General features: G+C 70.8%; 49 protein-coding genes and 1 pseudogene. 27 read left to right on the top strand and 23 right to left on the bottom strand.

Annotated elements, in window-relative coordinates; all coding sequences use genetic code 11:
- Positions 1–121 precede the first annotated feature (121 nt).
- The 8 genes from F6X51_RS28150 to F6X51_RS23865 all read right to left on the bottom strand — a co-directional run bounded on the left by F6X51_RS28150 (position 122) and on the right by F6X51_RS23865 (position 7,814).
- Entirely contained in the window at positions 122–403 is a 282-nt protein-coding gene (locus F6X51_RS28150; protein WP_191970229.1) for a hypothetical protein, read from the bottom strand.
- A gap of 172 nt (positions 404–575) precedes the next feature.
- Positions 576–3,833: an efflux RND transporter permease subunit gene (locus tag F6X51_RS23895; RefSeq protein ID WP_150966184.1), complete on the bottom strand. Its 3,258-nt coding sequence runs from the start codon at positions 3,831–3,833 to the stop codon at positions 576–578.
- Positions 3,834–3,844: 11 nt separating this feature from the next.
- Entirely contained in the window at positions 3,845–5,185 is a 1,341-nt protein-coding gene (locus F6X51_RS23890; RefSeq protein WP_150966182.1) for an efflux RND transporter periplasmic adaptor subunit, read from the bottom strand.
- 117 nt (positions 5,186–5,302) lie between these two features.
- Positions 5,303–5,677: a hypothetical protein gene (locus F6X51_RS23885; RefSeq protein WP_150966180.1), complete on the bottom strand. Its 375-nt coding sequence runs from the start codon at positions 5,675–5,677 to the stop codon at positions 5,303–5,305.
- A gap of 15 nt (positions 5,678–5,692) precedes the next feature.
- Positions 5,693–6,148 carry a hypothetical protein gene (locus tag F6X51_RS23880; protein WP_150966178.1) on the bottom strand — a complete coding sequence of 152 codons (456 nt, stop codon included), beginning with the start codon at positions 6,146–6,148 and terminating at the stop codon, positions 5,693–5,695.
- Positions 6,149–6,374: 226 nt separating this feature from the next.
- Positions 6,375–6,956 (bottom strand): hypothetical protein, encoded by a 582-nt coding sequence (locus tag F6X51_RS23875; protein WP_150966176.1) that lies wholly within the window; start codon positions 6,954–6,956, stop codon positions 6,375–6,377.
- A complete protein-coding gene (locus F6X51_RS23870) occupies positions 6,953–7,453 on the bottom strand; it encodes a hypothetical protein (RefSeq protein WP_150966174.1) in 501 nt (166 codons plus the stop codon). Before F6X51_RS23870 ends, F6X51_RS23875 begins: the two co-directional genes overlap by 4 nt.
- Before the next feature lie 181 nt (positions 7,454–7,634).
- On the bottom strand, positions 7,635–7,814 hold the full coding sequence (locus F6X51_RS23865; protein WP_150966172.1) for a hypothetical protein: 180 nt from the start codon (positions 7,812–7,814) through the stop codon (positions 7,635–7,637).
- Positions 7,815–8,104: 290 nt separating this feature from the next.
- Here F6X51_RS23865 and F6X51_RS23860 point away from each other — a divergent pair.
- The 6 genes and pseudogenes from F6X51_RS23860 to F6X51_RS23835 all read left to right on the top strand — a co-directional run bounded on the left by F6X51_RS23860 (position 8,105) and on the right by F6X51_RS23835 (position 13,193).
- A pseudogene (locus F6X51_RS23860) lies at positions 8,105–8,318 on the top strand (DUF2171 domain-containing protein).
- 183 nt (positions 8,319–8,501) lie between these two features.
- Entirely contained in the window at positions 8,502–8,753 is a 252-nt protein-coding gene (locus tag F6X51_RS23855) for a hypothetical protein (RefSeq protein ID WP_150966170.1), read from the top strand.
- 227 nt (positions 8,754–8,980) lie between these two features.
- The gene (locus F6X51_RS23850; protein ID WP_150966168.1) at positions 8,981–9,352 is read left to right on the top strand and encodes a hypothetical protein; all 372 of its coding nucleotides are present in this window, start codon (positions 8,981–8,983) and stop codon (positions 9,350–9,352) included.
- A gap of 330 nt (positions 9,353–9,682) precedes the next feature.
- Positions 9,683–10,261, top strand: a complete 579-nt coding sequence (locus F6X51_RS23845) for a hypothetical protein (protein WP_150966166.1) — start codon at positions 9,683–9,685, stop codon at positions 10,259–10,261.
- A gap of 553 nt (positions 10,262–10,814) precedes the next feature.
- Positions 10,815–12,086: a TAXI family TRAP transporter solute-binding subunit gene (locus F6X51_RS23840; protein ID WP_150966165.1), complete on the top strand. Its 1,272-nt coding sequence runs from the start codon at positions 10,815–10,817 to the stop codon at positions 12,084–12,086.
- 75 nt (positions 12,087–12,161) lie between these two features.
- Positions 12,162–13,193, top strand: a complete 1,032-nt coding sequence (locus tag F6X51_RS23835) for an SEL1-like repeat protein (protein ID WP_150966163.1) — start codon at positions 12,162–12,164, stop codon at positions 13,191–13,193.
- A 44-nt stretch (positions 13,194–13,237) separates the two neighbouring features.
- Here the strand turns inward: F6X51_RS23835 and F6X51_RS23830 are convergent, their stop codons facing one another.
- The 3 genes from F6X51_RS23830 to F6X51_RS23820 all read right to left on the bottom strand — a co-directional run bounded on the left by F6X51_RS23830 (position 13,238) and on the right by F6X51_RS23820 (position 15,015).
- Complete coding sequence (locus tag F6X51_RS23830; RefSeq protein WP_150966162.1) at positions 13,238–13,453, bottom strand: hypothetical protein; 216 nt, start codon at positions 13,451–13,453, stop codon at positions 13,238–13,240.
- Positions 13,454–13,844: 391 nt separating this feature from the next.
- Entirely contained in the window at positions 13,845–14,129 is a 285-nt protein-coding gene (locus tag F6X51_RS23825) for a hypothetical protein (protein WP_150966161.1), read from the bottom strand.
- A 259-nt stretch (positions 14,130–14,388) separates the two neighbouring features.
- Positions 14,389–15,015 carry an FUSC family protein gene (locus F6X51_RS23820; protein ID WP_191970227.1) on the bottom strand — a complete coding sequence of 209 codons (627 nt, stop codon included), beginning with the start codon at positions 15,013–15,015 and terminating at the stop codon, positions 14,389–14,391.
- 235 nt (positions 15,016–15,250) lie between these two features.
- Here F6X51_RS23820 and F6X51_RS23815 point away from each other — a divergent pair, with 235 nt between their 5' ends.
- From F6X51_RS23815 to F6X51_RS23780, 8 genes are all read left to right on the top strand, one after another.
- A complete protein-coding gene (locus F6X51_RS23815; protein ID WP_246696985.1) occupies positions 15,251–15,568 on the top strand; it encodes a hypothetical protein in 318 nt (105 codons plus the stop codon).
- A gap of 106 nt (positions 15,569–15,674) precedes the next feature.
- The gene (locus tag F6X51_RS23810; protein ID WP_150966160.1) at positions 15,675–17,432 is read left to right on the top strand and encodes an ABC transporter ATP-binding protein; all 1,758 of its coding nucleotides are present in this window, start codon (positions 15,675–15,677) and stop codon (positions 17,430–17,432) included.
- A 1-nt stretch (position 17,433) separates the two neighbouring features.
- Complete coding sequence (gene asnB / locus F6X51_RS23805; protein WP_150966159.1) at positions 17,434–19,350, top strand: asparagine synthase (glutamine-hydrolyzing); 1,917 nt, start codon at positions 17,434–17,436, stop codon at positions 19,348–19,350.
- A 21-nt stretch (positions 19,351–19,371) separates the two neighbouring features.
- Positions 19,372–20,241 carry an aldose 1-epimerase family protein gene (locus F6X51_RS23800; protein WP_150966158.1) on the top strand — a complete coding sequence of 290 codons (870 nt, stop codon included), beginning with the start codon at positions 19,372–19,374 and terminating at the stop codon, positions 20,239–20,241.
- A gap of 6 nt (positions 20,242–20,247) precedes the next feature.
- A complete protein-coding gene (locus F6X51_RS23795; RefSeq protein WP_150966157.1) occupies positions 20,248–20,955 on the top strand; it encodes a uroporphyrinogen-III synthase in 708 nt (235 codons plus the stop codon).
- A gap of 188 nt (positions 20,956–21,143) precedes the next feature.
- Entirely contained in the window at positions 21,144–23,690 is a 2,547-nt protein-coding gene (locus F6X51_RS23790) for a COG4223 family protein (protein WP_150966156.1), read from the top strand.
- A 158-nt stretch (positions 23,691–23,848) separates the two neighbouring features.
- Positions 23,849–25,591 (top strand): heme biosynthesis protein HemY, encoded by a 1,743-nt coding sequence (locus F6X51_RS23785; RefSeq protein ID WP_150966155.1) that lies wholly within the window; start codon positions 23,849–23,851, stop codon positions 25,589–25,591.
- A 169-nt stretch (positions 25,592–25,760) separates the two neighbouring features.
- Entirely contained in the window at positions 25,761–26,894 is a 1,134-nt protein-coding gene (locus F6X51_RS23780) for a DUF2336 domain-containing protein (RefSeq protein ID WP_150966154.1), read from the top strand.
- A 189-nt stretch (positions 26,895–27,083) separates the two neighbouring features.
- Here the strand turns inward: F6X51_RS23780 and cydB are convergent, their stop codons facing one another.
- On the bottom strand, positions 27,084–28,130 hold the full coding sequence (gene cydB / locus F6X51_RS23775) for a cytochrome d ubiquinol oxidase subunit II (protein ID WP_150966153.1): 1,047 nt from the start codon (positions 28,128–28,130) through the stop codon (positions 27,084–27,086).
- Between the two features lie 105 nt (positions 28,131–28,235).
- Entirely contained in the window at positions 28,236–28,583 is a 348-nt protein-coding gene (locus F6X51_RS23770) for a hypothetical protein (protein ID WP_150966152.1), read from the bottom strand.
- A 308-nt stretch (positions 28,584–28,891) separates the two neighbouring features.
- Between F6X51_RS23770 and F6X51_RS23765 the strand changes: the two genes are divergently transcribed.
- Positions 28,892–30,835, top strand: a complete 1,944-nt coding sequence (locus F6X51_RS23765) for a sensor histidine kinase (RefSeq protein WP_246696984.1) — start codon at positions 28,892–28,894, stop codon at positions 30,833–30,835.
- 23 nt (positions 30,836–30,858) lie between these two features.
- A complete protein-coding gene (locus F6X51_RS23760) occupies positions 30,859–31,596 on the top strand; it encodes a peptidoglycan-binding domain-containing protein (protein ID WP_407658672.1) in 738 nt (245 codons plus the stop codon).
- 7 nt (positions 31,597–31,603) lie between these two features.
- Here F6X51_RS23760 and F6X51_RS23755 read toward each other — a convergent pair whose 3' ends face one another.
- Both F6X51_RS23755 and F6X51_RS23750 read right to left on the bottom strand, forming a co-directional pair.
- Complete coding sequence (locus tag F6X51_RS23755; RefSeq protein ID WP_150966150.1) at positions 31,604–32,044, bottom strand: DUF3291 domain-containing protein; 441 nt, start codon at positions 32,042–32,044, stop codon at positions 31,604–31,606.
- A gap of 46 nt (positions 32,045–32,090) precedes the next feature.
- Complete coding sequence (locus tag F6X51_RS23750; protein ID WP_150966149.1) at positions 32,091–32,366, bottom strand: helix-turn-helix domain-containing protein; 276 nt, start codon at positions 32,364–32,366, stop codon at positions 32,091–32,093.
- A 174-nt stretch (positions 32,367–32,540) separates the two neighbouring features.
- Between F6X51_RS23750 and F6X51_RS23745 the strand changes: the two genes are divergently transcribed.
- A complete protein-coding gene (locus F6X51_RS23745) occupies positions 32,541–32,930 on the top strand; it encodes a c-type cytochrome (RefSeq protein ID WP_150966148.1) in 390 nt (129 codons plus the stop codon).
- A gap of 149 nt (positions 32,931–33,079) precedes the next feature.
- Complete coding sequence (locus F6X51_RS23740; protein WP_150966147.1) at positions 33,080–33,421, top strand: DUF1491 family protein; 342 nt, start codon at positions 33,080–33,082, stop codon at positions 33,419–33,421.
- 21 nt (positions 33,422–33,442) lie between these two features.
- On the opposite strand, the gene dgcA is transcribed toward F6X51_RS23740, so the two are convergent.
- Together dgcA and dgcN are read right to left on the bottom strand one after the other, a co-directional pair.
- The gene (gene dgcA / locus F6X51_RS23735; RefSeq protein WP_150966146.1) at positions 33,443–34,432 is read right to left on the bottom strand and encodes an N-acetyl-D-Glu racemase DgcA; all 990 of its coding nucleotides are present in this window, start codon (positions 34,430–34,432) and stop codon (positions 33,443–33,445) included.
- A gap of 22 nt (positions 34,433–34,454) precedes the next feature.
- Complete coding sequence (gene dgcN, locus F6X51_RS23730; protein WP_150966145.1) at positions 34,455–35,477, bottom strand: N-acetyltransferase DgcN; 1,023 nt, start codon at positions 35,475–35,477, stop codon at positions 34,455–34,457.
- Between the two features lie 229 nt (positions 35,478–35,706).
- Here dgcN and maiA point away from each other — a divergent pair, with 229 nt between their 5' ends.
- From maiA to F6X51_RS23710, 4 genes are all read left to right on the top strand, one after another.
- A complete protein-coding gene (gene maiA, locus F6X51_RS23725) occupies positions 35,707–36,351 on the top strand; it encodes a maleylacetoacetate isomerase (protein WP_150966190.1) in 645 nt (214 codons plus the stop codon).
- 182 nt (positions 36,352–36,533) lie between these two features.
- Complete coding sequence (locus F6X51_RS23720) at positions 36,534–37,865, top strand: NAD(P)/FAD-dependent oxidoreductase (RefSeq protein ID WP_150966144.1); 1,332 nt, start codon at positions 36,534–36,536, stop codon at positions 37,863–37,865.
- A 100-nt stretch (positions 37,866–37,965) separates the two neighbouring features.
- Entirely contained in the window at positions 37,966–38,277 is a 312-nt protein-coding gene (locus F6X51_RS23715; protein WP_150966143.1) for an EthD family reductase, read from the top strand.
- Positions 38,278–38,288: 11 nt separating this feature from the next.
- Positions 38,289–38,594: a hypothetical protein gene (locus F6X51_RS23710; RefSeq protein WP_150966142.1), complete on the top strand. Its 306-nt coding sequence runs from the start codon at positions 38,289–38,291 to the stop codon at positions 38,592–38,594.
- Between the two features lie 13 nt (positions 38,595–38,607).
- Here the strand turns inward: F6X51_RS23710 and F6X51_RS23705 are convergent, their stop codons facing one another.
- The 3 genes from F6X51_RS23705 to F6X51_RS23695 form a co-directional block, all read right to left on the bottom strand.
- Positions 38,608–41,898 carry a PAS domain-containing protein gene (locus tag F6X51_RS23705; protein WP_150966141.1) on the bottom strand — a complete coding sequence of 1,097 codons (3,291 nt, stop codon included), beginning with the start codon at positions 41,896–41,898 and terminating at the stop codon, positions 38,608–38,610.
- 113 nt (positions 41,899–42,011) lie between these two features.
- Positions 42,012–43,301: an O-antigen ligase family protein gene (locus F6X51_RS23700; protein ID WP_150966140.1), complete on the bottom strand. Its 1,290-nt coding sequence runs from the start codon at positions 43,299–43,301 to the stop codon at positions 42,012–42,014.
- Positions 43,302–43,419: 118 nt separating this feature from the next.
- Entirely contained in the window at positions 43,420–44,424 is a 1,005-nt protein-coding gene (locus tag F6X51_RS23695) for a CobW family GTP-binding protein (RefSeq protein WP_150966139.1), read from the bottom strand.
- Positions 44,425–44,933: 509 nt separating this feature from the next.
- Between F6X51_RS23695 and F6X51_RS23690 the strand changes: the two genes are divergently transcribed.
- The 3 genes from F6X51_RS23690 (at position 44,934) to F6X51_RS23680 (ending at position 51,122) form a co-directional block, all read left to right on the top strand.
- On the top strand, positions 44,934–46,271 hold the full coding sequence (locus F6X51_RS23690) for an efflux RND transporter periplasmic adaptor subunit (RefSeq protein ID WP_150966138.1): 1,338 nt from the start codon (positions 44,934–44,936) through the stop codon (positions 46,269–46,271).
- Positions 46,272–46,284: 13 nt separating this feature from the next.
- Entirely contained in the window at positions 46,285–49,431 is a 3,147-nt protein-coding gene (locus F6X51_RS23685; protein WP_150966137.1) for an efflux RND transporter permease subunit, read from the top strand.
- Positions 49,432–49,553: 122 nt separating this feature from the next.
- A complete protein-coding gene (locus F6X51_RS23680; protein ID WP_150966136.1) occupies positions 49,554–51,122 on the top strand; it encodes an efflux transporter outer membrane subunit in 1,569 nt (522 codons plus the stop codon).
- Positions 51,123–51,371: 249 nt separating this feature from the next.
- Here F6X51_RS23680 and F6X51_RS23675 read toward each other — a convergent pair whose 3' ends face one another.
- From F6X51_RS23675 to F6X51_RS23665, 3 genes are read right to left on the bottom strand one after another with little or no spacing between them, the layout of a single operon-like run.
- Complete coding sequence (locus tag F6X51_RS23675; RefSeq protein WP_407658671.1) at positions 51,372–51,851, bottom strand: secondary thiamine-phosphate synthase enzyme YjbQ; 480 nt, start codon at positions 51,849–51,851, stop codon at positions 51,372–51,374.
- Positions 51,848–53,566 carry a cisplatin damage response ATP-dependent DNA ligase gene (locus F6X51_RS23670; protein WP_150966135.1) on the bottom strand — a complete coding sequence of 573 codons (1,719 nt, stop codon included), beginning with the start codon at positions 53,564–53,566 and terminating at the stop codon, positions 51,848–51,850. The genes F6X51_RS23675 and F6X51_RS23670 overlap by 4 nt, the downstream gene beginning before the upstream one ends.
- The gene (locus F6X51_RS23665) at positions 53,563–54,654 is read right to left on the bottom strand and encodes a ligase-associated DNA damage response exonuclease (RefSeq protein WP_150966134.1); all 1,092 of its coding nucleotides are present in this window, start codon (positions 54,652–54,654) and stop codon (positions 53,563–53,565) included. The genes F6X51_RS23670 and F6X51_RS23665 overlap by 4 nt, the downstream gene beginning before the upstream one ends.
- A gap of 48 nt (positions 54,655–54,702) precedes the next feature.
- On the opposite strand from F6X51_RS23665, the gene F6X51_RS23660 reads away from it, so the two are divergent.
- Entirely contained in the window at positions 54,703–55,659 is a 957-nt protein-coding gene (locus F6X51_RS23660) for a class I SAM-dependent DNA methyltransferase (protein WP_150966133.1), read from the top strand.
- Positions 55,660–55,801: 142 nt separating this feature from the next.
- Entirely contained in the window at positions 55,802–56,554 is a 753-nt protein-coding gene (locus F6X51_RS23655) for a YoaK family protein (RefSeq protein ID WP_150966186.1), read from the top strand.
- Positions 56,555–56,681: the final 127 nt, after the last annotated feature.

Below are 56,681 nucleotides of genomic sequence, written 5' to 3'. Positions count from 1 at the left end.
ACGGGCCGACCACCAACCTCAGAACGCCGCCCCAGTCCAAAGCCAGCATGAAAGAGTCGTGTACTGTGGGCAGACGCTCTGGACGGTCGCCAAGCATCTGAACGGCCGCTCCTTACCTGCTTCAGACCGCGTTCAACGCACCCTGTATAGCCTTCATCGCAGAGCAATCCGAAAGGTCCGAGCGATGAAGACACGCCTTGCCGCCCTGGCCGCGGCCACGTTCATCCTGGCGCCGGCCGCCGCGTCCGCCTAATATTCCGGCTACGGGTACGGCCCGCCGCGGCACCACCATCACGAGCATGTCGACCTCGACCGCCACGGCGACCACGAGCACGTGGTCACGCGGCGTCATCACGGCGACCACGACGACGTGAGCGACCGCGTCGTCGAGCACCGTCATCATCACCATCACCCGTACGGGTACTGACGCGATGCGGCACCCAAGCGCTCGCGGCGGCACGGGCAGGTGCGCGGCATCGACGCCTGGAGGGCCGCACCCGAGACGATCGCTCGGGTGAACGCGTCGCCCGGCATGACGCTGCCCGGTGGGTCCGTCGGGGCCGTTCCCGAACCGCCTACTCCGCCGCGTGCGGGACGTGCAGGGGCGTGCCAGCCGGGGCATCCTCCGGCCGGCACGCCGGGCTCGCGAGCGCCGTCCCGCCGAAGCGCGCGTACAGGGCCGGCAAGACGATCAGCGTGAGCAGCGTCGCGCTGATCAACCCGCCGATGACCACCGTGGCGAGCGGCCTCTGGACCTCCGCCCCCGTGCCGGTCGCGAGCGCCATGGGTAAGAAGCCGAGGGAGGCGACCAGCGCGGTCATCACCACCGGACGCAGGCGGGTGCTCGCCCCTTCCAGGATCGCCTCCCGCAGGGGGCGGTCCTCCTGCATCAACTGCTTGACGTAGCTCAGCATCACCAGCCCGTTGAGGACCGCGACGCCCGACAGGGCGATGAAGCCCACGGCCGCGGTGACCGAGAACGGCATACCGCGCAGCCACAGGGCCGCGATGCCGCCCGTCAGCGCGAGCGGCACGGCGCTGAACACCAGCAGCGCCTCGCGGGGCGAGCCGAGCGCCGAGTAGAGCAGCAGGAAGATCAGGAAGAAGCAGCCGGGCACCACCACCATCAGGCGTTGGCGCGCCGCGGCGAGGTTCTCGAAGGCGCCGCCCCAGGTCACCCAGGAGCCGGCCGGCAGCTTGACCTGCGCCTCGACCCGGGCCCGCGCCTCCGCGACCACGGAGGCGATGTCGCGTCCGCGGACATTGGCGGTGACGACGACCCGGCGCCTGCCGTTCTCGCGGCTGATCTGGTTCGGTCCCTCCGCGAACACGAAGGCGGCGACCTGCTTCAACGGCACCGAGGCGACGCGCCCGGTGCCGTTCGCCGGCAGGGGCACCGGCAGGCTCTCAAGGGCGTCGATGTCGTCGCGCACGGTCTCGGGCAGGCGGACCACGATGTGGAAGCGCCGGTCCCCCTCGAACACCACCCCGGCCTCGCGGCCGCCGATGGCGGCCCCGATGACGTCCTGGACCGCGAAATGGCTCAGGCCCAGCCGGGCGATCTCGCCCTTGTCGATCCGGATCTCGAGTGACGGCAGCCCGGTGACCTGTTCGACCTTGACGTCCTGGGCGCCCTCGACCCTGCGCAGGATGCCGGCGATCCGGTTCGCGGTCGGCAGCATCGCCTCGAAGCTCTCGCCGAACACCTTGACGGCGAGGTCGCCACGGGTGCCGCCCAAAAGCTCGTTGAAGCGCATCTGGATGGGCTGGGTGAACTCGTAGTTGTTGCCCGGGACCTTGTTCACAGCGGCCTGGATCTGGGCGATGAGCGCGTCCTTCGACAGGGTCGGGTCGGGCCATTCGGCCTGGGGCCTCAGCATGATGAACGTGTCGGAGACGTTCACCGGCATCGGGTCGGAGGCGATCTCCGCGGTGCCGGTCTTCGCGAACACGAAGGCCACCTGCGGGAAGGCGCCCACCGCCGTCTCGACGGCGAGCTGCAGGTCCTGCGACTGGGTCAGGGAGGTCGAGGGGATCCGCATCGCGTGCATGGCGATGTTCTTCTCGTCGAGCGGGGGCATGAATTCCTGCCCCAACCGCCCGGACAGGACGGCGCTCGCCAGGACGAGCAGGATCGCCGCGGCGATGACCGGCGCCGGCCGGCGCACTGCGCCGGCGAGGACCGGCCGGTAGACCCGCTTCAGGCCACGCATGAGGATGTTCTCCGTCTCCCGCACACGGCCGGTGATGACGATCGCGACGAGGGCCGGGACGAAGGTGAGGGAGAGGACGAAGGCGGCGGCCAGCGCGATGATGACGGTGAGCGCCATCGGGGCGAACATCTTGCCCTCGACCCCCGTGAAGGTGAGGAGCGGTACGTAGACCAGGATGATGATCGCCTGCCCGTAGACCGTGGGCCTGATCATCTCCTCGGCCGAGGTCTGCACGGTGGCGAGGCGCTCCTCCAGGGTCAGGCTCCGGCCGGCCTCCCGCTGCCGCTCGGCGAGGTGGCGCAGTGCATTCTCGGTGATGATGACCGCCCCGTCGACGATGAGACCGAAATCGAGAGCGCCGAGGCTCATCAGGTTGGCCGAGATCCGCCCCTGGACCATGCCGGTCACGGTCATCAGCATCGCCACGGGGATCACGAGCGCTGTGATGATGGCGGCCCGGATGTTGCCGAGCAGGAGGAACAGCACCGCGATGACGAGGAGGGCGCCCTCGGCGAGGTTCCGGGCGACCGTGCGCACGGTAGCGTCCACGAGGACCGTCCGGTCGAGGACGGTTCGGACCTCCACGTTCGGTGGGAGCAACTTCGCGATCGCCTTCAGCCGGGCATCCACGTCGGCCGACACGGTGCGGCTGTTGCTGCCGATCAGCATCAGGGCCGTGCCGACGACGGCTTCCTGCCCGTCCTCGCTGGCCGAGCCCGTGCGCAGCTCGCGCCCGATCCGGACCTGGGCGACGTCGGCGATCCGCACCGGCACGCCGCCGCGGGTGGCGACGACGATGCGCCCGATCTCGTCCATGCCCTCGATCCGACCGGCCGAGCGCACCACGACGCCCTCGCCGCCGCGCTCGAGGTAGCCGGCGCCTCGGTTCTGGTTGTTCTGCTCGATGGCCTCGGCGACGTCCTTGAACGAGAGCCCGAGGGCGATGAGCTTCGCCGGGTCGGGCTGGACGTGGTACTGCTTCTCGTAGCCGCCGATGACGTCGATCCCGGCGACGCCCGGCACCGTCCTGAGCTGCGGACCGATGATCCAGTCCTGCACGGTCCGCAGGTAGGCCGCCTGCTCGAACCCGGGCCTCAGCCGCTGGCCCTCCGGCGTCAGGTAGGTGCCGTCCGGCTGGAAGCCGGGCCGGCCTTCGCGCACCGCGCCGGGCGCCGGCTTCGTGAAGTGGACGGTCCACATGTAGATCTCGCCCAGGCCCGTCGAGATCGGGCCCATGCGGACGTCGGCGCCCGGGGGCAGGGCGTCCTTCACGGGGCCCAGGCGTTCGCCCACCTGCTGGCGGGCGAAGTAGACGTTCGTTGCCTCGCTGAAGACGGCGGTGACCTGTGCGAAGCCGTTGCGCGAGAGCGACCGGGTGTATTCCAGGCCCGGGATGCCGGCGAGGGCCGCCTCCATCGGGTAGGTCACCTGCTTCTCGACGTCGAAGGGCGAGAGCTGAGGCACCACCGCGTTCACCTGGACCTGGTTGTTGGTGATGTCCGGCACTGCGTCGATGGACAGCTTCGTCAGGGAGTAGCCGCCGATGGCGGCCACGAGGAGCGACAGGAGCAGCACCAGCCAGCGCTGCCGGATCGAGACGGCGAGGATTGCGTGGGTCATGGCGGCGCCCCTCAGTGCTCGTGCTCGGCTTCGGCCTTGCCGAGCTCGGCCTTGAGGATGAAGGCATTCGTGACGGCGACCTCCTCGCCCGGATCGAGCCCGAACACGATCTCCACGGCGTCCGCATCGGCCTTGCCGGTCACCACCTCGCGCTTCTCGAAGCCGTCCCGGGTTCGCACGAAGACGACCTGCTCACCCGCGATCGTATGCAGAGCGGAGCGGGGCAATCGTAGCCTGACCTTGTCCTGCTCGACCGCGACCTGCACGGTGGCGTAGGAGCCCGGCCGCCAGGCGAGGGTCTCATTCCTGACCGAGGCGATGACCTTGGCGGAGCGCGTCTGGGCGTCGAGCATCGGGCTGACGAAGACAATCCTGCCGGTCGTCGCCGCCTTCTCGTCGCCGGTGGTCAGGGCGACCGCCTGCCCCTCCTTGATCGCGCCGAGGTCGCCGGTCGGAACCGCGAGCTCGACCCAGACCCAGGACAGGTCCGCGATCGTGTAGATCTCCTTCTCCTGGCCCTCGTCGTTGACGGGAGCGCCGACATCGACGCGGCGCTCGATGATCCGGCCGGCGATGGGCGCGCGTAGCTCGTAGCGCTGGAGCCCGAGCTTCGGCGCGAGGTCGAGGCCTGCCATGTGCTCGTCCTCGACCGAGACGAACTTCTTTGTCGGGTTCGGCTTCTCGGCGAGCGTGTCCACCTCCGCGTCCGGCACGCCGAGGGCCGACAGCTTCTGGCGCGCGAGGTCGACCTTCAGGCGCGCCTCGATGAGGGCGGTGCGGGCCTTGAGGAAGACCTGCTCGGCCGAGATGCCCTTGTCCCGAAGCGCGTGGTCGCGCTCGAACAGGGTCTCCTGCAGCGCGCGCCCGACATGGGCCGCGATGTAGTCGTTCTTGGCGTCGGCCACTTCGCGGCTGTCGAGCACGGCCACGACCTCGCCCTTCTCGACGGGATCGCCCAGGCGCTTCCTCAACTCGGCGACGGTGCCGATGACCTTGGCGGCGACCCGCGCCACCCGCTCGGCGTCCGGCGTGACCGTGCCGGGCACGGTGAGCTTGCGAGCGAGGATGCCGGCGCCGACCGGCGCGACCGTGATTTTGGCCGCAGCGATCTGCTCGGGTGAGAGCGTGACGACGCCCTCGGACGCCGTCTCGCCCCCGCCATGGGCGTGGTCTTCATGGGCATGGCCGCCCTGCGCATGGCCGGTATCGCCGCCCTCGCGGGCGGCCTTGGCCGGCGCACCGAGGCCGGTCGCTGACCAGAGTGCCCTGGCGCCGTTCGACACCTCCGGGACGAGAGCGCCCAGGGCAACCCCGGCGGCGAGCACGGCCGGAAGGGCAAGGAAACGGAACATGAAAAGATCCTCCGGGCCGCGCGGGGCAGCCACGGGTCACGTCGGCGCTGAGCTGGCGCGTGACCGCATTGCGAACGGGGCACGCGGCCGCCGAGACGGCGGGCGTGCGGACACCGTTCAGGCGCGGGGAGGTTTGCGCAGCGGAGCCGTGGCGCGTCCCGGAACGGTGGCGTCGCCGACGGCAAAGGGCACCGCGGTGACCACCGCCGGAACGACCATGCCGGAAGCGTCGGCCACGACGACCTGATGGCAGGCGCAGTTCGCGCAGTGGTGGGCGATCCCCTGGTCCGGCGTGCCGTCCGTCGCCGGCCCACCTAGCTCCAGGGACAGGTGCGTGGCCGGACCCAGCGCCGCGAGATCGTGCGCATCCGCCATGGGAACGGCCAGCGTCAGGACGAGGACGAGCGCGATCAGACGCGCGGCTAGCCGCCACCAGAAGGCGACCGCGGAACGGGCCCCTCGGATTCCTATGCGGGTCATCGCGCGCGTCACGGTCGTCGCTTGCTCCTACCGACCCGCATCGAGGCTGTAGCGCCCCTTGCCGGCTTCGCCCGAGGGCGTCTGTAGGGTCACCGTCGCACGGACCTTGCCGTCGAGGGGGAAATCCATCCGACCCGAGAGGCGGTTGCCGCCGGATGGCGTCAACGCGATCGTCTTCTGTTCGTTGCCCTTGGCCAGGACGACGGCGCTCGCCGAGAACGCCTGGGCATCGACCTTGCGCTCCTGCTCGTCGACGAGGTGCAGACTCATCTCGGATCCTTTCACTACGAGTTCGGCCTCGTAGGCGCCGATCTGCTTGAGCTGGCCACCGTTCGGCGCGGCGTGGGCGTGGTCATGCGCATGCAGCGCCCCGGCCAGGGCGGGGAGCATCGGAAGCGAGAGCATCGCTGCCAAGACCGTGTTGCGAAGCGCCGCCATGCCGTTCGTCCTGCCATACTCGTCGCCGGTAAGATGGGCCCGCATCCGCCATTCGCTAGAGAGGCGGCCACTTTTCCCGTTCACCGCCCCATCCTTCCACCACCCTATTGAATGGGAAGCCGGCACCCGGGCGTCTCGGGCATGTCCGAGACCCGGTCGGCTCCGGTGTCCGCAACGCGGCCGGCACCACATGGAGGAGCGCTGGTTCGACCCTCCACCCCGGCTGGCATAGGAGCGCCGGACAGGACCCGATGGCGCACGCATCGGACGCTCAATCGTCTGTCAGGCTGTCGAACTCACTCTTCAGGCTGGCGTAGAGCCGTCCGAGCCAGAGCCGGGCCTCCGCCTCTGCGGCCATGGCCACCTGCATTTGCTCTCCGGCGGAACGCGCCCGCTCGTTTGCCGAGCGTGCAGCCGCCTCGGCCTTCTCAGCTCGGAGCTCGGCTTGCTGAGCCAGGGCCTCCGCGGCCCGTGCACGCTCCTCGGCCGATTCGGCCTGAGCGAGCGTTCGCTGAATCAGCGATTGCGACTCCCGCGTGAGTTCCTGCGCAAGATCCCGCGCGCGCCGAACCCGAGCCCCCACATCCTGAACGAGCTGGATCGCACCCGGCCAGTCCACAGCATCCGCCGCTTCCGGTCCGATCACGCTTCCCAGCACCGGAGCATCGGCGCCACTCGCGCTCGTGGAAACGTCCTGTCCGCTGAACAGCGGAACGATGTTTCGTGCAGGCGCAACGGCCGGTGGCCCTGCGGAGGTCGCTTCAACCATGATGCTGCCCGCGCTCGCATGGGATTTCGGGCCAAGCAGTATGGCATCCAGTGCGTTTCCCAATTCCCGCACGGATCGCGTCATGCCGAGTGTTTTTCGGGATGGGCGAAGGCGAATTCGCTGGCGATGGTGTCATAGACCCGACCCAACCACTCCTCGGCGAGGCGCGCACGTTCCTCGGCCGCCCGCACACGCTCATCGGCGGCCTTGAGAAGCGCGTCCGCCCGTGCCTGGATCTCCCGCGTCTGTGCCTCCGCTGCCCTCACGCGCTCATTGGCGCCGGTGATGTCTTCGCGAACGCGCTCGAGCAGCTCCTGCACACGCAGTTCCTGCTCATGGGCCTCGGACTCGACCTCGCGCACGCGTGTGGCGGCACTGCGGACACGGTCAATGAGCTGAGCCCATTCTTCCGGCGAGGACTTGCGAGTGGGAACAGAGCCAGGTGTCGGCTTATCCGCAGGATTGATCAGCCGCAGGACACTGTTCAGATGATTGTCCGAGAGATCAGCGCGTTCGCTCGGACCGATCTCAGTTTTGACAGCCAAGATTTCATCCCACGGAAGCTTCTTGAGCTTGTCCACCGACGATCCCACCCTAGCCGGATTTGTGTTCGAATGCTGTCCGGCTACGCAAGAAAGACGGCATGGTAAACGATCCGTCAATCCACATCATTCGGCCGCGCCGACCAAAAGGCGCGAAACTCTATTGCTGTGGCTGGCGTGGCACTGTCTAGAATTCGACAGAACGGCTGTTCTGAGGCCGTCAGCCTTCATCGCCTTCCGGTTGATCGACGTTCTGTTCTGGCTCACCGGCGGTGTAACCGGAGAGCCAATCCGCGCTATTCTGGGAGCCGGCCGGATAGGGATCTGTGCTCAGCGGCAGCCCGGCCGCCTTCGCAGCCTTGCCTTCCTCCATCACTTGCGTCGAGACAATCGTGGCCATGCATGCTCCTCCGCGTCGAGCATCAAACGATCAGCTGAGGAGAAGGTTCGCGCCTGAAGGCACGCACACAGGATTCGATACGCCCGCCCGCCATAGATTGGGTTCGACGCGAGAAGCGGTGGCGGCGGCTCGCATCCGCGGTCGAAAACGCGCCGCAGTTGCTGCGACCCATGCCTGGCCACATGACGGCGGCCCTGTCCCAGGGTCGGCAGCGGGATGATAACCGAACGTCTGCGCCTTAACCTCGCTCTCGGCGCATCGTTCAGGCTGCATGGACAGGGCGTCGAGCCATGGTGGACGCCAACCAGATCCGTGAACATGCGACGGTCGTGGGGTCAGACGGTCATCACGTCGGCACCGTTGATCAAGACGGATTCTGACGCAGTCGGATTGCATCACTGGATCCCGCGCGATTTCGTCCAATCCGTTGAGGCCCATCAGGTGCGGCTCAGCAAACCGGCCCACGAGATGAAACAGGAGTGGAGCACCTCCTGCGCGGCGTAAGATCCGATTGCTCACGCCTATCGAGCCGCCGGCCCTCCTCGTTTCGCTGCATTCGTGCGCAGCTGTCGGGCGATGCCGTCGCGTTCCGGTTCGTCCGCAGCGCCCCGCAGGCATTGTCCGTTACCATGGAGCCAACGGACGACGACGTGCAGGATTCCGTAGCCGGGGCAACGAGAGGAAATGATGCACTACAGCTTCGGGTTCGTTCTCGCCTTCGCCCTTTGCAGCGGCCTTTCCGCGGCCGAGCCACCGCGTACCATCGAGCGCATGCTCAGCGAAGAGTGGGATATCGCTGGCTACGTCGGCACTTTCGACAACCGGTCGACCCTGATCCTGTTTCGCAAGAAGGGCGTGAACTTTCTGGTGCAGTGTTCGATCCTCTACGACGTCACCCGTAGCCAGCGAGTCGTGACGAATTGCTACGAAGTTCATTGATCGGGTGAAGACGGCCCAATTCGCGATGTCACCCCATCACGCTGATCAACCCAGATGGGGCGACTTAGAGTATCAACAAATACATAACGCCCCCTGTGGTTTGAAAACGACATTGGTCACAGGCTGGGTGCCGTAACGTACACGCGAATCAGCTCCAGACGCTCCCGGTACGACCGCGGACGCACGCTGCTGAATTGTGCATCGGCATCATGGGGAGAGGCATTGTGGTGGACGCTGTTGATCTGCTTGTATCGAAACTGTGCGAGGAAATGTCAGAACTTCGCGCCGTGGTAGAGGCGCCAATGAAAGATTTTGCAGCATCGCACCAAATCAGCAGAGGCGGCCAATGCTGTTCCGCCGATGCTCCAACCCCTACCCGAGCCAAGCCCGAGTTCGCAGAGATTCAGTCGCGCCTGTCTCTGGCGCAAAATGACCTTGCGGAGATGGCTCTGCGGTTTGGCGCGGCACAGGGGGAAATCGCCAGTCTTCGGACCAAGTTGGCAATCACCATCGTGGATCGGGATGCGTGGCAAGCCCAGGCCCAACGCCTGAGTGTTCCCTTTTTTCCGCGCGCCTGGAGCTTGCGGCGGGCCAACTGACACGGGGAACCTCGCGTCGAGCCGCCATTCCCCCTGACACCACGGGCGTCTCCGACACCTTCGCCCGATGGCTTGGCGTGAAGACGCCTGTATTTCGGACCCCGACCGCTCGGACCCCGATCGCACGGATTCTGATCAGCGATGCACCGGTCGCCATGCCATTGTTTCTAGCGTCACTCTCTGAGGTGAAGCCGACGAAAGCCATGCGAGAGCTCAGCGATCGAGCATCGTCGGTAACCTCCCCGGCGGCTCCACTCCTGCGGCCCTGATTCAGACACACGGGTCCTGCACCTCAACGCGTGGGCTTCTGGGGCTCGGCGGTCATTGAGCTTGGCGGAATTTCGAATCATCGAGTGCTCGCGCGGCGACGGAGCGGGTCGCTACGACGCCGGCCTGTTCACGTTGCCCGACGGCAGCGAGTTTGGCGCAGAATGCCTGCAAGCCGTCACGATACGCAACGAGGCCGCTCTCGAGGGTGCCTGGGCGGGCGAGATCGTCGGCGGTATCCGCGGAGCAATTGACGCGTCGGCGCGCCTTCCATTTCCGCTCAGGCTTGCAGCATTGGGGGCACGCAAGGGGATCGGCCTGGTCGATCGCGCCATCCGTGCAGAAGCGATTGCGGAACTCCGATTCAGCGACGGCACGATGATGATTGCCGCGCTCGAACCGGACATCGTCCGCCTCATCCGGCATGATCTCGAGGTGCTGGAACGTGCGCGCGTGCGGTTCATCGCTGCCGCGATGAACCAGGAGGCCTCGAATGGCGATCGTCTGGCGCCACAATCACCGACTGCTACCGATTTGGCTGAACGCGAAACCTCCACGTCACTCGCATCCATCTTCCATTACGAGAAGCGGAAGGGACGCCTCAGACGCGTTGCGCGCGTCGACTCGACCGAAGAGGGATGATCCCAAACTGCTTGCCCATCTGCGCCCCGCAGATGACGGATCCAACACAGTTTAATTCTGAAGCACTGATTCGTGTGTGAGCCTCCTCAAAACTCCAGTATTTAAATAGTTTCAGCAATAGCAATGTGATTCATTAAATATCATTCGCGTAAAACCAAGTCGGATTCGCATTGATCATCTCAAATATAACTGTTAACCTGAGGTTCGCGTTACTAATTTTTGCTCGCGATATCATTCCGATATGTGCGCAATAAAAAGCCGAAAGGAATCGCTATTTTATATTTATAACAATCATAATTTTTCATGTGCATTTTTTTGCATAAACACTGAAATACATAGACTCCGCTGTGAGTTCCAATAGCAAGTATCGCGCAATATCTGATTAGGACCATAGTCCGATAACTCGGCTCCTTCCGAGCTAGAATTTTCAAACTCCCGCTTTGTACGAAACAAACATTGCGAGCGTCCGCGACAATTCGTGTAGCGAAAGCGCTGTCTACCACCTGGGCTTCTTCCTAAAACGGAGGCTACAGAACAATTCCATCAGTTCGGAATGGTAAAGGTAGTGGTCGACGCGAAGCAAATTCTTTCCTGGGTACTCGGGCCAGACTCGGACAGGCACAAGCAGTTCTCGGACCAGAGGCAGTGCGTCCGCGCGCGCGACGTTGCCGGGCTTGTTCTGCATAAGCTCACAACGAGCGAACGCGGGCCACGCCTCGGTCTCGGGATCCTCGCCGTTCTTGTCACCGCGGCGAGTTGCCCTTCACCGCTCAACGCTCAGGCATTTGACCCAGCCCCAGCGAACATCCAACCGATGCAAGCTGAGCCTACGGCGACGGTCCGGCGAAAAAGGTCGGCGAACCCGCCAAAACCTGCATCAAAGGAGCCTCAGACAATCTCGCTAGTCTCCGGTCAGCCGGGTAGTACAGCACTCGACATCGCCTACGACCTGTCAACGGCCCTCAGCGACGAAAACCTTCGCGTGACCGTGCTGCTCGGAGAAGGTGGCGAGCGCAACATCACCGACGTTCTCCGAACGCGCGGCATTGATATGGGGATCATGACGACAACGGACTTGCGGCAAGCCGAGCAGACGGACGCGACGAAACGTGTCGTGGCAATTGCAAAGCTCTACAATACGGAATTGCATGTGCTCGGCCAGCGCGACATCCAGCACGTCACCGACCTCGATGGACGCAAAGTCAACCTCGGAGAACCGGGCAGTTCAACGCAGTTGCTCGCTCGGTCGCTTCTCAACCATCTTGGAATCCGGTTCACCGAGACCAACTTCGGTCAACGCGAGGCGATTGCCCGGATGCAGTCCGGTGGTGACATCGCCGCAGCCTTATTCCTCAGCGGCAAACCGACCGCGCTCTATGCGGAACTGTCGGACGCGACGAACCTGCATTTCGTCTCCGTCCCCTACGATCACGGCCTCGCTGACGACTTTTACCCTGCATCCTTGGCTCATGCCGATTACCCGAGGCTCATTTCCGCGGACGAAACGGTCGACACGATCGCGGTCGCCTCCGTTCTCATCGCATTCGACTGGGCGAAAACCTCCGAACGTTACCAGCGCCTCTCGAACTTCACGCGCGCTTTGTTCAACCGCTTCGATCAATTACGCTTGCCGGGCCGGCACCCGAAATGGTCCGAGGTCAACCTCGCCGCACCAGTTCCGGGTTGGCGGCGTTTCAAGCCGGCGCAAGATGCGCTTGAGGGTCGAGGGGAGCCGTCAATATCGACGAACCGGATGATGGGCACACCCAGCGCGCCTTCGAGCGGAAATCGGGCAGCGTCCGAACAACTTCAAAAATCGCCGTAAGCGGCTCGGACCTTGAACCGACCGGGAGCGGGTCGAAACAAAGGACGGCAAGGTCGGGGACGCAGGGAGGATGGAATGTCGAATCCAGTCAATCAACCCACCTCCGACGGCGTAGGACCGAAGGGAGAGGTGCACCCGCTCTTCCCCGATCAGGCCGCAGGTCCGTTTCGAAGCACGACCGACGAGCAGAACGACATCCGTTTCCTCAAGCGCTACGGGCCGAAGGCCGAGCCGCTTGATATGACGAAATTCTCCGAAATCAACGCAGCACCCCGGTCGTCCTCAGCTTTGTCGGCGCCCGACAACTTCATCGCAGAAGGTTACCTGCGCCGGACCATCCACCGCCACCGGTGGCTCTTCGCCGGCACGATCGTGACACTGGTGGCTCTGGTGGCCGCAGCGATCTATGGCATGGGCTTGATACCGTCTCGCCTCGATTCGAGATCGGAGCCTCGAGCGTCCGCACGCGTGCCGGATGAGCAAGTCGAGGCACGAGCGCCGGCGGAGGCGCGCAGCGCGCCGGCGCCCTCAGCGGAGGCAACTTCAGCAGCGTCGGGCGAAAAGCGGCAGCCGGGACAATCGATGCTCGTTGCGCCGCGCTCTGCGGATCTGCAGAAGCGACTTGCGACGAGTGGACTTCCGGAGCAGCCAAGCGATCCGTTGATGCCGGCGGAGGCCAAAGTCACGGCATTTCCACCGGAATCGCCCGCCAGTTCCGTTGACCGCGAAAAGCAGAGCGATGCGGTCCAACAGCCAGTGGCGACCTTGCCGACCGAGCGGCCGGAGCCGCAAGGATCAGCGGACACGAAGCCCGTGCCACCGAGGCCAGAGCGCGATGTGGGTAAGCTCGATGCGCTCGTGGCGCGCGGAGAGCAGTTGCTGGCGTCAGGCGAGATTGCGGCTGCACGTCTGTTCTTCGGAAGATCCGCAGCCGAAGGCGATCCGCGCGGCGCGCGCGGTCTCGCGAAGACCTACGACGTGAATATCCTGAAGGGCCTTGCGGTGCGTGGAATCGACGGCAACCGGGCGGAGGCCGAACGCTGGTACCTGAAAGCAGCGGAACTGGAGGCCGACCAAGCGAAGACCAACGGAAGGCAGGCCCGCTGACGTCGCGGATCGCCATCGGCCCACGCCTGACGCTGCGCTTTCAGTCAGCCTTCGGACTGAAGATTCGGCGGTAGATAGGGATGTCCCGCCACGACGAGGGCGCGGTCGACAGCCTCGATCGCTACGAGGATCCGGGTGAGATCCTCAGCCATGGAAACAGGGGCAAGGTCGATTGCGCCGAGACGTTTCGTGATCGCGTTGCACTGTCTCGCGAGCGCCGCACGTGCGAGGTTCAGGTCTGCGATGTCGTGGGCTGTCATGGCAAACATCCAGTCATTTGAGCATGCGTGGAGCGCGCGGTCCCATTTCGGCAGTCGGCTATCAAGTTCGCCGGACCCAGCGCGGGGCCGCCTCGATTCTCCGAGATGGAGGGGCGCCAAGTGAGCAGATGTCTATCTCAGGCGATACGCAATCCAGACGGCTCCGAGCAATACGATCGTGATGAGGAGCCATCGGACGACCGACCTCACGTGTCGTTACCCTTCCAAGCCGGCGGCGTAGCACGATCCGCAACAGGCACGGGAAGGCTTGCCTGACATTTCGGAGCGCCTTCCGGGGGCACGCCGTTATGCCTCGCTGGAACTGCCCGGCGGAGGTCTGTTGCGGCAGGGAAAATTTCATCGTCTCGAATCGGCATGCGACGAAGGACTGCTACGCGCCGGATCGACACAAGCCTTCCGCGAACTGCAGCGCTTCGAGCACCGCCTTGCCGATCCGATCCGCCTCGTCTTCACCGGCAGGATTTGCGAGGACGACGGCCACCGCCCGAGGAACAGAGAGCGGTTCAGCGCACACCGTCACCTGCAACTCATCGCCATACGGGGCTGCAATTCGACGCAACCCGACTTGCAGACCGGACGCCTCGCCGAAAAATCGCTCGACGCCGGCCACAGCACCGGAACTGCTGCCGAAGTCCGCCCGGATGACATCGGCCATCATCATATCCCCGTGATGCTCGGCGCGGTGCCCCAGCCTGATCAGGCTTCTAACATCGCGGCCGCGGCTTCACCTAACGCCCCGATTGTGTGGCCGATTGAACCCTCGAAACAGAAGCTGTGCGTCGATCCGCTGCATTTTGAGGATGCCTCAGGGAGAAATCCGGCTGTCCGTGGGCCCGATCGACGCGGCAAGGAAGGCTCGTGCCCGACTCACCTCGCCAGAGAACACCCGATGTCCCCGGAGGCCGGCAGGCTGTCTAGGGGTCGATGCCGGCCGCCCGATTGAAGCGCGTGACGATCCAGACGATGCCGATGGCCACGCTGACGCCCCAACCGACCTCGAGGACGCGCGATCCGGCCATGCGCTCGACTGGCCCGACATGGGGCACGAGCAGGATGATCGTTGCCGTTATTCCGGCGAGCCGGCAGGCGCTGGCAACATTGACGAGCCAGCAGGCCAGGATTGCCAGCATGACCGTGACGGCGTAGGTCACGAGGCTCGGACCCACCCAGAGGTAAACGCCGAGCCCGATGCCACCGCCGATCGCAGCGCCGGCAAACTGATCGCGAGCGGTCGACCGGGTCGCGCCAAACTCGGTCTGGGCCACAGCAACAGCCGTGATGGCGCTCCAGAACCCTTCCCGCAACCCGAGCGCCTGGGTCGGCACGTAGGCGATGATTGCCGCGGCCGCGGACATCAGGCCGTGCGCCGCGCCGCTGGAGAAACGGCGGCGAAGCGGCATGCGCTTGCGTAAGCGCAGGAGCTGATCGCGGAGCCATCCGATCCGGCCGGTGTCCCGATCTTCCCTCGAGTTCCCGGCGCGCTTCGCGGCGTCGGGCAGGTCTCCTTGCGCGGCCCGCGGCTCCGCCATTCCAGCGTCCATCGTCTCGGCTCACTCCTTAAAGCTGCCGACAACGGGGGCGGAAGATCCGAGCTCGCGTCCCCGCTCGGCCGCCGCGAAGCTCCGCGATCGCCGGCGCCCGTGACACCCGGGCCCTTGTCTCGGTTGCAAGAGCCAGCGGCTCAAAACACAACGCGGATCACCCCGCGTTCGAGGCAACCATGTGGCGCCTGCCGCGTCTCCCGACAGAGACACGGGAGACGACACGGTGCAACCGATGAAGCCCATGAAACCGATGGAACCCATGAAGCCGATGGAGCCCATGAAACCGATGAAGCCCATGTCGGGGAGCGAGGCGTGGTGGCCGAAGGACCTTGGCGAGCCATCGATCAACGGTGCGCAGAACGGGCTGCGCTATGCCTTCTTCGCCGAGGCGCACCGCCTCCTCATCGAGGAGAACGGGCAGGTGACGACCTACGACAGCGGCGACCATCGGATCAGTGGCGTCTCGCAGCAGGACGGCAGCGCGCGGTCGCTCACCTTCGCCAGTCAGGACGGTTCGGTCGAGATCGGCTCACTGAAGAAGCTCGGCTAGGGGCATTGCGGGTCGGTTCGACCCGAATTCGCGGTTCATGGACAGCGGCGGCCCTGCGCTCTATGCGCTGGATCCGCATGCCCTCCGTGACGCAACACACCGACCGATGCGCGCGCTGATCGATCTCGTTCGCGCGCTGCGACCGCGCGACCGGCGCCGGCTCGCCCTGATCGCCCTGGGCTTGGCCTTGGCAGCCCTGCTCGAAGTCGTCGGCGTCGCGTCGGTCGTGCCGTTTCTAACCCTCGTCGGAGATCCGTCTGCCGCAGCGCGCGTGCCGTATCTGACCGGGGCCCGCGATGCGCTCGGGCTCACTGACGATCGCAGCTTCCTGATCGCCACGGGTGCGGCGGCGCTGGTCGCGATTCTGACGACCAGCGTCGTCAATGCCGGGCTCACCTTCGCGCAGCTTCTCTTCACCAATCTTGCCGGCTACGGATTCGCACGGCGACTGCTCCTGCGCTATGTCGACCGCGAGCGGCTGTTCTTCGCGCAGGCCAACAGCGCCGAACTCGCCAAGAACGTGCTGAGCGAGACCGACCGCCTCGTTGTCGGTGTGCTGACGCCGACCACCGTCATCGCCTCCCGGGCCGCCTCCGCGCTCGCGGTCATCGCCTTCCTCATCGCCTACGCGCCGCGCCTCGCGCTGATCCTCGGGGGCGGGTTCGGGGGACTCTACGTCGCGCTCTACCTGATCATGCGGGCTCGGCTCGCCCGTCTCGGCGCGCGGGCGGTGGCCGACAACGAGCGCCGCTACCGCGTGGTGCAGGAAACCTTCGGGGCCCTGACCGAGCTCAAGCTCTACGGTCGTGCCGAAGCCTTCGCGGCGCAGTTCGATGCACCGGCGCGCGCCTATGCGCGGGCTACGGCCGCGAGCCTGCTGACGGGCCAGATGCCCCGCTTCGTGATCGAGAGCCTCGCCTTCGGGGGGGTCATCGTGGTGGTGCTCTTCGCGCTCTCGCAGGGGCTCGACACGGCCGGGATGCTGCCGCTCCTGGGGCTGTTCGCCTTCGCGGGCTACCGGATGCTGCCGGCCTTCCAGAACATCTTCACGTCCCTGGCGCTGCTGCGGTTCTACCTCCCGGCCGTGCGGGTGGTGGTTGACGAACTCGCGGGCGAGCGGCCCCCCGCGACGCGCACGGCCGAACGGCTTCCTTTCCGCGATGCGATCCGCCTGCGGTCCGTCAACTTCGACTACGAGATGGGCCGCCCGACGCTCTGCGACATCGACCTCGACATCGCGGCCCGGAGCACGATCGGGCTCGTAGGGCGTACCGGTTCTGGCAAATCGACCCTCGTCGGGCTCCTCCTCGGGGTCCTGACCCCACGCTCGGGCAACCTCACGGTCGATGGCGTCCTGCTCGACGCGGAGACGCTTCCGGCCTGGCAGAACCGCATCGGCTACGTGCCGCAGGACGTCTACCTCATCGACGGGACGGTCGCGGAGAACATCGCGCTCGGCCTCAGCGAGTTCGATCCGGCGGCGGTCGAGCGCGCGGCGCGGCTCGCCGGCGCGCACGGTTTCATCGCGGCGCTGCCCGGTGGCTACCAGACCGGCGTCGGCGAGCGGGGCGCGCGCCTCAGCGGCGGCCAGCGCCAGCGCATCGGCATTGCCCGGGCGCTCTACCATGAGCCCGACGTCATCGTGTTCGATGAGGCGACCTCGGCCCTCGACGGAGAGACGGAGGCCGCCGTGATGGAGGCGATGGCGGATCTCGCGGGTAGCCGCACGCTGATCCTGATCGCGCATCGCCTGACGAGCCTCGCCCGCACGGATATCGTGCATGTTCTGGATGCCGGGCGCCTCGTCGCCTCGGGGCCGCTCGCCGCCGTGATGCCCCATCTGACCCAGATTGAGCCCGCCTGAGATGTGCGGCATCGCCGGCCTCGTGGACCCGCGCCATTCCGCCGACGATCTCCGCGCGGCTGCCGGGGCGATGGCCGACGCGCTCGCGCATCGTGGGCCGGACGGATGCGGTGTCTGGGCCATGGCGGAACGCGGCGTCGCGGTGGCGCATCGGCGCCTCGCGATCGTGGAGCTGAGCGAGGCCGGAGCGCAGCCCTTCGTGTCGGCGGACGGCCGCTGGGTGCTGAGCTACAACGGCGAACTCTACGATGCCGCCGACCGGCGGCCGGCCCTCGAGGCCGACGGCCATCGCTTCCGGGGAACCTCGGACACCGAGATCCTGGTCGAGCTGATCGCCCGCCACGGGGTCGCGGGGGCGCTCGCACAGGTCGATGGCATATTCGCCTTCGCGGCCTATGACAGGACCGAGGACCGCCTCTGGCTCGCCCGGGACCGGATGGGGGTGAAGCCGCTCTTCTACGCCGCGTCGGGTAGCCGGCTCATCTTCGGGTCTCAGCTCACGGCATTGACGGCCTGCCCCGATTTTCGCCCCGAGATCGATCCGGAGGCGGTGTCGAGCCTGCTTCGCCATGGCTACGTGCCGGCCCCCGGGGCGATCTACCGGGGCGTGCGCAAGCTGGAGGCCGGGCATAGTCTCGGATGGCGTCCGGGCGAGCCCGTGCGCAGCGAGCCTTACTGGAGCCTCGACGCGGTGATCGCGGCGGGCCGGGCCGAGCCCTTCGAAGGCCCGCCGGAAGAGGCCGTGGACGCCCTCGAGACGCTGTTGCGGGCCGCCGTGCGCCGCCAGCTGATGAGCGACGTGCCCCTCGGGGCATTCCTGTCCGGCGGCATCGATTCCTCCATCGTGGCCGCGCTGATGGCCGAGGGCGGGGCGCGGCCGCGTACGTTCGCGGCGGGGTTTCCGGAGGATCCGCGCTTCGACGAGAGCCCGCACGCGGCGGCCGTGGCGCGCCATCTCCGCACCGAGCACACCACGATCCCGATCGCCGAGCGGCAGGTGCTCGACCGCGTGGCGGACCTGCCCGCGATCTTCGACGAGCCCCTGGCCGACCCGTCCGGGCTGCCGACTCATCTCCTCTGCGCGGCGACCCGGGCGGCGGGGATCACTGTCGCCCTGTCGGGGGATGGCGGGGACGAGCTGTTTGCCGGCTATGACCGCTACGCGCTGGCGACCCGGTTCGCGCGGCGCATCGAGCCGGTGCCGCGCCCGCTGCGCAGTCTCGGGGCGGCCGCGCTCGAGGGTTTGCCGCGCGGCGCCGCGGGGCTCCTCGCCCGCGCGCTGCCTCCGCCCTGGGGAGGGCCGGAGGGCGTCGACCGGCTGCGCAAGGCCGCGGGCCAATTGCCGGGGAGCGGCTTCGACCTCTACCGTCGCCTCCTCACCCTGAACCCGCAGGCGCGGGCCCTGGCGCTCGGTGCCCCCGGCCTGCCAAGCCCGATGGACGCGGCCGGAACACTACCCCTGCTTGCACGGATGCGTCGCCTCGACAGCCTCGCCTACTTGCCGGACGATGTCCTGACCAAGGTCGACCGGGCCAGCATGGCGGTCGGACTGGAGGCGCGGGTACCGCTCCTCGACCGCACGATCGTCGAGTTCGCCTGGCGTCTACCGGACAACATACTGACACACAATAACAAATCGAAGTGGCCCCTGCGCGCCGTGCTGGCCCGGCACGTGCCGCCCGCCCTGTTCGAGCGGCGCAAGCAGGGCTTCGCGCCACCACTCGCGTCCTGGTTGCGCGGCCCCCTGCGGGATTACGCCCGCGACCTGCTGCTGGGCGCGGATTCCGGCGGGGGCTTCCTCGATCGGGCGCGCGTCGGGCACATGCTCGACGAGCATCTTGTGGGGACGCACAACCATGCGGTGGGGCTGTGGCCGCTCCTGACCTTCGAGGCGTGGCGCTTGCACCGATCGGCGTGAGGGACGGGTGGGAGGAAAACGATGAGCGAAACCATCGCGTTGCGGGCACCAGACGGCACCAGCGCCACCCTGGCCGTGCGGGGTGCCGAGCCGATCTCCTGGCAGGTCGGGGGCCGCGAGTGCCTCTGGGATGGCGATCCGGAGCACTGGAACCGGCACGCGCCCTGGCTCTTCCCGGTGGTCGGCGCCTCGGCGGGGGGCGTGGTGCGGGTCGGCGGAGAGGAATTTCCCATGGCGCAGCATGGGTTTGCGCGGGATCTCGCCTTCGCCGTGGTGGCGCGGGACGACGAATCCGCGACGCTCCGGCTCACGGACGGGCCGGAGACGCGGCTGCATTATCCGTTCGCGTTCCGGCTCGACATCACCGCGCGGGTGCGGCCGCGGGGGCTCGATTTCGCGATCGCGATCGACAACCCGGGTGACGCCGCCCTGCCCTATGCCCTTGGATTCCATCCGGCTTTTCCCTGGCCCTTCGCGGGTGGGGCGCGGACGGACTACGCGGTGGTGTTCGAGCATCCGGAGCGCGCGATGGTGCCGGAGGTGGGCCCGGGGGGGCTCCTCGTGCGCGCCGAGCGGCCGGTTCCGCTGGCGGGCGACACCCTTCCGCTCGATCCGGCGCTGTTCAGCGAGGCCCTGGTGTTCCGGGATGCGCGCAGCCGCAGCCTGCGGTTCACCCGGCCCGGACATGGAACAATTCATATGACGCTCGACGACTTTCCCCATCTGGCGGTGTGGACGAAACCCACCGCGCCGTTCCTGTCCCTCGAATGCTGGACCGGGCACGCGGATTGGGCCGGTTTCGCGGGCGAGCTCGCGGCGCGGGATTCGCAGCGGAGCCTGCCGCCGGGCGCCACGGCGCGCCACGGCGTGCGGCTGAGCCTCGGGGATTGAGGCCCGGTGCGGATCTGGGTGCCCAGGCCCGAGCCCGGCGCCGGGCGCACCGGCGGGCGCCTGCGCGTCCTCGGGCATGAACCCCTGGTTGCACCCGTCCTCGAGGTGCGGCCGACCGGGGCGGCGCTGCCGGCGGAGCCGCCCGACGCGGTCCTGCTGACGAGCGCCAACGCGGCCGAGGCCTTGGGCGCCGGCGCGGCGGGCCTGCGGGGCCGGCCGGTCTTCGCGGTCGGGGCCCGGACCGCGGCGCTGGCGCGCGCCGCCGGGCTCGGGCCGGTGGCGGATGCGCGGGGCGACGCCGCGGATCTGGTGCGCCTCGTCCGGGCCCGGCTGGCGCCGGGGCAGCGCCTGCTCCACGTGGCGGGCGCCGAGCGCAAGGCCGAGCCCGCCTCGGCCCTGCGGGCGGCGGGGTTCGCTCTCACGGTCGTGATCGCCTACGCGGCCGAGCCGGTGGCGGCGCTGCCCGGTGCGGTGGCGGACGCCCTGAGGGCGGGCGGGCTCGACGCCGCCCTGCACTATTCCCGACGGAGCGCCACAATTGCGACGGAACGGGCGGTCGCGGCGGGTCTCGGGGGAGCCTTCGGGGCGCTCAAGCATTACTGCCTGTCGGCTGACGTGGCCGTGGCACTGGAAGCGGCGGGGATCACGGCCCATTTCGTGCCGGCGCGGCCGCAGGAGGACGACCTCCTCGCCGGCCTCGCGAAAGCGTTCTGACGACCTCCGGCACCGGGTCTCGCCCCGGCGGCGCTCGCGGTGCTAGGAGGAGACGAATGTGCGGCACCCGTGCGGGGCCGCAGCGGCGTGCCGGCCGGCGCGACCGCCCTCGACCGGGCCATGGGCGCGCTGCGCGCCGGCCGGTCCGGGGCGGCGGCCGAACAGGCGATGAAGGGAGAAAAAGGGCAGTGAAACCACCCCCGAGCGACGCCAACCGCCCGAACCCGAACGCCCCCGGCACCGGGCCGAGCAAGGGCGGCCCCGCCGAGCCGAACCGGCCCGGCCCGACGCCCGGCCCCAAGGACGCGCCCATCGGCGTGAAGGCCGATGCGCCGAAGGTGGAGCCGGGCAGGATCGAACCGGGCAGGATCGAACCGGGCAAGACCGAACCGGGCAAGACCGATTTCGGCCGGAGCGAGCCCGCCCGGGGTGCGGCCCCCGTGCCCGGCAGTGCCAGGCCCGAGCTTGGCAAGACCGAGCCTGGCAAGACCGAGGCCGGCCGGACGGATGCTCCGAAGCCCGGCGAAGCCGCGAAGCCCGTGGCCGCGGGCGCCGACCCGATCCGCACGGGCGCGCCCGGCAGCACGCCGAGGCCCGGCACGCCCGAGCCGGGCAAGCCGGCGGCCGGCCCCGCCGCCGCGGCGACGAGCCCGCCCGGGCCCGGCCCGCGGGCGGATGCCCCGAAGGTCGAGGCCGGCAAGCCCGATCCGGCCAAACCGGACCTCACGAAGCCAGATCTCGGCAAGCCAGACCTCAGCAAGCCAGACCTCGGCAAGCCCGATCCGCTCAGGTCCGACGCGGCGAAATCCGAGCCCGGCAAGGTCGAGGCGGGCAGGGTTGAGCCCGGCAAGAGCGAGCCCAACAAGAGCGAGCCCAACAAGGGCGAGCCGCCGAAGCCCGAGGCCCAAAAGAGCGGGTTCGCCGGCAGCCAGCCCGCGGGGGCGACGCGTCCCGGCGGCGGGGTGACGGACGGGCCGATCATCGACCTCAAGGCCAAGCGCGTTCCCGATTTGGCGGGCGGTTCCGGGCCGGGCACCGGTCCGGGCACTCGGCCGGGCGCCGGTCAGGGTTCGGGGCCCGGGCCGTCTTCCACCGCGGGCGCCGCCACGGCCAGCGCCGCCGCCGGAACGGTCGCGTCCGGCATGGCGGGCGCCCCCAAGCCGGGGGACAAGCCAGGAGACAAACCAGGAGACAAGCCGGCGGACCGAGGCCCGAGCGGCGACAAGCCGACGCCCGGTGCCTCGGCGGCGCCGCGCATCGCGCCGGACGCGGGCAGCGCCCGGCGCGGGCCGGGCTTCGGCTCGGTCGCGACGGCGGGGCTCCTCGGCGGCGTGATCGGCGCGGGCCTGCTCTTCGCCGTCGATCAGGCCGGCGTGCTGCCGCACCGGGGCGCGGACCAGCGCCTCGCGGCCCTCGACCAGCGCCTCGCGACGCTCGCCCCGCGCGACGCCCTGGGCGGGCTGGAGAAGCGCATCGCCGCGAACGAGGCGGCCCTCAAGCCTCTGCCCGAGGCGGTGCGCAATGCCGAGGCCACGGCCAAGCAGGCCCTCGACCGGGCCGGCACCGCCACCGGAGCCGCCGCCGGGGCCGCCGCCGCTGGCGCCGCCACGGAACCGGACACCGGCACGCCCGCACCGGCCGCACCGGCCGCACCGGCCACGGCGGCCCTGCCGGCCGATCTCGCCGCACGCCTCGACAGCCTCGACCAGCGGATCTCGGCCCTGCAGGAGGAACCCGGCCGCGAGCAGCCGGCGGATTCGAAGCTCACGGCGACGCAGGCCGGCGCGGCCCCGCAGCCGGTCGCGGCGCTGGGCGAGCGCCTGAAGGCGCTGGAGGGCAGGATCGAGGATCAGGCCAAGGCCGGCTCCGGCCAGGATCTCGGCGCCAAGCTCGCCGCGCTCCAGGGCGAGGTCGAGACCCGCACCAAGGCGAACGCGGAGGCCGACCAGGCGGTGGCCCAGCGCCTCGACAGCCTGCAGCAGGCCCTCGATGCCCGGGTGAAGTCCGCCACCGAGGCCGTGCAGGCCGCCACGCAGGCGAGCCAGCAGGCGGTGGATGCGGGCAAGGCCCAGGCGCAGGAGACCCAGAAGGCCTTCGAGCGCCAGATCCAGGAGCAGCAGAGCCGGGTCGCGGCCCTCGACAAAGCGGTGAGCCAGCGCGCCGAGGCCAGCACCGTGCAGGCGGCCCTCCGGGTCGTCACCGCCGACCGGATCGCGGGCGCGCTCGGTGCCGGCACGCCCTATGCCGAGCCGCTCTCGGTGCTGCGCAAGCTCGAGACGGGCGACGCCAGCCGGACGGAGGCGCTCGCGCCCTTCGCGGAATCCGGCGCGCCGAGCGCCGCCCAGCTCGCGGCCGAGTTCCGGCCGATCGCCCAGAAGATCGCGGCGAGCCGCCGGGCCGCCGAGGTCCGCGACGTCGCCGAGACCGGCGACCTGAAGCGGCGCCTCCTCAGCATGGCGGAATCGATCGTGCAGGTGCGCAAGGTCGACGGACCCGCGAGCGAGGCGGCCGAGGCCGCCGGCGACCCGACCGCCAAGGTGCAGGCGGCCCTCGATCGCGGCGCGATCCAGGACGCGGCCCAGGCCTTCGACACCCTGCCGGCGGACGCCAAGGCGGCGGCCCAGGCCTTCGGGGCGAAGCTCAAGGCGCGGGCGGCGGCGGCCCAGGCGGCGCAGGCGCTCCTCTCGGACGCGTTCAAGGGCCTCCCGGCCGGCGCCCCCGAAGCCGGTCGCTGAGCCGATGCGGACCGATCCCGGCCGCGGACGCGGCCTCTCCCCGAGGGCAGCCCCGGCCGCCCTCCCCCACCGGTGCGGGGCGGCTGCGCCCGCCCGCCCGGGCCCCCGAATTCTCGCCGACTGCCCTTCGCGGGCGCCGAACAGGAGTTGCTGATCCCATGTGGCGCGCCCTCGCCTTCCTGGCCCTGCTTGCCATCGCCGCCTTCGGGGCGGTCTGGATCGCCGACAGGCCCGGCACGGTCACCATCGTCTGGAACGGCTACGAGGTGGCCACCAGCCTGGCCATCGCCCTCGTGGGCGTCCTCGTGGTGGCGATCGTCGTCGGCTTCATCTGGGCGATCGTGCGCGGGATCATCACCCTGCCCGAGAACCTCGTGCGCGGCTCGCGCGAGCGGCGCCGGGCCAAGGGCTTCACGGCCCTGTCCCGCGGCATGGTGGCGGTCGGCTCCGGCGACCCGCTGGCGGCGCGCCGCCACGCGGGCGATGCCGAGCGCCTGCTCGGATCGGAGCCGCTGGCCCTGCTGCTGAAGGCGCAGGCCGCCCAGATCTCGGGCGACCGGGAGGCCGCCGAGCGCGCCTTCCAGCGCATGGCCAACGACCCCGAGACCCGGGTGCTCGGCCTGCGCGGCCTCTTCGTCGAGGCCCGCCGGCGCGAGGACGAGCCCGCCGCCCGCGCCTACGCCACCGAGGCCGCGCGCCTCGCCCCCAGCGTGACCTGGGCGAACGAGGCGGTGCTGGAGGCCCAGTGCGCCGACGGCGACTGGAGCGGCGCGCTCGAGACCGTGGAGCGGCGCGCCTCCCTCGGGCTGATCGAGAAGGCCACCGCCCGGCGCCAGCGCGCGGTGCTGCTGACCGGCTCGGCGCAGCTTCTCGAGGCCGGCGAGCCCGACGCCGCCACCGATCGGGCGCTCAAGGCCGTCAAGCTCGCCCCCGAGCTCGTGCCGGCGGCCGTGATCGCGGGCCGGCTGCTCACCCGGCGGGGCGACCTGCGCAAGGGTGCCAAGATCGTCGAGGCGGCCTGGAAGGCGAACCCGCATCCCGACCTCGCCAAGGTCTACCTGTCCCTGCGCACGGGTGATTCCGTGCGCGACCGCCTCGCCCGGGCCGAGACCCTGGCGAAGCTCTCCTCCTGGCACCCGGAGGCCCGCCTCGCGCTGGCGCAGGCCGCCTACGAGGCCCGCGCCTTCGGGCAGGCCCGCGAGGCGCTGCAGCCGCTCCTCGCCGACCGCCCGACCGTGCGCGCCTGCCTGATGATGGCGCGGATCGAGGAGGCCGAGCACGGCGCCGGCTCGGGCCGCGCCCGCGAGTGGCTGGCCCGCGCCGCCCACGCCCCGCGCGACCCCCTCTGGATCGCCGACGGCATCGCCTCCGAGACCTGGGCCCCGGTCTCGCCGATCAGCGGCCGCCTCGACGCCTTCGTCTGGAAGGCGCCGACGGAGCTGCTGGCCGGGCCCGCCGCGCCGCACGCGGAGGACGAGGCCGAGGGGGCGCCCCGCCGCGACCCCGTCGCGATCGCGCCTGCGCATGTGCCGGCGCCGGAGCCGGCGCGCGCACCGGGGCCGAATCCTGCGCCGGCGCCGACACCCGCCCCCGCGGCGGGCGCGGCGCCGATGCCGACCCCGACCTCGATGCCGCAGGGCCCGCTTCCGACCGCTCAGGCGGAGGGCAAGTCTTCGGAAGCCAAGCCTTCGGACACCAAGCCTTCGGACACCAAGCCCGTGGCGGGAAAGCCGGCGGACGCCAAGCCGTCGACGCCCGAGGCCGGCTGGGTCCCGGGCAAGCCCGGCGACGGCCCGATCGCCGCGGGCAGCGCCATCCCGGTGGTGCTGCCGGCCCCGCGCCCCGACGATCCGGGCGCCAGCCCGGAGGAGGCCGAGGCCAAGGCCCGCCGCTTCGGCTAGGGCCTGCCGCCCCGGGGGACCCGGCCGGGTCCCCGATGGCGCCCCTGGGGGCCCGGCCGGGTCCCGGATGGCGCAGGGCGGGACGGGGTCCCGGGGGCCGGCTTAAAGGTCGATTCACGCAAAGGCGTTTAGCCTTCGGTGACACAAGTTCTGCGTAACCGAAGTGCCCATGTCAGCATCCGTCGACGATGCGCCGGACCTGTCCGGGCTCATCGAATTGTCGCGCATCGAGCATCTCGACCTGAAACCCGTGATCCTGCGGGTCCAGACCGACCTGTTCATCCAAGCGGCCCTGCGCGACCGGGCCGCCGCGGCCGCGTTCGAGGCCCTGGCCTGCGGGCTGATCCCGACCGTCGACGACGAGACCGCCGCCATCGTGGCGCGCAAGCTCAGCCCGTTCCCCGCCACGCCCGAATCCGTGCTGGTGCGGCTCGCCGCCCGCGGCGGGGCGGTGCGCGACATCGTGGTGGCGCAGGCGCCGCGCCTGACGCCGCCGGTGATCGAGGCGGCGCGGCGCGACGGCGCCGAGATCGGCGCCGCGCTCGCGGCGCGGGGCGACCTCAGCCGCTCGACCCTGGCCGACCTCGCCGGCCGCAACGATGCCGAGATCGACCGGGCGCTGGCCGGCAACTGGACCGCGCCCCTGCGCGGCGAGAGCCTGACCCACCTCGTCGCCCGGGCCCGCCGGGCGCCGGACCTCGCGCAGGCGCTCCTCGCCCGGCCGGACCTCGAGCCGAACGAGGTGGTGCCGCTCTACCTCCACGCCGCGCCCGAGCGCCGCGAGGCCCTGGCGGCGGCGGTGGCGGGCACGGCCGGCCTGCGGCCCTGCCCGCCCGCCCCGCGCGACGCCGGCGCCATCCTGACCGGTCTGTCGGCCGCCCACGACGTGCCGGGCTTCATCGGGGCGCTCGCCGGGATCCTCGGCCTCGACAAGGGCTTCCTCGGCGCCGCCCCGGACGCCTCGACGCGCTACGACCTGCTGACGCTGGCGCTGCGCGCGGCGGGGCTGCACGAGGAGGAGGCGGTCTACGTCTTCCTCACCCTCAACGAGACCGTGGCGCGCTCGGCCGAGCGGGTGTTCGATCTGGTGCGGCTGTTCCGCACCGTGCCGCGCCCGGCCGCCCGCGACCTCCTGTCGGCGATCCTCGACGCGCCGCTGCGCGAGCGCGCCGGCGCGGCGGAGGCGCACCAGCCCTACCACGCGCCCGAGGCCCCGAAGGTCCGCCAGGCCGCCGAGCGGGCGCCGAGCCGCCCCGCCCTGCCCGGGCGGGTGCGCAAGGCCTCCGGCGACAAGGCGTCCTGAGGGCGCCTCAGCCCCGCACGACGAAGCGCAGCAGGTAGACGAGCGCCGTGAAGCCCACGAGGCTGAGGGCGTAGAAGGCGACGAACCAGAGCAGGCGGCGGCCCCCGCGGCGGGGGGGGCTCACACGCAGATCCTCACGCAAGTCCTCACGCAAGTCCTCACGCAAGTCCTCGGCGGGTCGGCCCTCGCTCAATGCCCGTAGCCCCCGGCCTGGATGTCCTCCGCCACCTTCCCGCGGAAGACCCAGTAGGCGTAGGCCGTGTAGGCGAGGGTCAGGGGCATCACCACGGCGTAGCCCACGAGGGCGAATTGCAGGGCGCTGACGGCGTTGGCCGCCTGCCAGATCGTCAGCCTCGGCGGCACGATGAAGGGGAACAGGCTGATCGCCAGCCCGAGGAAGCCGAGCAGGAACAGCGCGATCGTGAGCAGGAACGGCGCCACCTCGCGGCCCGCGTCGAGGGTCCGGAAGATGCGCCAGCAGACGAAGGCCGTCACCAGCGGTACCGGAGCGACGTAGAGGATGTTCGGCCAGGAGAACCAGCGCCACTGGATCTCGAGGCCGAGGAAGGGCACCCAGGCGCTGACGATCGCCATCGACAGGATGGTGGCGGCCAGGAACTGCTTGCTCTTGCGGCGCGACCAGATCTCGAGCTCGCCCGAGGTCTTCATCACGCACCAGGTGGCGCCGAGGAGCCCGTAGCCGCAGACGAGGCCGATCCCCGTCATCACGCTGAAGGGGGTGAGCCAGTCGAGGGTGCCCCCGGTGAAGCCCCGCCCCTCGATCCGGAAGCCCTGCACGAAGGCGCCGAGCACCATGCCCTGCGCGAAGGTCGCCGCGAGGGAGCCGTAATGGAAGGCGTAGTCCCAGATCATCTGCGACCTGTCGGCCTTGAAGCGGAACTCGAAGGCGACGCCGCGGAAGATCAGGGCGATCAGCATCAGGATGATGGGCAGGTAGAGGGCCGGCAGCAGGATCGCGTAGGCGACGCTGAAGACCGCGAACAGGCCGCCGCCGCCCAGGACGAGCCAGGTCTCGTTGCCGTCCCAGATCGGCGCCACCGAGAGCATCATCCGGTCGCGCCAGTTGCCGCGCTCGGCCGCCGTGAACAGGATGCCGACGCCGAGATCGAACCCGTCGATGACGACGTACATGGCGACCGCGAGCGCGAGGAGCGCCGACCAGACGAGGGGCAGCCAGAAGGCCGCGCCCTCGTACTCCATGCCGAACCCGAACATGCCGCCAGCCTCCACCGGATCCCATCCCCGCCGACAAGGACTAAGCACGCCCGGCCGCTCCGGCCAAGACGGGCCGCGCCCCTCCGGCGTGGAGGCCCGGGCGCGTCAGCGCGGCTCGACGCCGCGCCAGGGCGGGCTGCGGTCGGCCGCCGCGAGGGTGTCGCGGGAGGCGGGCGCGGCCCCGACCCGCCGGGACAGCTCCGCGAGCCCCTCCCGGGCGAGGCGCTCGCGCGCCTCCGGGGGCAGGCTGCCAAGGACGGCGGGAAGGACGGCGGGAAGGGCGGCAGGCAGCCCGCCCAGCACCGCGGCGGCGGTCGGCAGACCGATCGCGGCCGGAACGGCCGCCGCGGCGGCGTCCGGGCTCGGCGGCGTCGCGATGCCCGGGACGCCGCGCTGGGCGGCGAGGTACGAGAGAGCACCGATCACCAGGGCGGCGCGCAGGAGGAACGACATGGGGCGGCCTTTTGCGGGGCTTCGCGCGGCGGTTCTGGCCGGGGGCACGAGGCGTCGAACTTGGCGCCCCAGGATGAACCCCGCGTAAGGGCGCGCGGATTTCTCGCCGCATGGTGAATCGTCCCGCGCGCCTGCCCGGTTTCGGGCCGCCGGGCATGGGCCGGCGGTTACGTTGCGGAAAGCATCCGCGGAAAAACGACCGGTCCTGCGCAACACTCGCTTAAGCCGGCTCTGCGAGGGTCAGGCTCTGTTGAAGGAAGTCGAGCCGAGGGGCGCGGAAAGGCCGGAAAGGCTATTACGCGTTGCGCGTGTCTGTATTGCGTATCCACAGTGCCTTGACCTCGCTCATCGACGCGCGCCTCGCGGGATTGGTCCACGAGTCCGTCATCGATGATCCGGGCGTGCGCTTCCGCCACGAGCGTTTCCTCGTCTCGCGCCTCGCCACGGGCGCCGTGATGATGGTTGCGCTGCCGCCCTTCCTGCTCTGGCGCGGCGTGCCCTCCCTTGTCGAGGCGATGGCGATCGCGAGCCTGTTCCTGCCGGTCTGCGCGGCGGTGCTGCTCGCCCGCACCGGCTCCCTCTGGCTCGCCCACGCCCTGTCCTCGGCGGGGCTGACGGGGCTGATCGTCTGCCTCTCGGGCCTCACCGGCGGGGCGAGCTCGGCCGCCGCGATCTGGCTCGCGGCGATCCCCCTCGAGGCCGTGGTCTCGGGCTCGCGCCGGGCGACGCTCGCCGCCTCGCTCCTGGCGATGGCGGGCGCGGTCGCGGTGGCGCTCAGCGGCGCCTGGATGATCGGCCCGCCGATGCTCGGCTGGCCCGCCCAGGTCGCCATGCCGGTCTTCGCCATCACGGCGATCGGCCATGTCGCCGCGCAGGCCCTGGAGCACATGCGCAACGAGGGCCGCTGGCGCGAGCGGATGCGCGACAACGAGGCCCGCGACCGGATGCTGCTCTCGGCCATCGACGACCTCGTGACCTGGCACGATTGCAACGGCCGCGTGCTGGAGGCGAGCGCCTCCGCGGCCCGGTTCGTCGGCACCGAGGCGGCGCGGCTGCGCGGCCACGGCCTGCTCGACCGGGTGCACGTCGCCGACCGGCCGGCCTTCCTGCAGGCGATCAGCGACGTCGCCGCCCGCGGCAAGCCCGCGACCGTGCAGTTCCGCCTCCACCTCGACACCGGCGCCGAGCGCGCCGACGGGGCGCGGGTGATCCATGCGGAGATGCGCGCCCACCGGATCGTGGGCGACCTCGCGGACAGCGCCCCCTCGACGGTGGTGGCGGTGACCCGCGACGTCACCGAGCATCGCCGCCACGCGGAGGAGCTGGAGCGCGCCCGCGCCGAGGCCGAGCGCGCCGACGAGGTGAAGAGCCGCTTCCTGGCCAATGTCAGCCACGAGCTGCGCACGCCGCTGAACGCCATCATCGGGTTCTCCGAGGTGCTGGCGGGCGAAGGCGCGGTGGTGCTCGGCCCCGAGCGCTCGCGCGAATATGCGGGCATCATCGGGGCCTCGGGCCACCACCTCCTCGGGGTGGTCAACACCCTCCTCGACATGAGCCGCATCCAGAGCGGCAACTTCGACTACGCGCCGGAGACGATCGACGCCGCCGCCCTGGTGCGGACCTGCTGCGACCTGATGCAGCTGCGCGCCGACGCCGCCGGCGTGGCGCTGGTGCGCGGCGGCCTGCCGCCCCTGGAGATCACGGCCGACCCGCGGGCCTGCCGCCAGATGCTGATCAACCTGATCTCGAACGCCGTGAAGTACACGCCGGCCGGCGGCCGGGTCGAGGTCTCGCTGCGGCGCGCGGGCAACCGCCTCGAGCTGGTGGTGGCCGATTCCGGCCTCGGCATCCGCGAGGCCGACCTGCCGCGCCTCGGCACGCCGTTCTTCCAGGCCGGCACCGGCGGCTACAAACGGGCCCACGAGGGCACCGGCCTCGGCCTCTCGGTGGTGCAGGGCCTCGTCGGCCTGCACGGCGGCACCATCACGATCGAGAGCGCGGTCGACGACGGCACCACCGTGGTGGTGTCGCTGCCCTTCGATTGCCGGCGCGGGAACGCGGCGGCGGCGCCCGCCCCCATCGCCACGGCGGTGCGCCTGCCGGGCCGTGGCCCGGGCCTTGCCGGGATCGTGCCCGCCCGCCTGCCGCTCGGCCTGTTCGACACCGGCCCCGTCGCCCTCGCGGTCCCCGGACCGGCGGCGGTGATCGACGCGGCCGAGGAGGCCCAAGCCCCGCTGCGCCGCGCGGGATGAGGGATGATTTTCGAGAGAGAGGGATGATGCGCGAACCGCTGAAGGCCAGAGACCAGCGCGAGATCACCGTCGCGGGCGAGGCCCGCCCGACACGCCCCGTCGCCGCCGCGCGCCGCCGGCCGATGCCCCGCACCGGGGCGGCGGCGGGCGAGATGCGGGCGGCCCTCGGCGCGTTCGGGGGCGGCCTCGTCACGCTCTGCCGCCAGCATCCCGGCGAGGTGGCGGGCTCGCTGGTGGCCGTGGGCGCCGCCGCCTTCGTGGCGATGAACGCCCTCGGCTTCCAGGTCGGGCGCCACCCCGCCCCGATCCTGCCGAAGCTCGCGACCCGCCAGGAGGCGCCCCCGCGCAAGCCCGCGGCGGAGAAGCCCGCGCAGGCGCAGAATGCGGCGGCGAGCCCGGCGCAAGGGAGCGCGCAAGGGAGCGCTCAAGGGAGCGCTCAGGCCGCGGCCGCCGAGAAGCCCGCGGGCAGGCCCGAGGCGCGGTCCGCCGACGCTCAGGCCCGCGACCCGGTCGCCGCCCTGATCCGCAACGAGGACACCACCGCCTCGGTGACGCCCAAGGCCGACAAGGCCGTGATGCAGGCGCAGCGCGCCCTGGCGAAGCTCGGCTACGGCCCCCTCAAGGCCGACGGCATGATGGGGACGAACACCCGCGCGGCGATCGAGAAGTTCGAGCGCGACCGCAAGATTCCGGTGAAGGGCGAGGCCGCCGGCCGCACCCTGCGGGAGCTCGCGGCCCGGGCCGGTCTGCCGCCGGGCTGAGCCCGCCTCAGGCCGGCGGGGCGCTCGGCCTGAGCGGCGCCGCGCCCGTGAGGCGGGGCGCCCGGTAGGTCAGCCCCGCATGGTCCGGGCTCGGGTGGCGCACCCGCGAGGGGCGCCCGTTCGCCCGCATGCGCCGGTCCGCCTCCTCCCAGGACGGGAGCGCGTCCTCGGGCTGCGTCCAGTGCACCACCGAGGCCTCGTCGCACCACGCCACCAGCCGGGGCATGGCGATCCGGTGCGCGCCCCCCAGAATGTAGCCGCGCATGCTGGCCTCGTCGTCCCAGGCCGTCATGGTCCAGAGGGCGAAGGCCTTGTCGTTCAGGAGGGCGCCACCCCTGAAGCCCGGGGCCTGCAGCACCTGATTGCGGGTGCGGACCGCGAGCACGGCGAAGCCCGGCAGGAAGCGGACCGCGCGGATCCGCAGGCGTGTGATGCTGACGAAGGGCATGCGCTGGCCTCCCGGCCCGGAGGGTACCGGCGCGCGGGCGCCCGGATCAATCCGGACACGGCGCCGCGCCGACTCGGCCGCCGGGCCGCCCGCGTCCGGCCCGCGGTCGCGGCCCTGCCCGGACGAGCCCCACCAGGGCCCGCTCGAGGTCGCGGTTCGGGCGCTTCAGCCCGTGGATGAAGCGCGAGATCCGGGGCTGGTTGACGCCGATCTCCCAGGCGAGGCGCGCCTGGCTCCAGCCCTTGCGCCGCAGGAATTCCTGAACCTCGCTCGGCGCGACCGACACGACGCTGGCTCCGACCCGCCCTGGCTCGACCGACACGGCATCCCTCCCGGCTGCGACGCGCGATCCCGGGACCGCGGAGCCACGTGAGGTGTGGCAGGTTTAATCCCGTCTCAACTTGGCCATGATGTCGCACCCGGGGATTTGCCCCTGGGTCGAGGTCAGCTCGGCCATAGGTAGCCTGGACTGACTCTAGATCGGGAGGATCACGCCATGAAACACCTTCGCCTCGTTGCGGCGCTCGCCTTGCTCGCCCCCCTCGCGGTTCCGATGGCCCTCGCCTCCCCCGCCCGGGCACAGGATGCGGGCGACGTCGCCGCCGGCGAGAAGGCCTTCGCGCCCTGCAAGGCCTGCCACCAGGTCGGCAAGAACGGCGTCGGTCCGAACCTCGTCGGCGTCGCCGGGCGCAAGGCCGGCACCTACGAGGGCTACAGCTACTCCGCCGCCCTGAAGAACTCGGGCATCACCTGGGACGACGCCAACCTCCACGAATGGCTGAAGAACCCGAAGACCAAGGTCCCGGGCACCAAGATGGTCTTCGCGGGCTATCCCGACGACAAGAAGGTCACCGACGTCATCGCCTACCTGAAGAGCCTCAAATAGGGCGCCGCCCCCTCCCCGTCGAAGGGGCTCCCGGGCGGGCGAGCCGGCCGACACCCCGCGCGCACGGCGCGTCCGCCCTGGACGAACCGGGCGCGCGGTGGTTCCGGTAGGGCGCGCCCGCCGCTCGGCCGGCGCCGAGGGGAGAGACGATGCCGCGCCTGCGCTCCGATTTCTGGGTCTCGGCCCATCTGCGCCGCCTCGGCGTCGAGGGCATCCCGGCGGTGATGCGCCGGCGCGGCTCGCCCGAGGCCGGCGCCATCTTCGTCAAGGTCGACCGCCTCGACGGCAGCGCCGACCTCTACGGGCCGGCCCCCCAGGCCCTGTTCGAGGCCGAGGATTCGGGGGAGCGCCGCTTCAGCCCGCTCCTCAGCGCCGCGACGCCCCTCGACGTCGAGGCGCGCATCACCCGCGAGGCGCGCTTCGACGACGACCTCTGGATCATCGAGATCGACGACCGCGCCGGGCGCCACTTCCTCGACCTGGCGGAGTGAGATGGGGCGCGCCGGCGCGCCCTACCCCCACAGATCCGGGGCGGGCGGGTGGACGGTGCTGCCCTCGAACAGCAGGCTTGGCTCCCGGTCGCGGGCGAGCAGGAGCGGGCCGTCGAGGTCGACGTAGTCGGCGTGATGGGCGAGCAGCATGGCGGGCGCCATCGCGAGCGAGGTGCCGACCATGCAGCCGATCATCAGCGAGAGGCCCCGCGCCCGCGCCTCGTGGGCGAGCATCACCGCCTCGGTCAGGCCGCCGGTCTTGTCGAGCTTGATGTTGACGGCGTCGTAGCGGTCGCTGAGGGCGTCGAGCCCGGCACGGTCGTGCAGGCTCTCGTCGGCGCAGATCGGGATCGGGCGATGGATCCCGGCCAGGGCCGCGTCGTCGCCGGCGGGCAGCGGCTGCTCGATCAGGCCGACGCCGGCCGCGACGCAGGCCGCGAGATTGGCCGCGAGGGTCTCCGGCCGCCACGCCTCGTTGGCATCGACGATGAGGCGGGATTCCGGCGCGCCCCGGCGCACCGCCGCGATCCGGGCCGGGTCGCCCTCGCCGCCGAGCTTGACCTTGAGCAGGGGCCGGTGCGCGGCGCCGCGGGCGGCGGCCTCCATGCTCTCGGGCGTGCCGAGGCTGAGGGTGTAGGCGGTCACGGCGGGCGCGGGCTCGGGGAGCCCCGCGATGGCCCAGGCCGGGCGGCCGGTGAGCTTGGCTTCGAGGTCGAACAGGGCGCAGTCGAGGGCGTTGCGCGCCGCCCCCGCCCCGACCCGCTCCAGCAGCTCCGCCCGGGTCAGGCCGGCGGCGATCGCCTCCTCCTGCCCCCGGATCAGCGCCACCACGCTCTCGGGGCTCTCGCCGTAGCGGGCATAGGGCACGCATTCGCCCTGCCCCGCGGCCCCCGCCTCGTCGTCCGCGATCCGCGCCAGCACCACGACGGCCTCCGTGCGGCTGCCCCGGGCGATGGTGAAGGCGCCCGCGATCGGGAAGCGCTCGACGGCGACGGTGAGGCGGCGGCTCATGCGGGTCTCGGCTCCCGTGGGTTCAGGTCTGCGGGACGTCGGGGAACTCGGCGACGAGGCGGTCGACGAGGCCGTCGACGCCGAAGCGCACCGGGTCGGTCGCGGGCAGGCCGTGTTCGGCCTCGAGCTCGGCCAGGAGCCTGCGCGCCTCCGCCTCGTCGAGGGCCTGGGTGTTGACCGCGATGCCGGTGGCGCGGATGTCCGGGTTCGTCAGGCGCCCGAGCTGGACCGTGAGGTCGACGACCTCGCGGATCGAGGGCAGCGCGTGCTGCACGCCGCGCATGGTGGTGCGGGTCGGCTCGTGGCAGACGATCACCGCATCCGCCTGCGCCCCGTGCAGGAGGCCGAGGCTCACCCCCGCGAAGGAGGGGTGGAAGAGCGAGCCCTGGCCCTCGATCAGGTCCCAGTGGTTCGGCGCGGCGGCGGGGGCGATCCACTCGACGGCGCCGGAGATGAAGTCCGCCGCCACGGCGTCGATCGCGGCGCCGCGGCCGGAGATGAACACGCCGGTCTGGCCGGTGGCGCGGAAATCCGCGTCGAGGCCGCGGGCGCGCATGCCCTTCTCCAGGGCCAGCACCGTGTATTTCTTGCCCACCGAGCAATCGGTCCCGACGGTGAGGAGGCGCTTGCCCGGGCGCCGCGTGCCCTTGCCGGTGGCGAAGGTCTCGCTGGTGTGGCGCACGTCGTGAAGGGTGCGGTCGTTGGCCTCGGCGGCCTCCGCGATGGCCGGGACCGAGCCGAGGCGCACGTGCAGGCCGCTCGCCACGTCGAGCCCGGCCTTCAGGGCCGCCACGATCTCCTGCACCCAGTGGTCGGGCAGGACGCCGCCGGCATTGACGACGCCGATCACCAGGGTGCGGCAGCCCTTGGCCAGGGCCTCGGGCAGCGTCAGGTCGGGGATGCCGAGATCGGCGGCGCAGCCGGGCAGGCGCATCTGGCCGATGCACCATTCGGGGCGCCAGTCGACGATGCCGTAGGCGGTCTTGGCGGCGAGCCGGTCCGGCACGTCTCCGAGGAACATGAGGTAGGGCGTGGCGATCTGCATGTCCGGGTCGACTCTCGAGGCTCGGGGCGGCCAGTCTATAGCGGCAGAGCGGCGGGAAACACCAATGCCCGAACACGGCCGGTGCCATGCCGGCGCCGCCGGGGCGCGGCACGGGCCCGGACAGGCGCGGCTCGGGCCCGGACAGGCGCGGCAGGGACTTGCGGGGCGCCGCGCGATCGGCTCTGGTCCGGCCGGATCAACCGGGAGGCCGAGGCTGCGGGTCATGGGCATGAAGATGTACGGCAACTGGCGCTCGGCCGCCGCCTTCCGGGTGCGCATCGCGCTCAACCTCAAGGGCATCGCCTACGAGGAGAGCTTCATCGACCTCGATGCCGGCGACCAGCACAAGCCCGAGTTCCGGGCGATCAATCCGCAGGGCGCCGTGCCGGCCCTGTTCGACGGGGACGGCCCGCCCCTGACCCAGTCGCTCGCCATCCTCGACTATCTCGAGGAGACGCATCCGGGCGTGCCGCTGCTGCCGGCGGAGCCCAGGGCCCGGGCCCGGGCCCGCTCCCTCGCGCAGGTCGTGGCCTGCGACACCCATCCGCTCTACGTGCCGCGGGTGCGCACCTACCTGATGGAGGCCTACGGCCTGCCGAAGGAGCGCATGATGGAGTTCGTGCGCAACGCCTTCACCACGGGGCTCAAGACCCTGGAGACCCGCCTCGCCACCGAGGCGGGGACCGGGCGCTTCTGCCAGGGCGAGGCGGTGAGCCACGCCGACCTCTGCCTCGTGAGCCTCTGGGTCGGCACCGGCATCTTCGGCGTCGAGACGGCGCCCTTCCCGACCGTGCACCGCATCGCCGAGACCTGCCTCGCCGAGGAGCCCTTCGCCAAGGCCCACCCGCTGCGCCAGCCCGGTGCGCCGGCCTGATCGCTTCGCCGTCCGGCTGCAAGGTTCGCCATAGGAGCGACCGGAAACGGACATGGAATTGACTCCCGGTTCGTGCGTAGGGTTGCGACGGGCCCGCGAGCCCCCGGAGGGGGCCCGGACCCGCGCGACACTCAGGGCGGAGACGGCCGGACCAGGACCGGCCGCGAGGGAGACGGCACAGCATGGTACCGGGCGAGAACGAGAACGGCCTCCACCGGATCGTCGTGGTCGGCGGCGGCGCCGCCGGGCTGCAGCTCGCGACGAAGCTCGGGGACAAGCACGGGCGGGGCAAGACCGCCCACGTGACCCTGGTCGACCGGGCGCGCACCCACATCTGGAAGCCGCTGCTGCACGAGGTGGCGGCGGGCAGCCTCGATGTCGGCCACCACGCGGTGGATTACCTGCACCACGCCCACGAGCATCATTTCCGCTACCGCATCGGCGAGATGACTGGCCTCGACCGAGGCACGAAGACGATCCAGCTCGCCGCGAGCTTCGACCGGGAGGGCCGCGAGGTCACGCCGGTACGCGCGGTCGGCTACGACACCCTGGTGATGGCGGTGGGCTCGACCACCAACGATTTCGGCACGCCGGGCGTGCAGGAGCACGCCATCGCGCTGGACACGCAGGACCAGGCGATCCGCTTCCAGCAGCGCCTGATCAACGGGATGCTGCGCGCCCACACCCAGCCGGGCCCGGTGCGGCCAGGGCAGCTCCACGTCACGGTGATCGGCGCCGGCGCCACCGGCACCGAGCTCGCGGCCGAGCTCCACCGCACCACCCGGCAGGTGGTCTCGACCGGACTCGACCGGATCGACCCGGCCAAGGACCTCAAGATCACCCTGGTGGAGGCGGCCGACCGCATCCTGCCCGCCGTGCCCCAGCGCCTCTCCGTCGAGGTGATGGCGCTCCTCGACAAGATCGGCGTCGAGGTGCGCACGCGGGCGCGGGTGACGGAGGTGCGCGCCGACGGGGTGTCCCTCGCGGATGGCGGCTTCATCCCCTCCGAGCTCGTGGTCTGGGCCGCGGGCGTCAAGGCGCCGGGCTTCCTCAAGGATATCGGCGGCCTCGAGACCACCCGCACGAACCAGCTCGTGGTGACGCCGACGCTCCAGACGACGCGCGACCCCGACATCTTCGCGGTCGGCGACTGCGCCTACCTCGTCGAGCCCGGCTCCGACACCCCGATCCCGCCCCGCGCCCAGGCCGCCCACCAGCAGGCGAGCTACCTGATCAAGGCGATCCCCGCCAGGATCGCCGGCAAGCCGCTGAAGCCGTTCAAGTACCGGGATTTCGGCTCCCTCGTGTCCCTCGGCGAGTACTCGACGGTCGGCAACCTGATGGGCTTCATCCAGGGGCGCAACATGTTCATCGCCGGCCTCTTCGCCCGGATGATGTACCGCTCGCTCTACAAGATGCACGAGCAGGCCCTGCACGGCACCTGGAAGACCGCCCTCGACGCGCTGGCCCGCAGCCTGACGCGCCGCACCGAGCCGCGGGTGAAGCTGCACTGACGCGGAACGCGGGGCCCGCGTTGCGCGCCCGCCCGAACGGTGCTCCTGTCCGGGCGAGCCGCGGCGCGAAAGCCGCGGCCGGATTCGGGGAGGACAAGTGATGATCCTGGTCAGCGTGATGTACCCGGGCGGGGAGGCCACCACCTTCGACATGGCCTACTATCTCGGCCACCACATGCCGCTGGTGCGGGAGCGCTGGACGCCGATCGGGCTGCACGAGGCGAAGGTCGTGCGCGGCGTCGGCACGCCGGACGGCGGCCCAGCCCCGTTCCAGGTGATGGCGCTCCTGCGCTTCGAATCCGCCGAGGCCTTCCGGAACGCCGCCGCCACGCACGGCAAGGAGATCTTCGGGGACATCCCGAAATTCACCGACGTTCAGCCGATCGTGCAGATCAACGAGTTCCCGGAATAGACCTCCGCTCCATGATCGACATCATCAAGGTCCTGCAGGAGCGCAACCCCGCGCTCGGCACCTACATCCTGGTGCTGCGCCCGGATTCGCGGGCGCTCGCCGAGCCCGAGCGCCTGACGCTCGAGTGCGAGACCTGGATGCGCCTGCGCACCCCCGGCGCCCGCCTCTCCCGCGAGACCGTGCTGCTCGCCCCCTATCCGGGGGGCATGCCGACCGAGCGCACCGTGACGGTCCTGGCCTTCACGGAGGCCCAGCACCTCGCCGCCTTCGCGACCGCCTGGACGGCGGACCCGGAGCCGGACGGGGAGCCGGCCTGAGCGGGCCGCGCCCTCACGCCGCCCGGAGTTCCCGGATGGTGCCGAGGGCGCCGCTGCGCAGGGTGTCGAGGCGGCGGATTAGGGGGTTGAGGTCGCTGCCCGCATGGGCGGCGGCCTCGATCTCGCGGCAGAGCTCGGACAGGCCGACGAAGCCCAGCATGCCGGCCGCCGAGACCATGGCGTGGGCGTCGTAGGCGATCTGCATCCGGTCGGTCTCGCCGGGCCGGAAGCGGTCGCGCAGCTCGCCCTCGAGCAGCGCCAGCAGCGACAGCACCCGGGGGGCACCGATGCTGTCGCGCACCGCCGAGAGGGCCTCGCGGTCGACGAGCGGCCCCTCGACGGGCGCAGCCTCCGGCGCGGGCTCCGCGTCGGCCGAGCCGATCCAGCGCGCGATGGTGGCGAACAGGTCCGCCCGGCGGAAGGGCTTGCCGACATGGTCGTCCATGCCGGCCTCGCGCAGGGCCTCGACCTGCTGGGGCATGACGTTGGCGGTCATCGCCACGATCGGCACGGTGCCGGCCGGGGCCGGCAGGGCGCGGATGCAGCGGGTCGCCGTGAGGCCGTCCATGCCGGGCATCTGCACGTCCATGAGGACGAGCGCGTAGGGCGCGCCGAGCGCCATCCGGGCCTCCACGGCCGCCACCGCCTCGGCCCCGTCCCCCGCGACGTCGACCCGGAACCCCTGCGATTCCAGCACCGCCCGGGCGAGCTCCTGGTTGATCGGCACGTCCTCGACGAGGAGGAGATGCGGCGCGGCGCCGGCCTCGGCGGCCAGGATCCGGGGGACGGACCGCTCCGTCGCGGCCGGCGCCTGCTCGGGGGTCTGCGCGGGGGCCTGCTCGGCGCGCGGCAGCGTGAGGGTGAACCAGAAGGTCGAGCCGACGCCCTCCCGGCTCTCCACGCCGATCTCGCCGCCCATCATGCCCACGAGGTGGCGGCAGATGGCGAGGCCGAGGCCGGTGCCGCCGAAGCGGCGGCTGATCGAGCCGTCGACCTGGCTGAAGCGCTTGAACAGGCGCGGCAGCTGCGCGTCCGGGATGCCGATGCCCGTATCCGTCACCTCGAAGCGCATCGCCTCGCCCTCCGGGCGGGCGCCCGCGTGGCGGACGTTGAGGGTGACGGCGCCCGCGGGGGTGAACTTCACGGCGTTGTTGAGGAGGTTCAGCAGGACCTGCCGGAGGCGGTTCGGGTCGCCGACGACGAAGCCCGGCAGGGCGGCGTCGATGCGGGCATCGATCCGCAGGCCGCTCTTCAGGGCGCCGCCGCGCACGATCGAGACGGTGTTGTCGATCACCGTCAGGAGCGGGAAGGCGAGCGGGTCGAGGACGAGCTGGCCGGCCTCGATCTTCGAGAAGTCGAGGATGTCGTTGACGATGGTGAGGAGCGCGGCCCCCGAGTTCTGGATCAGCTCCAGCCGGCGCCGGTCCTCCTCGGTCAGGTAGGCCTGCTCGAGGAGGAGGTCGGCGTAGCCGAGGACGCCGTTCAGCGGCGTGCGGATCTCGTGGCTCATCGCCGCCAGGAAGTCGCTCTTGGCCTCGCTCGCCCGCTCGGCCTCGGCGCGGGCGGCCTGCGCCTCGGCGGTCAGGGCCTGGAGGGTCGCCTCGAAGGACTTGCGCTCCGTGATGTCGATGTGGAGGCCGACCATCCGGTAGGGCCGGTCGTCGGGGCCGAACAGCGTCCGGCCGCGGGCATGGACCCAGCGCTCGCCGACGCGGAACTCGGTGGCGTAGATGGTGCGGGTGTCGATCGCGACGCGGATCGCCTCCCAGGCCTGGGCCACGTCGTCGGGATGCACGAGCGCGGTCCACTCGGCGGTGGTGAGCGATTGCGGCAGGTGGGCGTTCGGAAGGCCGTAGATCCGGGCGCTCTCGGATGACATCACGGTGACGCCGCGCCGCATGTCCCAGTCCCAGGTCCCCGCATCGGCGGCCTCGAGGCCGAGATGCAGCAGTTCCTGCGCCTCCTCGACGGCGAGGTGGGCCGAGATGATCTCGTCGATGTCGAGGGCCGTGCCGAGCCACTCGACCACCTGGGTCCCGTCCCGGTGGCGCACCGGCGTCATCGCGAGCTTGTGCCAGCGATAGGGCCCGTCGTGGCGCTGGAGGCGGCACTCCACCGCGAAGCCCTCGCCGGTGGCGAGCGCCTGCTCCCAGGCGGCCTCGACCACCGGCGCGTCCTCGGGGTGGTTGCGGGCAAGCCGCCCGACCCGGTCCGTGCCGATCGGGCCGTAATAGGCGCGGAAGCAGGCGTTGAGGTAGGTCGCCTCGCCGTCCGAGGCCCGCATGGTCCAGACCAGCAGCGGCAGGGTGTCGGCGAGGCTGCGGTAGCGGATCTCGCTCAGCCGGATCTCGGCCTCGGTCGCGCGCCGCTCGGTGACGTCGATCAGGATGCCGAACAGGGCGGTCGTCGCGCCGAACGCGTCCTTCTGGCAGGTGCCGCAGACCTCGACGGCGCGCTCGCTCCCGTCCGGGCGGAGGATCCGCGCCTCGAAGGCGAAGTTTCGCCCCAGCGCGACGGCCTCCCCGACGATCCGGGTGAGGCGCTCTCGGTCGCCCGGGTGGTATATCCCGGTGAAGTTCGAGAGGTGCGGCGGACGCTCCGCCGGGTCCCGCCCCGCGATCCGGAAGAGCCCGGCCGACCAGACCGGCTGGCCGTCGTCGAGGGCGACCCGCCAATGGCCGATATGGGCCATCTCCTCGGCCATGGAGAGCAGATGGTTGGCGCTCGCCTGCGCCTCGGCGCGCCGGTCGATCTCGGCGGCCTGGGCGGCGATCACGACCTCGCGGGCGGCGCGGGTCTCGACCTCGCGGGCGTGATGGCGGTTGGCCTGATGGAGGCGCAGATGCGCCACCACGATCTCGGCGAGATCGCGCAGGGCCCGCACCTCGTCGTCCGAGAAGGCGCGCGGCGCGGTGTCGACGAGGCAGAGCGCCCCGACCCGGACCCCCGGCGCGAGGATGAGGGGCGCCCCCGCGTAGAAGGCCAGCACCTCGCTGGTGACGAGGGAGGAGCCGGAGAAGCGCGGGTCGCGCCGCGCGTCGGGCACGACCATCACGGCATCGTCCCGGATCGTGTGGGTGCAGAACGAGGTCTCGCGCGGCATCGTCGGCGGGATGATGCCGCAGACGGTCTTGAGCCATTGCCGGTCGGCGTCGACGAGGGACACGAAGGCGTCCGCCACGCCGAAGAGGCGACGCGCCGTGCGACAGACCGCCTCGAAATGATCCTCCGGGGGCGTGTCGAGAATCTCGAGGTCGTGCAGGGCGGCGACGCGCTCCGCCTCGCTCCGCGACAGGCTGGTCACCGTGCTCGATCCCCGCTCCCGAACCGGAACCCGCATCGAGGCCGCGGGTCCGCCTCCCGCGTTTCTCCAGCGAATCCGCTAAGCTCCCCTTAATATCAGTTCGGCGGGCCGCGCTACCGGTCGTCGTCCGTCCGCGGCCGACCGCCGCGCGCGAGCCAGCGCAGGCGCGCGGCCTCCAGCGCCCAGACCATGCCGAGCATCATGTAGACGTGGCGCCACTTCTCGATGTCGATCTGCAGGGCCTGCAGGAAGAACATCAGCAGGGCCGGCCAGACGATCTGCGCGTGCGCCCGGTAGGGCGAGGGCCGCGCCAGGAGCCGGAAGCCGACGAAGCCGGTCGCCAGGACGAGGCCGATGAAGACCGTGCCGCCGAGCCAGCCGCCATTGGCGAAGCTGCCGATGTAGGAATTGTGCGGCTCGAGCCCGAAGGTGAGGCGCCAGTGCATCGGGCCCATGCCGAGGGGCATCCCGAGCAGCATGGCGATGCCGCGGATCTGGTTGCCGAAGCGGCCGGTCTCGCCCTCGTCGTAATCCTGCGTGACCGCCGCCCGGGTCTCGAACATCTTGGCGACGTGATCGAACGAGAGCAGGCCGATGACCGCGACGATCCCGAGGCCGATGGTGACGAGGGTGAGGACGACGATGCGGCGGCGCAGGCGCGCGGAGGGCGTCGCGGCGTAGACCGACACCACCATGACGAGCACCGCCACGACCGTCCCGCCCCAGGAGCCGCGGGAGAAGGACAGGAAGATGCCCGCCAGGACGACGAGCAGGCCCGCGAGCGCCAGGACCGGGCGCCGCGCCGTGCCGTTGAGGAGCCCGTGCATCAGGTAGAGGGCGCCGAGCGTCAGGAACGAGCCGAACACGTTCGGGTCCTGGAAGGTGCCCGAGGCCCGGCCGTACTTGTAGAACAGGTCCTCGATGCCGATCAGGTCGAGGTAGCCGACGATGCCGAGGGCGGCCGAGAAGACGCAGCTCGCCGTGTAGGCCTTCAGCGCCAGCTCCATGCGGTCCTGCGTCTCGTCCGAGAACAGCATCGCGAAGAACAGGCACGTCAGCGACAGGTAGATGAGCTGGATCGTCCAGGTGAGCGGGAAGGCCTCGTCGAGATAGGGGATCAGCGCCGTGACGATCGCCGCGAGGTAGAGGATCAGGAGGCCCATCAGGGGCACCACGCCCCGGTGCAGGCGGATGCCGAGCAGCGCCCACAGGGCCATGGTGGGCAGCGCCACCAGGTCGTAGGGCGAGGTCTCCGAGAAGGCGAAGCAGGCGAAGAAGATGAACGCCGCCAGCATGGCCCGGGCGAGGCCGCGCACGACGCTCAGGACCGGGATCGCGGCCCAGGCGCCCTCCGGTGATCTCACCGGAGCGGGCACGCCGGACGGGGCGGTGATGGACGCCATGGTCACGCAAACTCCGCGGGCCCGATACGCCGGCCCGCTCAACCCGCGCGAGATTGCCCGGGATTGATTGAGATTTCGCTGATGGGGCGGGGCGCGCCGGCCTCCGCCCGTCCGGGCCTCAGGCCCTGCAGGCCAGGAACTCGCTGCGGATCGCCTCGGCGTCGAGGTTGCGGCCGATGAAGACGACGCGGGAGACGCGCGCCTCGCCGGCGCCCCAATCCCCCTGGAGGTCGCCGTCGAGGATCATGTGGACGCCCTGGAAGACGAAGCGCTTGGGCTCGTCCGGAAAGGCCACGATGCCCTTGCAGCGCAGGATGTCCGGGCCCTGGACCTGGGTCAGGTTCGAGATCCAGGGCATGAACTTCTCGGGGTCGACCGGCCCGTCGAGGCTCGCCGAGACCGACTGCATGTCCGCGTCGTGGTGATGGTGGTGCCCCTCCTCCAGGAAGTCGGGCTCGACGTCGAGGATGCGGCCGAGGTCGAAGGCGTTGCGCTCCAGCACCGCCTCGAGGGGCACGGCGCAGTTCTGGGTGCGGTGGAGCTTGGCGTAGGGGTTGATCGTCCGGATCTCGGCCTCGACCCGGTCGAGCTCGGCGGGCTGCACGAGGTCGGACTTGTTGAGCAGGATCACGTCCGCGAAGGCGATCTGGTTCTTGGCCTCGGGGGCGTCCTTGAGCCGGTCGGAGAGCCACTTGGCGTCCGCCACCGTCACCACGGCGTCGAGGCGGGCGGCGTCGCCGACGTCCTGGTCGACGAAGAAGGTCTGGGCGACCGGGGCCGGATCGGCGAGGCCCGTCGTCTCGACGATGATGGCGTCGAACTTGCCGCGGCGCTTCACCAGGCCGTCCATGATGCGGATCAGGTCGCCGCGCACGGTGCAGCAGACGCAGCCGTTGTTCATCTCGAACACTTCCTCGTCGGCGCCCACCACGAGGTCGTTGTCGATTCCGATCTCGCCGAACTCGTTGACGATCACGGCGTAGCGCTTGCCGTGATTCTCGGTGAGGATGCGGTTGAGGAGCGTGGTCTTGCCGGCCCCGAGATAGCCGGTGAGGACGGTGACGGGGATCTTGGCCCCGGCATCCGGGGGGGTGACGGCTTCAGAGATGGCGGCGTCGGACATGGCGGCCCTTTGCGGATGCGGCGCGAGGCGGGGGATATAGGTCGGGTTGTCATATTGTGTCATCCGTCCCGGATGGAAGGCGCCCGCCTCCGGCAGGGCGCGGATCCGCCCCGTCCCCGCAGCCGGGCCGCCGCCCACAGCCGCGCCGCCGCGCCTTCACACAACTGGCACATCGGGCCCTTAAGCGACGGGTGCGGCCGGCGGGATCCCAAAATCTCAATTGGCAGTTGTATTTAGTTGTTCCACCTAGTCCCGCTTGGTGCTGCGGCGCTGCAACGCGGCAGCGGGAAATCGCGGCGGGCCGCGCCTCGCCTTGACGATGGTGGGGCGGCGGGACCATGCAGGCTGGATCGACCTCGGGTTGAGCCAGCCATCACGGTCGAGCGAGGTCGGCTCGGCCGCCATCAAAAAGCACCAAGCACCGGCTCGGTGCTGCCCGACGATCAGGTCGCCCAGTCGATTCGTGAACCCTGTCCGGCGCGGTAGCGCGGACCGAAGATCAAAGCCCCATGGACGCTCGCAACCCCCTCGACCCGACGCTGAGCGCACCCGAGGCGACCCGCCAGCGCGGACGCCGCGCCGGCCTCCTGCCCATCGTGGTGATCCTGTCCCTGGTGATCGCCGGGGTCGCGGCGGTGGCGGTCTACCCCGAGCCGGTGCGCCGTTTCGCCGAGGAGGCCATCGCGTATGGCCGCGGCCTCCTCGGCGGCGAGGGCGCGGAGGACGAGGCGGCCGAGAGCCCCCGCGCCGACACCCGCGAGCGCGTGTTCCGCCCGACGAAGGAGCAGCGCGCCGCCTTCGAGATCCGCCCCGTCTCCACCATGGTGTTCCGACCCGAGGGCTCGGCGGAGGGGCGCATCGCCCTCAACGACGATGACAACGTGCCGGTGGCCTCGCCCTACGCGGGCCGGGTCACCCGGGTGCTGGCGCGGGCGGGCGACGACGTGAGGGCCGGCGACGTGCTGCTGACCCTTGAGGCCAGCGACATGGTCCAGGCGCAGAGCGACTACCAGAGCGCCCTCAACACCATCAGCAAGGCCACCGCCCTGCTCCGCCTCGACCAGACCATCGCGGCCCGCCAGCAGGAACTGTTCGCGGCCAAGGCCGTGGCGCTCAAGGATTACCAATCGGCCCAGAACGACGTCATCGCGGCGCAGAGCGACCTGAAGACCGCGGAGGCCAACCTCCAGGCGGTGAAGAACCGCCTGCGCCTCCTCGGCAAGACCGATGCGGAGATCGCCGCCTTCGAGAAGAACGGCACGATGAGCCCCGAGACGCAGATCCGCGCGCCCATCGCCGGTACCATCGTGCAGCGCAAGGTCGGCATCGGCCAGTATCTCAGCACCTCGAGCGACCCCGCCTTCATCATCGGCGACCTCTCGACGGTCTGGCTCGTCGCCAACGTGCGCGAGAGCGAGATCCCGAAGATCCGCCTCGGCCAGGAGGTCGAGGCCAGGGTCGCGGGCTTCGGCAACCGGGTGTTCAAGGCCAAGGTCAACTACATGGCGGCGAGCCTCGACCCGGCGACGCGGCGCCTCGCGGTGCGCAGCGAGGTCGAGAACCCGGATCGGGCCCTCAAGCCCGAGATGTTCGCGACCTTCACGATCATCACCGGGCGCGACCAGCCCTCGCCGAGCGTGCCGCTCGCCGCCGTCGTCTACGAGGGCAGCACGGCGCATGTCTGGGTGGCGCGCGCCGACGGCGGCATCGAGGCCCGCAACGTCAAGCTCGGGCTGATCAACGGCGACAACGCCCAGGTGGTCGAGGGCCTGACCCCCGAGGATCAGGTCGTCACCCGCGGCGCCGTGTTCATCGACCGGGCCGCGAGCGGCGACAAGGCCTCGTGACAGGACGCCCCCGATGAACGCCCTGATCGTCTTCTCGCTGCGCCAGCGCGTGCTGGTCTTCCTGATGTTCGTCGTGATGCTGGCGCTCGGCTATGCCAGCTACACCCAGCTCAACATCGAGGCTTATCCCGACCCCGTCCCGCCCCTCGTCGACGTCATCACCCAGAATCCCGGGCAGTCGGCGGACGAGATCGAGCGCTACATCACCATCCCGCTCGAGGTGGCGCTCGCCGGCATCCCCAACGCCACGGTGGTGCGCACCATCTCGCTGTTCGGCCTCTCCGACGTGAAGGTGCAGTTCAACTACGAGTACACGTACCAGGAGGCGCTGCAGCGGGTCCTGAACCGGCTCTCGCAATTGCCGCCGCTGCCGAACGGCGCCTCGCCCCAGATCTCGCCGACGAGCCCGGTCGGCGAGATCATGCGCTACAAGCTCGTCGGCCCGAAGGGCTATTCCTCGGCCGACATGAAGACCCTGCAGGACTGGGTGCTGCAGCGGCGCTTCAAGGCCATCCCGGGGGTCGTCGACGTCACGGCCTTCGGCGGCAAGACCAAGGAATACGAGATCGCCGTCGACCTGAACCGGCTCCAGGCCCAGGGGCTGACCCTGGTCCAGCTCGTCAACGCCCTCAACAACTCGAGCATCAATGTCGGCGGCCAGACCCTCAATGTCGGCGAGCAATCGGCGGTGGTGCGCGGCGTCGGCCTGATCCGCGACATGGACGACATCCGCGACACGATGCTGACGCAGGTGAACGGCACGCCGGTGCTGGTGCGGGACGTCGCCGACGTGCGGGTCTCGAACGCGCCGCGCCTCGGCATCGTCGGGCATGACGGGCAGAACGACATCGTCGAGGGCATCGTGCTGATGAGCCGCGGCGGCCAGAGCCTGCCGACGCTGAAGCGCGTCGAGGCCGAGATCGAGCGCATCAACAACTCCACCATCCTGCCACCCGAGGTGAAGATCGAGCGCATCTACGACCGCTCGGGGCTGATCAACACCACCACCCACACGGTGATGCACAACCTCGTCTTCGGCGTGGTGCTGGTCTTCGTGGTGCAGTGGCTGTTCCTCGGCTCGCTCCGCAGCGCCATCATCGTGGCGGCGACGATCCCCTTCGCCCTCGGCTTCGCCATCCTGATCCTGGTGATCCGGGGCGATTCCGCCAACCTCCTGTCGCTCGGCGCCATCGATTTCGGACTGATCGTCGACGCGACCGTGATCATGGTCGAGAACGTGTTCCGCCACCTCGCCGAGCCCGAGCACTCGGAGGGCCAGCCGGCGCCCGGCGGTCTCACCGGGCGCCTCGGCACCATCGCGATCGCGGGGGCCGAGGTGAACCGGGCGATCTTCTTCTCGGCCACGATCATCATCGTGGGCTTCCTGCCGCTCTTCACCATGACGGGGGTCGAGGGCCACATCTTCGGGCCGATGGCGAAGACCTACGCCTACGCCCTCGTCGGCGGCCTGCTCGCCACCTTCACGGTCTCGCCGGCCCTGTCGGCCCTGATCCTGCCCAAGTACGTGGAGGAGCGCGACACCCTGATCGTCAAGGTGCTGCGCTTCGGACACGTGCTGATCCTGCGCTTCGGCCTGCGCAACAAGCTGCTCTCGCTCGGCATCACCCTGGTGATCCTGCTGGCGGCGGGCGTGGCGGGGCGCGGGCTCGGCCTCGAGTTCCTGCCCAAGCTCGAGGAGGGCAACCTCTACATCCGCGGCACCATGCCGGCCTCGATCTCGCTGGAGGCCGGCAACGCCTATGTCGAGCGCCTGCGCCGGATCGTCAGCGAATTGCCCGAGGTCGTCACCGTGATCTCGCACCAGGGCCGGCCCAGCGACGGCACCGACGCCACGGGCTTCTTCAACGTCGAGATCCTGGCGCCCCTCAAACCCTTCGACACCTGGCGCAAGGGCCTCGACAAGGAGACCCTGATCCGGGACCTGTCGAAGCGCCTCGACGCCGAGTTCCCCGGCATCGAGTTCAACTTCTCCCAGTATATCGAGGACAACGTCCAGGAGGCGGCCTCGGGGGTGAAGGGCGAGAACTCGGTCAAGATCTACGGCACCGACCTGACCACCATCACCAGGACCGCCGAGGAGGTGAAGGCGGTGCTGGCCACCGTGCCGGGCGTCACCGACCTCTCGGTCTTCGCCTCCCTCGGCCAGCCGACGGTGCGCATCGACGTCGACCGGCGCAAGGCGGCCCGGTTCGGCCTCTCCATCGGCGACGTCAACACCACCCTGCAGGCGGCCATCGGCGGCCAGATCGCGGGCGACCTCTACGAGTACGGCTCGGACCGGCACTTCCCCATGCGGGTGCGGCTCGCCCGCGAGTTCCGCCGCTCCCTCGAGACCATCCGCAATATCACGATCGGGGCGACGAACCCGAATGGCGGCGTCGTGCAGGTGCCGCTCTCGGAGATCGCCACCGTCGAGCTCGTCTCGGGCGCGGCCTTCATCTACCGGGAGGACCAGGAGCGCTACATCCCGGTGAAGTTCTCGGTGCGCGGGCGCGATCTCGGAAGCGCCGTCCTGGAGGCGCAGCGCCGGGTCGACGACGAGGTGCAGATGCCGGCGGGCTACCACCTCGAATGGGTCGGCCAGTTCACGAACCTGCAGGACGCGGTGCAGCGCCTGACGGTGGTGGTGCCGATCACGCTGGCGCTGATCGCGCTCCTGCTGTTCATCAACTTCTCCTCCGTCACCGACATGCTGCTCGGCCTCTCGGTGATCCCGATGGCGATGATCGGCGGCATCTTCGCCCTGTTCCTCACGGCGACGCCGTTCTCGATCTCGGCGGCGATCGGCTTCATCGCGCTGTTCGGCATCTCCACGATGGAGGGGGTGATCCTGCTCGCCTACTACAACCAGCTGATGGACGAGGGCTGGAGCCGCCCCGAGGCCGTGTGGAACGCCGCCAATGTGCGGATGCGGCCCGTGATGATGACCTGCGTCGCCGCCTGCGTCGGCCTCCTGCCGGCGGCGGTCTCCACCGGCATCGGCTCGCAGGTCCAGAAGCCCCTGGCGCTGGTGGTGGTGGGCGGCATCCTCCTCGCCCCGAACCTGATCCTCGTCGTGGTCCCGATCCTGATCTCGCTGTTCTCCCGGCGCCGGCCGAACCCGGCCGCGACCCCCGCCCAGCACCGGGCCGCGGCCTGATGCCCGTGCCCGCGGTGCCACAGGCCCGGGCCGGGAGCGCGCCGGCGCGCCGAGGAGCGTTGACAGGACACCCCGCAGGCTTCCTGTACGCGGACGGGAATTCGCGCGGGTCCGGGGGCGGCATGGCGGGGGCAGCCTCACGCAGAGGAGGCGGGCGGCGGCCCGGCAGCGCCGCGCGCCGCGCCGGCACGGCCCTCGCCCTCGCGCTGTCGGCCGCCCTCGGCGCCTGCGCGGTCGGGCCGGACTACGTCGCCCCCCTCGACCCGCCGGTGACGCGCTACACCAAGGAGCGCCTGAAGAACCCGAGCGCGGCCGACACGATCCGCACCACGCAAGGGGGCTCGGCCGACCAGAGCTTCGTGGCGGGCGCCGACATCCCGGGCCAGTGGTGGACGCTGTTCCGCTCGAAGGCCCTGAACCGCCTCGTCGAGGAGGCGCTGGCCAACAACCCGACGCTGGAGGCCGCGCAGGCCGCGCTGCAGGTGGCGCGCCAGAACGTCGAGGCCCAGAAGGGGACCCTGTTCCCGACGGTGACGGCGAACCCGCAGGCCCAGGTCGCGAAGGCGCCCGGCCTCGACCTGCAATCGCCCCTGCAGAACCAGAACCGCTTCCTCTACAGCCTCTACACGCCGCAGGTCGCGGTCTCGTTCAACCCGGACGTGTTCGGGGGCAACCGGCGCCAGATCGAGTCCCTTGAGGCCCAGGCCGAGAACCAGCGCTTCCAGCTCGAGGCCGCCTACCTGTCGCTCACGGCGAACGTCGTGGCGGCGGCGATCCAGGAGGCGTCGCTGCGCGCCCAGATCGACGCGACGAAGCGGGTGATCCAGGCCCAGACCGAAGTGCTGCAACTCTACAACAAGCAGCTCTCGCTGGGGCAGATCGCGGGCGCCGACGTGGTGCAGCAGCAGGCGGCCCTCTCCCTGTCGCAGCAATTGCTGCCGCCCCTGGAGCGCCAGCTCGCGCAGCAACGCAACCTCCTGACGGCGCTCGCCGGCCGCCTGCCGAGCGAGGAGGTGGCCGAGACCTTCACGCTGGCAAAGCTCCACCTGCCCACGAAGCTCCCCGTGAGCCTGCCCTCGCGCCTCGTGCAGCAGCGGCCCGACGTGAAGGCGGCCGAGGCCCAGGTGCACCAGGCGAGCGCGGATGTGGGCGTCGCGGTGGCGAACCGCCTGCCGCAATTCAACATCACCGCCAACGGAGGCGCGAGCGCGGTGCGGCTGGCGCAGCTCGCCAACCCGGGCGCCGCCTTCTTCTCGATCATCGGCCAGGCGACGCAGCCCCTGTTCGATGCCGGCACCCTCTACCGCCGCCAGCGCGCCAGCGAGGAGAACCTCGTGGGCGTCCAGGCGCAGTACCGCGCCACCGTGATCGGCGCCTTCCAGAACGTCGCCGACGCCCTGCGCGCCCTCCAGTCCGACGCGAAGGCGGTGGCGGCGGCCTCGGCCGCCGAGAAGGCGACCGCCCAGAGCGTCGAGCTGATCCGCAAGCAGTACACGGCGGGCTCGGTCAACAGCTCCGTGGTGCTGCTCGCCCAGCAGGGCTACCTGCAGGCCCTCGTCAGCCAGGCCCAGGCGCGGGCGAACCAGTACGCCGACACCGCCGCCCTGTTCCAAGCCCTCGGCGGCGGCTGGTGGAACCGCCTGGACGTGGCCCCCGACCCGCCCGAGACGGACCCGGCGAAGTTCCTCTGACGCGCGGCGGCGGACCCGGCCCCTCGAGATGCGGACCGTCGGGTGGACGGGGCATGCGGTGATCGGCGGCTCCCACAGCGCGCCGTATGGGTGCGAGGACCTGCCGGGCGAGCCCTTCCGCGAGATGGCCGGGGCGGCGATGGCCTCCAGGCCGGTGCGCCCGCACACGGGGACACGGCCCACCGCCCCGGCCGGGGGGGGGTGAGACCCGGCCGCAGCTTGCGCGCACGTCCGGTTGCCGCGCCGTCCTCAGGCCCCGACCACCTGCAGCACGATCTCGCGCCGGTGCGGCCTGTCGCGGTGCTCGATCAGGTAGATGCCCTGCCAGGTGCCGAGCGCGAGGTGCCCGCCCCGGAGCGGGATCGTCAGTGCCGCATCCGTCACCATGGTGCGGATATGGGCCGGCATGTCGTCCGGGCCCTCCGCGCCGGGGATGTAGCCCGCGTGGCGGGGGGCGAGGCCGTCGAGGGCGGTCATCAGGTCGCTCTGCACGTCCGGGTCGGCATTCTCCTGGATCGTCAGCGAGGCCGAGGTGTGACGGCAGAACACGCTCACGAGCCCGTCCCGCAGGCCGCTCCGGCGCACGAAATCGACGACGCTCCGGGTGAAATCCGTCAAGCCCGGGCCCTGCGTCGCGATGGTGAGCGTGGCGCCGGCCTGCCGCCGGACCTCGCCCTCCGTGACGCCCTCGATCGCCCCGATCCGTCCCTGCTGCATGTCCGGCCTCATGCCTCCTCCTCCGCGAGATGCGCCCCCGGGGCAATCTCGCGCTCGCCCCGGGCGAGAATGCGCTCGAGGAACTCGATCCGGTCGGCCTCCGCCGGGGGCTTGTCCCAGCGGATGCGGCTGACGCGGGGGAACCGCATGGCGACGCCGGATTTGTGCCGCGTCGAGCGCTGCACGCCCTCGAAGGCGATCTCGAGCACCAACCCCTTGCCGGCGCCGTATTCCACCTCGCGGACCGGGCCGAATCGCTTCGTCGTGTGGTTGCGGACGTAGCGGTCGAGCTTCTGCAGCTCCGCATCCGTGAAGCCGTGATAGGCCTTGCCCACCGGCACCAGCTCGTCGCCCCCCTCGGGCCGCTCGCGCCAGACCCCGAACGTGTAGTCGGAGTAGAAGGACGAGCGCTTCCCGTGCCCGCGCTGGGCATACATCATCACGGCGTCGACGAGGTGGGGCTCGCGCTTCCACTTCCACCAGGGGCCCTTGGGGCGGCCGGGCAGGTAGGCGCTGTTCAGGCGCTTCAGCATCACGCCCTCGATGGCGTCGGCATCCGCCCCCGCCCCCACCGAGGCGGGGTCGGCGCGGGCCGCCGCCAGATCCTCCCAGGTGGCGAAGGGCACCAGCGGCGAGATGTCGATGCGGGCGTGGTCGAGCCGCGCCACGAAGGCCTCGAGCCGGGCCCGGCGCTCGCCGAAGGGCAGCGGCCGCAGGTCCTCGCCGTCGGCCGTGAGGAGGTCGTAGGCCCGGACATGGGCGGGAAACTCCTCGAGGAGCTTGCCCGTCACGGCCTTGCGGTTGAGGCGCTGCTGCAGGACGTTGAAGCTCTGCACCCGGCCCTCGCGCAGGATCAGCAGCTCGCCGTCGAGGGCCCCGGTGAAGGTGATGGCCTCGGCGAGGTCCGGGAAGGCGCCGGAGATGTCCTCCCCGGTGCGCGAGTAGATGCGGGCGACCCGATGCCCCGCCCGATCGCGCCCGCCGACGAGCTGCACCCGGATGCCGTCCCATTTCCACTCCCCCGAGAAGGCCTCCGGGTCGAGCTTGTCGAAGTCGCTCTCCTCCTCGATCGGATGCGACAGCATCGGCGGCCGGAACGGCGCCGGGTTCAGGGTCTCGGGGCGCCCGCCCCCGCCGGAGACCCAGGCGAACAGGGTCTCGTAGGGCGGCTCCAGCCCGTGCCAGACCTCCTCGACCGCGTCCGCCTCGTGGCCGCCGAGCGCCCCGACCGCGGTCTTGGCGAGCCGGGCCGAGACGCCGACGCGAAGATTCCCGGTGACGAGCTTCAGGAGCGCCCAGCGCCCGGTCTCGTCCAGCGCGTCGAGCCATTCCGCGAGGTGGCGCGGCAGGTCGGCCTTGCGGGTGAGGCCGAGGGTCTCGACGACCTCCGCGAGGCTCGGCACGTGCGGGGGCGGGTTGTTGTGGCCGGGGCCGGGCTCCCGCTCCCCCGCCTCGGGCGCCGGCCAGATCAGCGCCGTGGTCTCGGCGAGGTCGCCGACGTAGTTGTGCGAGAGCCGGAACAGGACCGGGTCGATCCGCGCCTCGACGAGGCCGCGGATCAGCGCGGGCTTGGCCTCGCGGAAGCTGAGCCCACCCGTCATGGCGGCGAGCGCGTAGCCGCGCTCGGGGTCCGGCGTGCGCGCGAAATAATCCTGCAGCAGCCTGAGCTTGGCGTTCCGCCGCGGCTCGTAGGCGAGGCGGTCGAGGAGGTGGGCGAAGTCGTTCACGGCGTCGCCTCCGCCGGCTCCGGGGCAGTCCCGGTGGCGGCAGCGGTGCCGGGATCGGCCGCGGATTCCGAGGCGCCCTCGACCTCCTCGTCGCCGTAGCCCAGCATGTGCAGGGGCTTTGCCCGGATGCCCTGCGTGCCGCACCAGTGCACCAGCGCGTCCTCCTGGCCGTGCGTGACCCAGACCTCCTCGGCCCCGGTCTCCCGGATGGTGCGGCAGAGGTCCGGCCAGTCCGAGTGGTCGGAGATGACGAGGGGCAGCTCGACGCCCTTCTGGCGCGCCCGCGCCCGCACCCGCATCCAGCCCGACGCGAAGGAGGTGACGGGGTCGGGGAACTTGCGCGACCAGACGTCCTGGATTGACGAGGGCGGGCACAGCACGATCGCGCCGTGGAGCTTGCCCCGCTCGGTGGCCACCACCTTCGGGGTCTCCCCGAGGGCGATGCCCTCGCGCTTGTAGAGCTCGGTCAGCTTCTCCATCGCGCCGTGCAGGTAGATCGGCCGGTCGTAGCCGGCCTCCCGCAGCAGCGCCATGACGCGCTGGGCCTTGCCGAGCGCGTAGGCGCCGACGATGTGGGCGCGCTCCGGGAACAGGCTCACGGAGGCCAGGAGCTTGGCGACCTCCTCGGAGGTGTCGGGCATCCGGAACACCGGCAGCCCGAAGGTCGCCTCGGTGATGAAGACGTCGCAGGGCACCACCTCGAAGGGCAGGCAGGTCGGGTCCCGCGCCCGCTTGTAGTCGCCCGACACCACGACGCGCACGCCCTCGGCCTCGATCGCGATCTGGGCCGAGCCGAGGACGTGACCGGCCGGCCAGAACCGCACCGTGACGTCGCCGATGCGGATCGGGTGGCCGAGTTCGGCCTCCTGGCGCGTGCCGCAGAATGCCTCGCCGTAGCGCACCGCCATGATCCGCAGGGTCTCCCCCGTGGCGAGCACGCTGCCGTGCCCGGAGCGCGCGTGGTCGGCGTGCCCGTGCGTGATCAGCGCCCGCGCCACCGGCCAAGTCGGATCGACATGGAAGCGCCCGAGGGGGCAGTACAGACCTTCGCGGGTCAGGGTCAGGAGATCGCTGGCGCGTAACGGCATCGGCCGGGCATATAGGGCGCCGATCCGCGCAGCATCACCCGTCCCCGCATGACCCTCCCGTCCGTCTCCGGCCAGCGCACCTCGGGCGATCTCCGCGCCGACCGCCGCTACGCCTACGCCGAGGGCTGCCTCGGGGACGGGGACGCCGCGGGCGCCGCCGAGATGGCCGAGCAGGCCCTCGAACTCGCCCCCCGCTACGCCGCGGCCTGGCTCCTCCTCGGCCGGGCCCGCGAGGCCCTCCACCGCGCGTCCGGGGGGGAGGCGGATTTCCACGCCGCCCTGCGGGCCTATTCGGCGGCCCTCGACCTCGACCCCGACGACGCCCTCGGCAGCCGCGTGCGGCTGGTCCAGCTCGGCGGCGGCGAGGCGGCCGGGGCCCTGTCGCCGGCCTACGTGCGGGCCCTGTTCGACGGCTATGCGGCGCGCTTCGACCGCCACCTCGTCGAGGGCCTGCACTATCGCGGCCCGGAGATGCTGCGCGATGCCCTCGAGGCGCTGCCGGGGGCGCCGGCCCGCTACGCGGTCGCCCTCGACCTCGGCTGCGGCACCGGCCTCGTCGGCGCGGCCTTCGCCGGGCGGGTCGGGCACCTCACCGGCGTCGACCTCTCCCCCGCCATGCTGGCGCAGGCCGAGCGCCGCCGGCTCTACCAGCGCCTCGTCGTCGGCGACCTCACGGGGTTCCTGGCCGGGGAGCCGGAGGCCTCGGCCGACCTCTGCGTGGCCGCCGACGTGTTCATCTATGTCGGCGATCTCGGAGCGGTGCTTCCGGCGATCGCGCGCGTGCTGCGGCCGGACGGGTTCGTGGCCTTCACGGTGCAGTCGCACGACGGGGCCGGGATCATCCTCGGGGCCGATGCGCGCTTCGCCCACGGGGACGCCTATCTGGAGGCGGCTTGCCGGGCGTCGGGCCTGAGGCCGGCCCTCCGGGAGCCCGCCGCGATCCGCCACGAGCGCGGCCGTGGCGTGCCCGGACGCCTCGTCGTGCTGAGCAAGGCCGAGCCCTGACCCCGTCGGGCGGATCCGATCACGGTTTCGAGACCTGCGGTGCGGTGGGGCACATTTCCCGTGAACCTCTGACCGCCTCCGCACTTACTCCGCTTGGCCGGCGAGACACGACCGGGACACGGAAAGCGAGATGGCGAGCGCGATGGCGGACACGGTCAAGCAGGACAAATCCTTCCCGGCGAGCGCCGTCACCCGCATCCCCTTCGCCCTCGCGCTCTCGGCCCTCGCGGGCTGCGCGGACTCGATCGGCTTCCTCGAATACTCGCAGCTCTTCATGTCCTTCATGTCCGGCAACACCACGCGCTTCGGCGTGTCGGTGGCGGGCGCCGACTGGGAGAACACCCTGCGGGTCACCACCACCATCATGGTGTTCTGCTTCGGGGCGTTCCTCGGCACGCTGATCGCGGCCTGGGTCGGGCGCTGGCGACTCGCGGTGCTGCTGACCATCCAGGCCTGCCTGATGACGATCGGGCTGGTCATGCCCTGGGGCAGCTTCGCGTTCCCGCTCCACGCCTACCCGATCGTGCTGGCGCTCGGCCTGCAGAACGCGACGCTTCAGGACGAGGACGGGCGCAGCCTCGCGCTCACCTACGTCACCGGCGCGGTGGTCCGCTTCGGCACCGGCATGGCGAACCTCATGCTCGGCACCGTATCGTCGTCGTTCTGGCTGCAGGCGCCGCTCTGGGCGGCGCTCAGCTCGGGCGCGGTCATCGGCGGCCTGCTGCAGATCCGCTTCGGAGAGAGCGCCTTCCTGTTCCCGGCCGCGCTCGCCGCGATCCTCGCGGTCGTGGCGGTCGCCATGACCCTCGCCAAGCCCGGCAGCCCCCTCGTGGCGGGCTCGTCGCCCGCCCCCGACGCCGCCCCCCACGCGACGCCGGTCGACGCGATCCACTGACGGGATCCGGGACGGTGCGATGCCGGACGGCGGCGATCCGGCTCAACCGGTCAGGCCGCCCAGGCGGCGGACCGGCTCAATCGGTCAGGCCGTCCAGGCGGCGGACCGGCTCAATCGGTCAGGCCGT

Source organism: Methylobacterium planeticum (assembly GCF_008806345.1).
In the GTDB taxonomy this organism is placed as follows: Bacteria; Pseudomonadota; Alphaproteobacteria; order Rhizobiales; family Beijerinckiaceae; genus Methylobacterium; species Methylobacterium planeticum.
This window is presented reverse-complemented; position numbering and strand designations above follow the sequence as displayed.

What these genes read in the sequence shown, in the direction of transcription:
- F6X51_RS28150 (WP_191970229.1), bottom strand. Translation starts at nt 403, where the DNA reads ATGATGACGGTGCTCGACGACGCGGTCGCTCACGTCGTCGTGGTCGCC.
- F6X51_RS23895 (WP_150966184.1), bottom strand. Translation starts at nt 3,833, where the DNA reads ATGACCCACGCAATCCTCGCCGTCTCGATCCGGCAGCGCTGGCTGGTG.
- F6X51_RS23890 (WP_150966182.1), bottom strand. Translation starts at nt 5,185, where the DNA reads ATGTTCCGTTTCCTTGCCCTTCCGGCCGTGCTCGCCGCCGGGGTTGCC.
- F6X51_RS23880 (WP_150966178.1), bottom strand. Translation starts at nt 6,148, where the DNA reads ATGCGGGCCCATCTTACCGGCGACGAGTATGGCAGGACGAACGGCATG.
- F6X51_RS23875 (WP_150966176.1), bottom strand. Translation starts at nt 6,956, where the DNA reads ATGACGCGATCCGTGCGGGAATTGGGAAACGCACTGGATGCCATACTG.
- F6X51_RS23865 (WP_150966172.1), bottom strand. Translation starts at nt 7,814, where the DNA reads ATGGCCACGATTGTCTCGACGCAAGTGATGGAGGAAGGCAAGGCTGCG.
- F6X51_RS23855 (WP_150966170.1), top strand. Translation starts at nt 8,502, where the DNA reads ATGCACTACAGCTTCGGGTTCGTTCTCGCCTTCGCCCTTTGCAGCGGC.
- F6X51_RS23840 (WP_150966165.1), top strand. Translation starts at nt 10,815, where the DNA reads ATGGTAAAGGTAGTGGTCGACGCGAAGCAAATTCTTTCCTGGGTACTC.
- F6X51_RS23835 (WP_150966163.1), top strand. Translation starts at nt 12,162, where the DNA reads ATGTCGAATCCAGTCAATCAACCCACCTCCGACGGCGTAGGACCGAAG.
- F6X51_RS23830 (WP_150966162.1), bottom strand. Translation starts at nt 13,453, where the DNA reads ATGACAGCCCACGACATCGCAGACCTGAACCTCGCACGTGCGGCGCTC.
- F6X51_RS23825 (WP_150966161.1), bottom strand. Translation starts at nt 14,129, where the DNA reads ATGGCCGATGTCATCCGGGCGGACTTCGGCAGCAGTTCCGGTGCTGTG.
- F6X51_RS23820 (WP_191970227.1), bottom strand. Translation starts at nt 15,015, where the DNA reads ATGGACGCTGGAATGGCGGAGCCGCGGGCCGCGCAAGGAGACCTGCCC.
- F6X51_RS23815 (WP_246696985.1), top strand. Translation starts at nt 15,251, where the DNA reads ATGAAGCCCATGAAACCGATGGAACCCATGAAGCCGATGGAGCCCATG.
- F6X51_RS23810 (WP_150966160.1), top strand. Translation starts at nt 15,675, where the DNA reads ATGCGCGCGCTGATCGATCTCGTTCGCGCGCTGCGACCGCGCGACCGG.
- asnB (WP_150966159.1), top strand. Translation starts at nt 17,434, where the DNA reads ATGTGCGGCATCGCCGGCCTCGTGGACCCGCGCCATTCCGCCGACGAT.
- F6X51_RS23800 (WP_150966158.1), top strand. Translation starts at nt 19,372, where the DNA reads ATGAGCGAAACCATCGCGTTGCGGGCACCAGACGGCACCAGCGCCACC.
- F6X51_RS23785 (WP_150966155.1), top strand. Translation starts at nt 23,849, where the DNA reads ATGTGGCGCGCCCTCGCCTTCCTGGCCCTGCTTGCCATCGCCGCCTTC.
- F6X51_RS23780 (WP_150966154.1), top strand. Translation starts at nt 25,761, where the DNA reads ATGTCAGCATCCGTCGACGATGCGCCGGACCTGTCCGGGCTCATCGAA.
- cydB (WP_150966153.1), bottom strand. Translation starts at nt 28,130, where the DNA reads ATGTTCGGGTTCGGCATGGAGTACGAGGGCGCGGCCTTCTGGCTGCCC.
- F6X51_RS23770 (WP_150966152.1), bottom strand. Translation starts at nt 28,583, where the DNA reads ATGTCGTTCCTCCTGCGCGCCGCCCTGGTGATCGGTGCTCTCTCGTAC.
- F6X51_RS23760 (WP_407658672.1), top strand. Translation starts at nt 30,859, where the DNA reads ATGATGCGCGAACCGCTGAAGGCCAGAGACCAGCGCGAGATCACCGTC.
- F6X51_RS23755 (WP_150966150.1), bottom strand. Translation starts at nt 32,044, where the DNA reads ATGCCCTTCGTCAGCATCACACGCCTGCGGATCCGCGCGGTCCGCTTC.
- F6X51_RS23745 (WP_150966148.1), top strand. Translation starts at nt 32,541, where the DNA reads ATGAAACACCTTCGCCTCGTTGCGGCGCTCGCCTTGCTCGCCCCCCTC.
- F6X51_RS23740 (WP_150966147.1), top strand. Translation starts at nt 33,080, where the DNA reads ATGCCGCGCCTGCGCTCCGATTTCTGGGTCTCGGCCCATCTGCGCCGC.
- dgcA (WP_150966146.1), bottom strand. Translation starts at nt 34,432, where the DNA reads ATGAGCCGCCGCCTCACCGTCGCCGTCGAGCGCTTCCCGATCGCGGGC.
- dgcN (WP_150966145.1), bottom strand. Translation starts at nt 35,477, where the DNA reads ATGCAGATCGCCACGCCCTACCTCATGTTCCTCGGAGACGTGCCGGAC.
- maiA (WP_150966190.1), top strand. Translation starts at nt 35,707, where the DNA reads ATGAAGATGTACGGCAACTGGCGCTCGGCCGCCGCCTTCCGGGTGCGC.
- F6X51_RS23720 (WP_150966144.1), top strand. Translation starts at nt 36,534, where the DNA reads ATGGTACCGGGCGAGAACGAGAACGGCCTCCACCGGATCGTCGTGGTC.
- F6X51_RS23715 (WP_150966143.1), top strand. Translation starts at nt 37,966, where the DNA reads ATGATCCTGGTCAGCGTGATGTACCCGGGCGGGGAGGCCACCACCTTC.
- F6X51_RS23710 (WP_150966142.1), top strand. Translation starts at nt 38,289, where the DNA reads ATGATCGACATCATCAAGGTCCTGCAGGAGCGCAACCCCGCGCTCGGC.
- F6X51_RS23700 (WP_150966140.1), bottom strand. Translation starts at nt 43,301, where the DNA reads ATGGCGTCCATCACCGCCCCGTCCGGCGTGCCCGCTCCGGTGAGATCA.
- F6X51_RS23695 (WP_150966139.1), bottom strand. Translation starts at nt 44,424, where the DNA reads ATGTCCGACGCCGCCATCTCTGAAGCCGTCACCCCCCCGGATGCCGGG.
- F6X51_RS23690 (WP_150966138.1), top strand. Translation starts at nt 44,934, where the DNA reads ATGGACGCTCGCAACCCCCTCGACCCGACGCTGAGCGCACCCGAGGCG.
- F6X51_RS23685 (WP_150966137.1), top strand. Translation starts at nt 46,285, where the DNA reads ATGAACGCCCTGATCGTCTTCTCGCTGCGCCAGCGCGTGCTGGTCTTC.
- F6X51_RS23680 (WP_150966136.1), top strand. Translation starts at nt 49,554, where the DNA reads ATGGCGGGGGCAGCCTCACGCAGAGGAGGCGGGCGGCGGCCCGGCAGC.
- F6X51_RS23675 (WP_407658671.1), bottom strand. Translation starts at nt 51,851, where the DNA reads ATGAGGCCGGACATGCAGCAGGGACGGATCGGGGCGATCGAGGGCGTC.
- F6X51_RS23665 (WP_150966134.1), bottom strand. Translation starts at nt 54,654, where the DNA reads ATGCCGTTACGCGCCAGCGATCTCCTGACCCTGACCCGCGAAGGTCTG.
- F6X51_RS23660 (WP_150966133.1), top strand. Translation starts at nt 54,703, where the DNA reads ATGACCCTCCCGTCCGTCTCCGGCCAGCGCACCTCGGGCGATCTCCGC.
- F6X51_RS23655 (WP_150966186.1), top strand. Translation starts at nt 55,802, where the DNA reads ATGGCGGACACGGTCAAGCAGGACAAATCCTTCCCGGCGAGCGCCGTC.